Origin of the sequence: Methylobacterium sp. ap11, assembly GCF_900110515.1 — a bacterium.
Classification (GTDB): domain Bacteria; phylum Pseudomonadota; class Alphaproteobacteria; order Rhizobiales; family Beijerinckiaceae; genus Methylobacterium; species Methylobacterium ajmalii.
In genome coordinates this window covers 1-57274 of sequence record NZ_FOEB01000014.1, presented here as the reverse complement: position 1 = coordinate 57274, position 57274 = coordinate 1, and the positions used below count along the sequence as shown (strand labels likewise).

The following is a 57274-nucleotide window of genomic DNA, read 5'->3' as shown; positions in this document are numbered from 1 at the left end:
CAGAACCCGGCGCTGGACAAGCTGATCGACACCGCCCGCTTCACCGACGATCCGGCGGTCTACCGGAAGAGCGTGATCGACTTCGTGTCGCTCGCCGAGCGCGAGGTGCCGATGGTGCCGATCGCCCAGCCGACCCACGACGTCGCGATGCAGCGCACGATCAACGGCTACCAGTTCCAGCCGTGTCGGGAGCCGGATTTCCGGTACCTGACCAAGGGGACGGCGTCGTAAATGCCTGTTCTGATAAGATTTTTCTTCCAATTCTTTGAAGCGGGCAGCACTTCCCACCCTCAAACCTCATCCTGAGGTGCTGCGCAGCAGCCTCGAAGGAGGGCCCCAGAAATCTCAGTGGTCTCTGGAGCCCTCCTTCGAGGTCAGTCGATCTTCGATCGACTAACGCCTCAGGATGAGGTCGCGAATGGGATGGACAATGGTCTTTCGACGCTGCTCTCGCAACTCGAACAGGTTCTGAGGAGTGGATTGATGCTGCGCACGCTCCTCGACCGCCTCTTGACCACGCTGCCGGCGCTCGCCGGGGTGGTCGTGGTGTCGTTCCTGCTCACCCGGGTGCTGCCCGGCGACACCGCGGCGTATTTTGCCGGGCCCGCCGCCACCCCGCAGGCCATCGCGCAGATCCGCGCGGAACTCGGTCTCGACCGGCCGCTGCCCGAGCAGTTCGCCCGCTACGTCGCCGACCTCGCCCGGGGCGATCTCGGCCGCTCGCTCACCACCGGCCAGCCGGTCACGGCCGATCTCGGCGCCCGGCTGCCGGCGTCGGCCGAACTGACCCTGGTCGGCCTCGTCCTGTCGCTCCTGGTGGCGATCCCGCTCGGGGTCGCGGCGGCGCTGAAACAGGGCTCGCTCGTCGATCACGCCTGCCGGGTGGTGGCGACGGCGGGGGTGTCGCTGCCGGTGTTCTTCACCGGGCTCCTCCTCGTCTACGTGTTCTACTTCGTGCTCGGCTGGGCGCCCGCGCCGCTGGGGCGCCTCGACGCCTTCGCGTCGCCGCCGCCGACGCGCACCGGCTTCTTCCTCGTCGACAGCCTCGCGGCCGGCGACGCCGAGACCTTCCGGGCGGCGCTCGGCCAGATCGCCCTGCCGGGCCTGACGCTGGCGATCTTCGCGCTGGCTCCCATCGCCCGCATCACCCGGGCGGCGATGCTCGCCGTGCTCGCCGCCGACTTCGTGCGCACCGCCCGGGCCGCCGGCCTGTCGCGGCGCCGGGTCGTCGTCACCTACGCGCTCCGCAACGCCCTGCTGCCGGTGGTGACCACGCTGGGCATGGTCTTCTCCTTCCTGCTCGGCGCCAACGTGCTGGTCGAGAAGGTCTTTGCCTGGCCGGGCGTCGGCTCCTACGCGGTCGAGGCCCTGATCGCCTCCGACTTCGCCCCGGTCCAGGGCTTCGTCCTGGCGATGGCGCTGCTCTACACGGTCCTGAACCTGATGATCGACCTCGCCTACGGGTTGATCGACCCGCGCGTCCGGGGGGCGGCATGAGCGCCTTCGGCTCCCCCGCCCTCGGCGCCGCCCGGCCCCGCAGCGGCGTCTCGGCGACGCTGGCGCATGCCGGCACCGTCGTCTCCGGCAACCCGGTCACGGGCTTCGCCTTCGCGCTGCTCCTCGGCCTCGTCGCCTGCGCCGCCTTCGGGCCCTCGCTCGTGCCCTACGACCCCCTCGCCTCCGACACGTCGGTCGCGCTCCAGGCCCCGTCGCTCGCCCACCCCTTCGGCACCGACCAGCTCGGGCGCGACATCCTCTCGCGGGTGGTGGTGGCAGCCCGGCTCGATCTCGCCATCGCGGTCTTCTCGGTGGCGCTCGTCTTCGTCGCGGGCGGGCTCGCCGGGATCATGGCCGGGTTCTTCGGCGGCTGGACCGACCGGATCGTCGGGCGGCTCGCCGACACCATCATGGCCTTCCCGCTCTTCGTCCTCGCCATGGGGATCGTCGCGGCGCTCGGCAACACGGTCGGCAACATCGTGCTCGCCACCGCCATCATCAACTTCCCGCTCTACGCGCGCCTCGCCCGGGCCGAGGCCGCGCAGCGCCGCAACGCCGGCTTCGTCATGGCGGCGCGACTCACCGGCAACACCGACCTGCGCATCGTGCTCACCTCGATCCTGCCCAACATCCTGCCGCTGATGATGGTGCAGATGTCGCTGACCATGGGCTACGCGATCCTGAACGCGGCGGGCCTGTCCTTCATCGGCCTCGGCGTGCGCCCGCCGACCCCGGAATGGGGGATCATGGTGGCGGAGGGCGCGGGCTTCATCGTCTCGGGCGAGTGGTGGATCGCGCTCTTCCCGGGCCTGGCGCTCATGCTCGCGGTGTTCTGCTTCAACCTCATCGGCGACGGCCTGCGCGACATCGTCGACCCCCAGAGGCGGACATGACCGCGATCCCGCTGCTTGCCATCCGCGACCTCACGGTCGAGTTCGCCACCCGCCGCGGCCCGGTCCAGGCGGTGCGCCGGGTCGACGTCTCGGTGGCCAAAGGCGAGACAGTCGGCATCGTCGGCGAGTCGGGCTCGGGCAAGTCGGTCACCTCCTACGCGGTGATGCGCATCCTCGACCGGGCCGGGCGCATCGCCGGCGGCGAGGTCGATTTCTCGGGCATCGACCTGCGCTCCGCCTCCGAGCGCCAGATGCGCGACCTGCGCGGGCGGGAGATCTCGATGATCTTCCAGAATCCCCGCGCGGCGCTGAACCCGATCCGCAAGGTCGGCCACCAGATCGAGGACGTGCTGCGCCAGCACGCGGAAGCCGGGTCGGGCGATGCCAAGGCCAAGGCCATCGCGGCGCTCGACCAGGTGAAGATCGCCCGGCCTGACGAGCGCTACCACGCCTACCCGTTCGAATTGTCCGGCGGCATGTGCCAGCGGGTGGTGATCGCGCTGGCGCTCGCGTGCCGGCCGCAGCTCCTCATCGCCGACGAGCCGACCACCGGCCTCGACGTGACGACCCAGAAGGCGGTGATGGACCTCGTCACCGGCCTCACCCGCGAGCGCGGCATGGCGAGCGTGCTCATCACCCACGACCTCGGGCTCGCCGCGACCTATTGCGACCGCATCGTCGTGATGGAGCAGGGCCGGGTCGTCGAGACCGCGCCGGCCTCCACCATCTTCCGCGCGCCCGCCCACGCCTATACCCGCAAGCTGATGCAGGCGACGCCGCGCCCGGGCGTCTCCTTGCGCGATCTCCTGCCCGAGGGGGCGCCCGCCGCGCCGGCGGCGCACGCCGAGGCTGGGGGGGCGCCGCTGCTGGCGGTCTCGGGGCTGGTCAAGGACTACCCGAAGGCGAAGGCCCTGCTGTCGCGCAAGCCGGCGGAGGCGCCGTTCCGGGCGGTCGATGCCTTGAGCTTCACGGTCGCCCGCGGCGAGAGCGTCGGCCTCGTCGGCGAATCGGGCTGCGGCAAGTCCACCACCTCCACCATGGTGATGCGCCTCCTCGACCCGACCGAGGGCTCGATCGTGTTTGCCGGCGAGGAGATCGGCCGGGTGCCGGCGGCGCGCTTCGCCCGGCATCCGTTGCGGCCGAAGATCCAGATGGTCTTCCAGGACCCGACCGATTCCCTCAACCCGCGCTGGACCGCCTCCCGCGCCATCGCGGATCCGCTCAAGCGCTTCGGCACCGTGCGGGGCGCCGACGCGATCCGGGCGCGGTGCGAGGAGCTGGCCCGCCTCGTCGGCCTGCCGGTCGAGCTCCTCGACCGCTTCCCGCACCAGCTCTCCGGCGGCCAGAAGGCGCGGGTCGGCATCGCGCGGGCCATCGCCCCCTCCCCCGACCTCGTCATCCTCGACGAGCCGACGGCGGCCCTCGACGTCTCGGTGCAGGCTTTGGTGCTCAACCTCCTCGCCGACCTCAAGCAGGCGCTCGGCATGAGCTACCTGTTCGTGAGCCACGACCTCCAGGTGGTGCGGATGCTCTGCGACCGGGTGATCGTGATGCGCTCCGGCCGCATCGTCGAGGAGGGTCCGACCGAGGCGGTGCTGGGCGCGCCGCAAGCCGAGTACACCCGCGCGCTGCTCGCGGCGATCCCGAGGCCGCCCGTGTGAGGCGGCCGCGCATGTTCGCTGACCCCACCCATTCACCTCATCCTGAGGTGTTGGCGATCTTCGATCGCACGCAATCGCAGATCGACCGACCTCGAAGGAGGCCTCCAGGAATCGCCGAGGCATCTGGAGTCCTCCTTCGAGGTCAGATCATCTCCTATGATCTGACACCTCAGGATGAGGTAGCGAACGGGAGGAAGCAGGCTCCCGCGATACCATCCTTAACTCTATCGACAACCCCCGAGGTTCGACCATGACGACACCTCCCCTCCCCCTCGACGACGCCTCCGCCGGCGCGATCGTCGACGCGATGGTGCCGCTCGCCGGCATCCCGATGGCGCCCGAATGGCGCGGGACGGTGATCACCGCCGTCCAGGCGACGGCCGCCGCCGCCGCCCTCCTGCTCGACTTTCCGCTCGACGACACCGTCGAGCCGGCGCCGGTCTTCCGGGCATGACGGAGGAGCGCGTGACGAACGAGACAGCCGCCGGGATCGCCGCCGCCGTGGCGGCGGGCCGGCTCACCGCCGGCGACGCCGTCGAGACGGCGCTCGCGCGGATCGCCGCCCGCGATCCGGGCCTCAACGCCTTCACGGACGTGACCGCGGAGCGCGCCCGCGCCCGGGCCGCGGCGATCGACGCCGAGCGCGCCGCCGGCCGGGCCGTGGGACCGCTCGCGGGCGTGCCCTTCGCGGTCAAGAACCTGTTCGACGTCGCCGGCCTGCCGACCCGCGCCGGCTCGACGATCAATCGCGAGCATCCCCCGGCCGCCCGGGACGGCGCCCTGGTGCGGCGGCTCGAGGCGGCGGGCGCGGTGCTGGTCGGGGCCCTCAACATGGGGGAATACGCCTACGACTTCACCGGCGAGAACGCCCATGACGGCCCCTCGCGCAACCCGCACGACCCCGCGCGGATGACCGGCGGCTCGTCGGGCGGGTCCGGCGGGGCGGTGGCGGCCGGGATGGTGCCCCTGGCGCTCGGCTCGGACACCAACGGGTCGATCCGGGTGCCGTCGGCCTTCTGCGGCACCTTCGGGCTCAAGCCCACCTTCGGCCGGCTGTCGCGGGCGGGCTCGTTCCCGTTCGTCGGCAGCTTCGACCACCTCGGACCCCTCGCCCGCTCGGTCGCCGACCTGGCGCTCTCCTACGACGCGATGCAGGGCGCGGATCCCGACGATCCCTGGCAGGCGCCGCGCCCGATCGAGCCGGTCGCGGACGCGCTGGCGCAGGGCACCGCGTCGTTGCGGATCGCGGTCGCCGGCGGCTACTTCGCCCGCGGCGGCGAGGCGGATTGCTTCACGGCGGTGCGCCTCGCCGCCGAGGCGGTGGGCGCCTACCGCACCGTCGAGATCCCGGAGGCGGCCCGGGCGCGGGCCGCCGCCTTCATCATCACGGCGGCGGAAGCCGCCGGCCTCCACCTCGACCGGCTGCGCGAGCGCCCCGGCGACTACGATCCGGCGGTGCGCGACCGCCTGATCGCCGGCACGACGATCCCGGCCGCCTGGGTCCACCGGGCGCAACGCTTCCGCAGCTGGTACCGCGAGCGGGTGCTGGCGCTCTTCGACGAGGTCGACGTGATCCTCGCCCCCTGCACGCCGTGCCGGGCGCTCCGGATCGGCCAGGCGACGATGGAGCTCGACGGGCTCACCGTGCCGGCGCGGCCCAATATCGGAATCTTCACCCAGCCGATCTCGTTCATCGGCCTGCCGGTCGTCGCCGTGCCGGTGCGGGTCGGGGGCGGACTGCCGCTCGCCGTGCAGGTGATCGCGGCGCCGTGGCGGGAGGACCTGGCCCTGCGGGTCGCCGGGGCGCTGGAGAGCGCGGGCGTCGGGGCGGCGCCGGTGGCGGGGTAGCTCCTCCCGGCTTCGCGACGAGGACCACGCCGACATCGTACGGAGGGAGCATCCCATGGACATCGACAACCCCGAGGTGAAGGCCGAGGTCGAGGCCGCCTTCGCGGCATACGAGACCGCCCTCGTCACCAACGACGTGCCGACCCTGGAGGCGCTGTTCTGGGACGATCCCCGCACCATCCGGTACGGCATCGGGGAGAACCTCTACGGCATGGACGCGATCCGGGCCTTCCGGCGGGCGCGCTCGCCGGTCGGGGTCGAGCGGCGCATCGACGAGACCGTCATCACCACCTTCGGGCGCGACTTCGCCACCGCCTCGACCCTGTTCTGGCGCGAGGCCCATCCCGGCAAGGTCGGGCGCCAGATGCAGTCCTGGGCCCGGCTGCCCGAGGGCTGGCGCGTGGTCGCCGCCCATGTCAGCCTGATCGACGAGGTGCCGGCGTGACCGACTTCCCCCTCACCCTCGCCCAGTACCGCGAGGCCTACGCCTCGGGCGCGCTGACGCCCGCGCAGGCCGTGCGCGAGGTCTACCGGCGCATCGCCGCCCACGACGACCCGGCGGTCTTCCTCGCGCTGCGGCCGGAGGCGGAGGTGGCGGAGGAGGCTGCGGACCTCCCCCGGGGCCCGCTCCACGGCATCCCGGTCGCGGTCAAGGACAACATCGACGTCGCGGGCCTGCCCACCACCTGCGCCTGCCCGGACTACGCGAGGACCGCCGCGCAGGACGCCGCCGTGGTGGCGCGGCTCCGGCAGGCCGGGGCACTGATCATCGGCAAGACCAACCTCGACCAGTTCGCCACCGGCCTCGTCGGCGTGCGCTCGCCCTACGGCGTGCCGCGCAACACCCTCGACCCGGCGCTCGTGCCCGGCGGCTCCTCGTCCGGCTCCGCGGTCGCGGTGGCGGCGGGGCTCGTCCCCCTGGCGCTCGGCACCGACACCGCCGGCTCCGGCCGGGTGCCGGCGGGGCTCAACGCCATCGTCGGGCTCAAGCCCACGCTCGGGGCGCTCTCGACCCGCGGCGTGGTGCCGGCCTGCCGCACCCTCGATTGCGTCTCGGTCTTCGCGCTGACCGCGGCGGACGCCTTCGCGGGCTTCTCGGCGCTCGCCGGGTTCGACGCCGCCGACCCGTTCTCGCGTCCCGTTCCCGTCGGGCGGCCGGGCCCGCACCCGCGGCGCATCGGCGTGCCGGATGCGGCAAGCCGGCGCTTTGCCGGCGACGCCCTGTCGGAGGCCGCCTTCGACGCGGCGCTCGCCGACCTCGAGGCGCTCGGCGCGACCCTGGTGCCCGTCGACCTGACCCCGTTCTTCGCCGCCGCGGCGCTCCTCTACGACGGGCCCTGGGTGGCCGAGCGCTGGGAGGCGATCCGCGGCTTCATCACCGCGCGCCCCGAGGCCTTGCACCCGGTCACCCGGGCCATCACCGAGCGCGCCACCGCCTTCTCGGCCGCCGACGCCTTCGCGGGCCGCTACCGGCTGGCGGAGTTGCGCCGCGCCACCGAGCCGGTCTGGCAGGGGATCGACGCGCTGTGCGTGCCGACCTTCCCGCGGCCGCAGACCATGGCGGCGCTCGCCGCCGACCCGATCGGCCCCAACGCCGAGCTCGGCACCTACACCAACTTCGTCAACCTCCTCGACCTCTGCGCGCTGTCCGTCCCGAGCCATCCCCGCGCCGACGGCCGGCCGGCCGGCCTCACCCTGATCGCGCCCGCCGGCCGCGACGCGGCGCTGATCGCCCTGGGCGACGCCCTCCACCGCGCCGGCGGCACCCCGATGGGCGCGACCGGCGCCCCGCTGCCGCTGCCGTCGGCGGCGGAACCGGCCTCGGCCGGGGCGGGCGAGATCGAGCTGGCGGTGGTCGGCGCGCATCTCTCCGGCCTGCCGCTGAACGGCGAGCTGACGGGGCTCGGCGCGCGCCTCCTGCGGGCGGTCGCGACCAAGCCCGACTACCGGCTCTTCGCCCTGCCGGGCGCCGGCCCGCGCCGCCCGGGCCTCGTGCGGGTGGAAGAGAGCACCGGCACGGCGATCGCCACCGAGGTCTGGGCCCTCGCGCCCGAGGCCTTCGGCCGCTTCGTCGCGGCGATCCCCGCCCCCCTCGGCATCGGCACCCTGCGGCTCTCCGACGGCACGACGCCGAAGGGGTTCCTCTGCGAGCCGGAGGGCACGCGCGAGGCCGAGGACGTGTCGCGCCACGGAGGATGGCGGGCGTATCTAGCGGCGGGGCGGGGGTAGTTTTTTCGGGCGGGGGGCCGCTCGGCTCGTTCCCCGGTCCCGTCCCTGCGGGGATGCCGGTTGCGGGAGCCACCCGGGCGATTTCCAGAGGGCACCGAGGTTTCTGGAGGCCTCCTTCGAGGTTAGTCGATCACAGATCGACTAACACCTCAGGATGAGGGCGAGAGCAGGAGCATTCTTCGTTCGATATTATCATGACACTTTCTTGTCATCATCGCCTGCTGGGATTTTCTCCTGGGCTCCCAGTCTCCTGGACAAGTGTTTCAGCTCACCCCAATCGCTTCGCATCAGCGCTTCTTTCTTCGCTCGGCTCCAGCTCTTGATGCGCCGTTCCATGGCAATGGCATCCGTGATGCGATCGAATGTCTCGGCGTAGACGAGCGTCACCGGCCTGCGTTGGCGCGTGTAGCCGGGATGGATGCCGGCCTGATGTTCGCCGAGGCGCTTGTCGAGAGTCGTGCCACGGGCCGATCCGACATAGTAACTGTCGTCGGAACATTGCAGGATGTAGACGAAAGCGTTCATGAAAGAGAGATCCTGCCGCGACCCCTCGTTTGTAGCATGTCCCATCATCGACCTCATCCTGAGGTGTCAGCCGATCGCAGATCGACTGACCTCGAAGGAGGGCTCCAGGGATCTCCGTGCTGTCTGGAAACCCCTTCGATGGTGCCGCAGCCATTGCCCTCGTGATGGTGAAGCCGTGGTTACGCCACCGCCACCTCACGCCGGGCCTGCGCCCGGATCACCGCGAGCCCGCCTAGGCTCACCGCCAGGATCACCCCGGCATAGAGGTCCGCCGTCGCGGCGTAGCCGAGGCTGCGGGCGAGGAAGCCGGCGGCGACGGCGGGCAGGCTGAAGGCGAGGTAGCTCTGGACGTAGAAGGCGGCCAGGAGCCCGGCCCGCTCCTCCGGCTCGGCGAGCGGCATCACCGTGCCGAGGCAGCCGAGGAAGCTGGCGCCGAAGCCGGCGCCGGTGACGAGGGTGCCGAGGATCAGGACCGGCACGCTCGCCGCGTGGATGCCGGCGACCACCGCGACGACCCCCAACGCCGTGGCGAGCACCCCGAAGGTCAGGTTGTCCCGGGCGCCCGCCATGCGCCGCACGAGCACCGAGCCCGTGCCGGCGACCATCAGGGCGGTGACGACGGCCCCGCCGGTGAGCGGCGCCCGGCTGCCGGTGGCGGCGGCGACGACCGAGGGGACGAGCGACAGGTAGAAGCCGCCGAGCATCCAGTTGGCGAGGTTGATCGGCGTCACCAGCGCCAGGGGCCGGCGGATCCGGGGCGGCACCGCCATGCGGGGCCGCAGCGAGGCGAGCGCCCCGGGCCGCGGCGCGCCGGTCTCGGGAATGCGCCGGATCGCGAGCGCCAGCCCGGCGAAGACGAGGAGCAGCCCCCCGTAGACGAGGTGGAGCGGCCAGGGCCCGTACTGGATCAGCGCCGAGGTGCCGAGCGCGCCCAGCGCCATGCCGACGAGCGGCGCCACCGCGTTGACGACCTGGCCGCGGGCGCGATCGACGTCGACCAGGGCCGCGCCCAGGGAGGCGGCGGCGATGCCGGTGGCGAGCCCCTGGACGATCCGGGCGACGACGAGCCAGCCCGCCCCCTCCCCGACCAGCAGGAAGAGCCCCATGGCCAGGGCCTCGAGCGCCAGCGCCCCGGCGATCACCGGGCGGCGCCCGAGATGGTCGGAGAGCGACCCGGCGATCAGCAGGGCCTTGAGCAGCGCGACCGCGTAGACCGCGAAGACGAGCGTCACGAAGACCGGCGAGAGCGCCAGGGTCTCCTGGTAGATCCGGTAGAGCGGCGTCGGGGCGGCGGCCGCGGCGAAGAACGCCCCGAGCGTCGCGGCGTGGAAGACGAGCGGGTCGCGCCACCGGGGTTCCCGCTGCCGGAATCCTTGACCTTCGCGCATCGCTGTGGCCCTTAAAGCAAATCCGTTGCGTTAACGACCTAGCGCCGCGGAAAGCTAAAAGCAAATTATTTGCATTTGGAGGACGGGGAACGATGGTGGAGCGGGAGGGAGGGCCGCGCCCGGGCGGGCGCAGCGCGCGGGTCCAGGCCTCGGTCCACCGGGCCACCCGCGACCTGCTCGCCCGGATGGACCGCGCCGCCGTGACGATCCCGCTCATCGCCGCGGAGGCCGGCGTCACGCCCTCGACGATCTACCGGCGCTGGGGCGAGCTGAACGAGCTTCTGGCCGACGTCGCGGTCGAGCGGCTGCGCCCGGACATGGTGCCGGTGGAGACCGGCCACGGCCGCGGCGACCTCCTGGCCTGGGCCGAGCAATACGCCGAGGAGATGTCGTCCGGCCTCGGCCGCGAGATGATTCGCGACGTGCTGGCGGCCGAGGGCGGCGCCGGCCCCCGCCGCTGCTGCAGCTACGCCCGCCAGCAGATCGCCCTCATCGCCGAGCGCGCCGCCGCCCGGGGCGAGGCGTTCCCGAGCCTCGACGCGGTGCTCGACGGCGTCATCGCGCCGATCCTGTTCCGGATCCTGTTCGACGAGGCGATCGGCAACGCGCGTGTCGGGGAGCTGGTCGAGAGGGTGTTCGAGGGTGATCGGCGCGTCGACGATCCGTAGTCCTCACGAACCACGGAATGCCCGCATCCCTCCCTCTCTCGACCTCATCCTGAGGTGTCAGAGCCTGTTCGATATACGCAATAGGTCAACGGATGATCTTGCCTCCCACACGCAACCTCATCCTGAGGTGTTAGTCGATTGAAAATCGACTGACCTCGAAGGAGACCTCCAGCAAGCGCGAAGGTCCCTGAAGCCCTCCTTCGAGGTCAGTCCATCCGCGATGAACCGACACCTCGGGATGAGGTCGAGAGCAGGATAGGCCACGCCCCTCGACGGCAGCCGGATCCGCCCCGACAGGCTTTCAGGATGAAGCGGTGCGTCGGATAAAAATCTCCGCCCGGGTCATTTCGGCCCCGAATCGACGCTCCCCTCCCCCGCCGCCAGCCCGCAGATCCGCCGCGTCGTCCGGTACGACGCCGCGAAGGCCGGGACCGGCAGGAACTCGAACCGGGAGTGGAAATTGCTGGCGCCGGTGAAGTAGTTCGGGGTCGGCAGGCCGCGGGCCGAGAGTGCCGCGCCGTCGGTGCCGCCGCGCATCGGAATCTCCTTGGGCGCGATCCCCTCCGCGGCCAGCGCCGCGAACAACAGGTCGACGGAGCGGCGGTCGTCGCCGAGGCTGTCGTGGATGTTGCCGTAGGTATCGGCGATCCGGCATTCCACCCGCCCAGTCGGGTAGAGCGCGGCGATGTCCTCGGCCACCGCGTGCAGGCGCGCCTTGCGGGCGGCGAAGCCCTCGCGGTCGAAGTCGCGGATCATCGCCTGGAGGCGGGCCTCGCCGGAATGGGCCTGGAGGCCGTTGAACCAGACGTAGCCCTGGCGCCCCTCGGTGGCCTCCGGCGTCTCGGCCCGGTCGAACCGGCCGATGAAGTCGTGCGCCATCAGGAGCGGGTTCACCATCACGCCCTTGGCCGACATCGGATGCGCGGCGACGCCGGTGAACACGATCTCGGCGCCGGCCGCGTTGAAGGTCTCGATCACCACCTCGCCGACCGCGCAGGCGTCGATCGTGTAGGCGAAGTCGCAAGGGAAGCGCGCGAGGTCGAGGGCCTTGGCGCCGCGAAGCCCGATCTCCTCGTCCGGCACGAAGGCCACCACGATGTCGCCGTGCGCGTCCTCCGGCGTCAGGGTGGCGAGCAGCGTCATCACCACGGCGATCGCCGCCTTGTTGTCGGCCCCGAGCACGCTCGTCCCGTCGCCGACGATCACGTCCTCGCCGCGATAAGCCGCGAGTTCGGGATGCTCGGCGGCGCGCAGCCAGATGTCCTCGGAGGGATTGAGGCAGAGGTCGTCGCCGGTGAACCGCAGGACCTGCGGGCGGATCTCGGGCGAGAGTCCGACATCGACCGTGTCGAGATGGGCGATGAAGCCGATCCGCGGCGCACCCGGCCGGGTGCCGGGCTTGCGGGCGGTGAGGATCGCGTGCGCGTCGAGCTCCACGTCGTGGAGGCCGAGCTCGCGCAACTCCCCGGCCAGCAATTCGGCCAGCCGGAGCTGGCCCGGCGTGCTCGGGAGGGCGGTCGCGCGGGCGTCGCTCTGGCTCGGCACGGCGAGGTAGCGGAAGAAGCGCGCGATCAGCTGCGCCCGGAGCGCGGTCTCGTCCGTCATGGCGTGGACTCCCATCAGCTGAGCGCGACCGAGAAGCCGCGCTGCACCGCCGGCCGCGCCATCAGGGCGTCGTACCAGCGCCGCACGTTCGGGTACTCGGCGAGGTCGACCCGGTGCCGGGCGTGGCGCCAGGCCCAACCCAGGATGGCGAAATCCGCGATCGACAGGTCGCCGGCGACGAACTCGGTTCCCGCGAGCCGCCGGTCGAGCACGCCGTAGAGCCGGTGCGTCTCCTTCTGGTAGCGGGCGAGCCCGTAGGCGCGGTCCGCCTCGTCGACCGAGAGGAAGTGGTGGACCTGGCCCGGCATCGGCCCGAACCCGCCCATCTGCCACATCAGCCATTCCATCGCCTGGACCCGGCCGCGGCCGGTCGGCGGCAGGAAACGACCGGTCTTCTCGGCGAGGTAGACCAGGATCGCGCCGGATTCGAACACCGGGAGCGGCGCCCCGTCCGGCCCGTCGGGATCGACGATCGCCGGGATGCGGTTGTTGGGGCTGATGGCGAGGAAGGCGGGCTCGAACTGCCGGCCCTTGGTGATGTCGACGGGCTCGACCCGGTAGGGGAGCGCCATCTCCTCGAGCGCGACGCTGATCTTGCGCCCGTTCGGCGTGTCCCAGGCGTAGAGCTGGATCATTCGGTGCATCCTCCGGTGCCGGGGACGGACCGTAATGCGGTTCCGCCCCGGAGTCGTGTCAGTTCTCCGGTCGACCCGTCCGCCGCGACCGCGCGCCATCCTCTCCACCGGCCTTGACGCGACGATCACCGGATCGGTCTCACGCGGGGATGACGACCGCGATACCCGGTTCGTTTTCAGACACGCCCAAGTCATGATTGGCACCATCGAGCGATATATGACTCCTTCATGCCTCTTGTTTCGACGTTATATCATTGCGATTCGCGATTTTCACGACTGATCAGTCGCCTCGAAATCCGATCCGATTCGGACGATCGACGTCGCAACCCTGTTTTCAGTCGATCGTCGATCTGAAACAGGAGATTAATGTCATATAACCGGTAATACAGTTGTCAAAATTGTGCAATATTGATATGTCATCCTGGCAATCGACATTCCTTTGGCGGGGAGGCACGGGGGATGCGCGCGCGAGCGACAGGCGGATCGATCGACCTGCGAGCGATTGCGGGCACGCGCGTCGTGCTGCTCGCGATCGCGATCGCCGAGGAGGCGCGCGCGGGCCTGCTCGGCTTCGCCATCGCGCGGATGAACGGGTCGGTGCCCGACTGGCTGGAGGGCCGCAAGGTCTTCCGCTCGGTCGTGCCCCGGCCCGATCCCCAGGATCGCTTTCCGAGCAACCTGCATCCGATCCAGAGCCTGATCTGGTCCGACTACGAGGCCAAGCCCGGCACGACCACGCGCTACCGCGTCCAGCCCGTCTACGGCAGGCCCGCGGCCCCGGTCCTCGGCGAGGGGACCGAGATCACGGTGACGACCGAGGACCCCGCGACCGGCACGCACGGGATCTGGTTCAACCGCGGCGCCATCGCCTCGCAGGCCTTCTCCAGCCATTTCCAGAATCGGCCGCCGGAGGACGAGGACGATCCCGCCGATCCCGAGGTGCGCTGGCTCTCCCGCGGCGCCCTCGATGCCGCCCTCGCCTTCATCGACCGCGCACAGGACGGCGAGGCGCTGCGGGTCTCCGCCTACGAGTTCACCTACGCGCCGATCCTCCGCGCCCTGAAACGGGCGGCCCGCCGCGGGGTGGACGTCCGGATCGTGCACGAGGCCGGCCAGGACTACGACCGGGACGACAAGCGGCTGGAGGACACCTCCGCCACCGTCGCGGCGCGCAACGCCATCGCGGCGCTCGGTCTCGACCGCCAGGCCAACCTGCAGCTCATCCCGCGCACCCGCCGGCGCAAGATCCCGCACAACAAGTTCATCGTCTGGATCCGGGCGGGCGCCGCCCGCGAGGTCCTGACCGGCTCGACCAACTTCACCGCCTCGGGCTTCATCGGCCAGACCAACGTCCTGCATGTCGTGCGCGAGGAGGGCGTGGCGCAGGCCTATCTCGACTACTGGACCGTGCTGTCGCACGACCCCGCGACGCCGACGCTCTCGACATGGACGCAGGAGCGCACCCCGCAGGACGCGCTCGACGCCCTGACGGCCGTGCCCGGCACCACGCCGTTCTTCTCGCCGCGCAAGAACGACGCGATGCTGAGCTGGTACGCGGCGCGCATCGCCGGCGCCCAGGAGACGGTGATGTTCACCGCCGCCTTCGGCGTGAACAAGCTTCTGGCGGCGCAGTTCGGCATCGACCGGGACTTCGTACGCTTCCTTCTGCTCGAGGATGCGCCCGACCGGGAGCTGCGCGACAGATTGAAGGGCGATCCGGACGTCGTGGCCGCCTACGGCGCACTGCTGGGCGCCTATGCCGAGGGCAAGAAGGCGTTTCCGGCGACGAGCCTCGACGACTGGTTCCTGAAGGAGGAGCTGTTCCGCAAGCAGGGCCACATCTTCTTCATCCACACCAAGTTCCTGCTGATCGATCCGCTCGGTGACGATCCACTGGTGTGTACCGGCTCGGCGAACTTCTCGTCCTCGTCGCTCACCGGCAACGACGAGAACATGCTGCTGATCCGCGGCGACACCCGGGTGGCCGACATCTACCTGACCGAGTTCGACCGGCTCTTCCGCCATTTCTACGCGCGCCAGACCATCGACCGGCTGGCCGAGCGGGGGACGCCGCTGGCCGAGGCCAAGTTCCTCGACGAGACGGCCGGCTGGCTCGACGCCTACGTCGCACCCGGCCGGATGAAGACCAACCGCCAGCGCCTGTTCTTTCCCGCCTGGCCCGCCCGCTGACCGAACCGGCCCCCGAACCGATCCGTCGCCGCCGAGACACCGCCCGGGAGAACCCGTCATGCCGCTCAAGACCTATTCCGTCCTGAAGGGCCGTCCGATCAACAACCGCCTCGCCACCGGCCGCAACCCGCATTACCAAGTGCTGGTCTCGGCCAACGGCGAGATGCACCGCATCGCCATCAACGTGCAGTCGCAGGACGGCAGCGAGGTGCAGTTCCTCGTCCGCTCCCGCTTCGAGCACCCGATCACCGCGGCGCTGGCGACGCTCCCCGAGGGCGTGAACCCGGCCCCGAGCCGACCGGACGGCGTCGCGCTCGACTACATCCGGGGCAACCTCATGCAGCCCTGGGAGCTGAAGCCGCTGCCCCTCTCGGCCGCCGGGCCGGACAACGACCTCAACGAGAAGCTCGACGCCTACGTGCAGCGCGCGATGGCGGACGAGGAATCATGGATCTACGCCTTCGGCGAGACCTGGGGACCGGAGGAGGACAAGGCCGACCGGTATTTCGGCTTCAAGCCGGGCCGAGGAATCCACGACATCCACATGAACCAGGGCAACCCGCCTGGGCGCTTCGCCGGCGACAACGGTCCCTACCAGGATGGCGGCCTGATCTTCCGGTTCCCGCGCGAGGAGCAGTGGGTGGCGGTGTTCCTGAAATTCCAGACCCAGGCCTGGCACTCGGACGACGCCTCGGCGAATCCGGCGGTGCCGCCCGATCCGGGTCACGGCGGAGAGCCGCACGCGCCGGTCGACCGCGACCACATCCCGCCTCGCGACGTGCCGGACGGGCTGGTGCGCATCATCGCGGCTCTCGTCAACGACACCCATACGCCGGAGCGCGAGACGGTGACGCTGCTGAACACCGCGGACGTCCCCGTCGACCTGACCGGCTGGTCGCTCAAGGACAAGCAGAAGAACGCGATGCCGCTCACCGGCACGATCGCGGCCGGCGCGACGCTGACCGTGGCGGTGCAGGCGCCGGCCACCCTGTCGAACAAGGGCGGCATCATCACCCTCCTCGACGAGAAGGGGATCAAGGTGCACGGCGTCGCCTACACGAAGGAGCAGGCGCGCCAGCCCGGTCGCACCATCCCGTTCCAGGGCTGAATCCGGCCCGTTCCGGGTCCGACCGGCGATCCCGCTCGGACCCGGACGGATCAGGGCGCCAGGTCGCCCACCGGGCCCTTGGCGGCGGCCTCGGTCCCGGGCGCGCTCACCGGGAGCGGCTTGAGGGTGCCGCGATCGATCGCCGGCGGGGTCGGGAGCTGCAGCTGGCCGCTGGTATAGGCCCATTCCTGGGCCACCTTCTCCGGATCGTCGTTGAGCTTCTCGCCGAAGCTCGGGACGATCTGGCGGATCTTGGCCTGCCACTCGGGGGTGGCGACCTTCTGGGCGAAGACCTTCTGGAGCACGTCGAGCATGATCGGGGCGGCCGTCGAGGCGCCCGGCGAGGCGCCGAGCAACGCCGCGATGGTGCCGTCCTTGGCGTTGACGATCTCGGTGCCGAGCTTCAGCACGCCGCCCTTGTCCTTGTCGCGCTTGATGATCTGCACGCGCTGGCCGGCCTGCCACAGGCGCCACTCGCCCTTCTTGGCGTTGGGGAAGTACTCGCGCAGCGCCGCCATCCGGTCGTCGTCGGAGAGCATCAGCTGCCCGGCGAGGTACTCGACCAGCGGGTACTCGTCGATGCCGACCCGCATCATCGGCCAGACGTTGCTGCTCGTGGTCGAGGTGAGCAGGTCGAGATACGAGCCCTCCTTCAGGAACTTGGTCGAGAAGGTCGCGAACGGCCCGAACAGCAGCACGCGCTTGCCGCCGAGCACGCGGGTGTCGAGGTGGGGCACCGACATCGGCGGCGAGCCGACCGAGGCCTTGCCGTAGGCCTTGGCGAGGTGCAGCGTCGCGACGTCCGGGTTCTCGTTGATCAGGAACGAGCCGCCGACCGGGAAGCCGGCGTAATCCTCGCCCTCCGGGATGCCGGAGGCCTGGAGCAGGTGCAGGGCGCCGCCGCCGGCGCCGATGAACACGAACTTGGCGTCGACGCTCCGGCGCGACCCGTCCTTCACGTTGCGCGCGGTGACCCGCCAGGAGCCGTCGGCGTTCTTCGTGATGCCCTGGACCTCGGTCGAGACGTCGAGGCGGAAGGTCTTCTGGGCCTGCAGGTGGGCGACGTACTGGCGGGTGACCTCGCCCCACTCGACGTCGGTGCCGAGCGGCGACCAGGTGGCGGCGACCTTCTGGTTCGGGTCGCGCCCCTCCATCATCAGGGGGACCCACTTCTTGAGCTGCTCGGGGTCGGTCGAGAACTCCATCCCGGCAAACAGCGGGCTCGCCTTCAGCGCCTCGTAGCGCTTCTTGAGGTAGGCGATGTTGTCGTCACCCCAGACGAAGCTCATGTGGGGGGTGTAGTTGATGAATGTCTTGGGGTCCTTCAGCACGCCGTTCTTGACCTGCCAGGCCAGGAACTGGCGGGTGACCTGGAACGCCTCGTTGATCTCGACCGCCTTGGCGATCTCGATCTTGCCCTTCTTCTCGGGCGTGTAGTTCAATTCGGCCAGCGCCGAGTGCCCGGTGCCGGCGTTGTTCCAGCCGTTCGAGCTCTCCATCGCCACCTTGTCGAGGCGCTCGAGCATGCGGATCGACCAGGTCGGCTCCAGCTCGTTGAGCCACACGCCGAGCGTCGCGCTCATGATGCCGCCGCCGATCAGCAGCACGTCGACCTTGTCGGCGCCCTGCGCCAGGGCGAGGGAATCGGGCAGGGCCGAGGCGGCGAGGCCGGCGGCGGCACCGCCGAGGATCCGGCGGCGGCTGATCCCGGTCGGGGCAGTGGCCTTCGGGCAGGTGGTCGTGTCGTCGGCGCGCATGGCCCAATCCCGTTCTCGTTCAGGCCGGGCCGGCGGCGCGAGGCGCGCGGGGCTCCGGTCGTGACAGGCGTCCGCTCGCGTCGCGCGGGATCAAGGTCCGCACGGCGCGTCAAGCCATTTTGGGGGTGGTTTCCTCGGTAGGGGCCGCTGTCGCGGTACCCCGACCCGATCCGGCCGGTCACCTCGCGGCGACGTGTCCCGGTCCGCTCGATCGGACGCGCGAGGCGGCGCGGATTCTGCGATCCGCTGGCCGGCCCCGGACGGTCGCGACCGCCTGGGACGAGAAGAACGCCGGCGGGTTGAGCTCGGCGGTTGTGCGGCCGCCTCATAGACGATGCGGACGCGAAGGACAATCGCCGCTCCGCGCCCGCGGCCGATTCCATCGTCGGCCGGCGCGGGCCGTGCCGAAGAGCATCAACGCTTCCTCAACGGCGCCCCGGCCGACATCTCGGAGATCGGGACGATTCGACGATCGAGATTTGAGACTTCGGCCCCGGACGGCCGCGCTCAGGAGGCGCGGCGGAACCGGATGAGGCTGCGCGAGGGCTTGCCCTCGTCCCAGTTGGGCATCTCCCGCCAGGGAGTCGTGACGTCGGCGGTGTCGCCGTCGATGTGGATGGTGCGCCGCTGCTCGGTGCCGACCCATTCGGGCGCCCAGGCGGTCTGCACGCTCGTCACCCACTGGTCGCCCTCGACCCGGTAGCGGCCGATATAGGCGACCAGGGTGTGCATCAGGGCGGCGCGGTCGGCCTCGGACCTGGCCGGCTTGCGGTCGCTGCCCTCGAGGTTGAACGCCACCCAGCCGTCGGGCGTGAAGATCACCCGCCCGCGCGGCGTCTCGCCCATCGCGTCGACGAGCTTGCCGGTCGCCTTGTCCTCGACCTTGTAGGAGACGAGCTCCCAGGTGCCGACGATGCGGCGCGCCAGGGCCTCGCCGGTGGGGTTCGCCTCGCCCGCGGCCCCGGCCGGCGCCGCCCCGATCGCGACGGCGAGGGCGAGCCCGCACAGGGACGTCTTCAGGAATCCGGTCATCGTGTGGTCCTTCCTCGGGGACCGGGACGGGGCGTCCGCGGTCGTATCGAGCCTCACAGCCGCGCCGCGACGACCTCGGTCAGGGTCACGGGACGGCCGGCCTCGCGGGCGAGCCGCAGCAGCGTCGACTGGCGGAAGCGCGCATCGGCGGTGATCTCGCGGCCGATCCAGTCCGGCAGGACGAGGGGCTGTTCCTCGTGCTCCAGCTCGACCTCGGCCAGGACCATGCCGGCGAGCGCGCCGCCATACTCGTCCACCACCCACTCCATCCCGTCATGGGGCACGCAGTGGCGGGTCTTCTCGATCAGGCAGGTCTCGCAGACGAGGCCCAGCATCGCCTCGGCGTCGACCCGCGGGATCTCGTACTCGAATTCCGGCCGCGCCAGGCCGTCGCGCCGGCCCTTGACGGTGATCCAGGCCCGCTCCTCGTCGAGCCGCACCCGGACCTTGCCGCCGGGAAACTCGCCGACGAGCCCGTCGGTCAGCCGGCGCCGGCTCACCGCGCGCTCGCGCCAGCCCGCATGGGCGACCATGAACTTCCGCTCGACCTCGTACCGCATCGCCCTCGACCGCGCGCCCTGCCCGGGCTCCGCCCCGGCGAATGTCCGGCGGGCTCGGCCGCCACCGGCGCGGCGGGGCTGATACCCGATCGGGCCCGTGAGAGCCAGGGCCGGCAGCCTAGGCCGCGCGCCCTATCCTGGCCGGCACCGGACGCGCCCCATCCGATTTCCGCATCGCCCGGGCGTGTGGCGCCTGCGGCTCCGCCGCGCGGGCTTTTGGTCCGGGATCCGAATCCTTCCGGATCCCGTGTCATACCATCGGCCCAAGATGCTGACGCATCGGGCCGATGACCCATCTCGAATTTTCGACGCCAAGCTAAAAGCTTGACGAAAATTCGAGAACGGAACCAAAGGTCGTTTTCAACGACCGTTGGTATCACTCCGCCATCAGCCGCCCGAGCACCGCCGCGTACCGCGCGCCCACCGCCTCCCGGGCATGGTGGCGCCCGCCCGCGACGACCTGGCGCCCGGCGACCCAGACCGCGTCCACCGCCCGGGAGCCGGCGGCGAAGATCCAGCCGTCGAGGAGGGCGTCGCCCCGGCGCTCGATCAGCGCCGGATCCGCCCCGGCCAGCGCCACGCAATCGGCCGGGGCCCCGGCGGCGAGGCCGCCGCCCTCCGCGGCCAGGGCCTGGCCGCCGCCGGCGAGCGCCGCGTCGAAGAGCGCGCGGCCGGTCGAGGCGCCGGGGGCGGCGAGCACGTTGCGTTGGCGGTGCCCGAGGCGCTGGGCGTATTCGAGCTGGCGCAGCTCGTCGGCGGCGCCGACCAGCACGTTCGAATCGGTGCCGACCCCGTAGCGCCCGCCCGCCGCGACGAAGTCCGGCGCCGGGAAGATGCCGTCGCCGAGGCTCGCCTCGGTCACCGGGCACAGGCCGGCGACGGCGCCGCTTCCGGCGAAGCGGGCGGTCTCGTCGGGCGTCATGTGGGTGGCGTGGATCAGGCACCAGCGCGGATCGAGCCCGGCGTGGTCGAGGAGCCACTCCACCGGGCGCGCGCCGGACCAGGCCAGGCACTCCTCGACCTCCCGCACCTGCTCGGCGGCATGGATATGGACCGGCCCGCCATCGGCCAGCGCGACCGCCGCCGTCAGGTCGTCGGGCGTCACCGCCCGCAGGCTGTGGGGCGCGACGCCCAGGGTGGCGCCGGGGAGATCCGCCACGACGGCCCGGGAGGCCTCGACCATGCGGGCGAAGAGATCGAGATCGGAGACGAAGCGGCGCTGGCCGTCGTTCGGCGCGATGCCGCCGAAATTCGACCGGCGGTAGAGCACCGGCAGCAGGGTGAGGCGCAGGCCCGCGAGGGAGGCCGCCGCGGCGATCCGCTCGGCCATCTCGGCGACGTTGGCGTAGGGCGCGCCGTCGGGCGCGTGGTGCAGGTAGTGGAACTCGCCGACGCGGGTGAAGCCGGATTCGAGCATCTCGACATAGGCCTGCGCCGCCACCGCCTCGGCCTCGTCCGGGCTCATCCGCAGGGCGAAGCGGTACATCGTCTCGCGCCAGGTCCAGAACGTGTCGGCGGCCGGGCCGCGCCGCTCGGCGAGCCCGGCCATGCCGCGCTGGAAGGCGTGGCTGTGGAGGTTCGGCAGGCCCGGCACCAGCACGGCCACCCGGGTGTCGCCGGGCTGCGGGGCGCAACCGGCCTCAACCGCCGAGAACCGCCCCTCGGCCACGGTCAGCCGGAGGTCGGCCTGCCAGCCCGCGGGGGTGAGGGCATGGCTCGCGTGCAGCACGGTCATCGGCGCGTCTCCTGCATGGGGGCGAGGACGAGGATGGGGGCGAGGACGAGGGGGCGCGGCAGCGCTCCGTCCATTCATGTCTATACAAAGCGCGCCGATAATGTCTATACATATGCGCGAATCACGGGAGACGTGCATGAGCGAGACAGAAGGCGGGCCGCGGGTCTGGCGCAACGTCCGGCTCGCCACCTTCGCGCCCGGGCTTCCCGGGATCGGCGCGGTGGAGCGGGGCGCGCTGGCGATCCGCGACGGCCGCATCCTGTATGCCGGGCCCGAGGCCGGGCTGCCGGGAGCGGCGCTGGCGGGCGCCGAGGTGGTCGACGGCGAGGGCCGCTGGATCACCCCGGGGCTGATCGACTGCCACACCCACCTCGTCTGGGCCGGCGACCGGGCGCACGAGTTCGAGCTGCGGCTCGCCGGGGCCTCCTACGAGGAGGTGGCGCGGGCCGGCGGCGGCATCGTCTCGTCGGTCGCCGCGCTGCGCAAGGCGAGCGAGGACGACCTCGTGCGCCAGACCCTGCCGCGGCTCGACGCGCTGATCGCCGAGGGCGTCACCACGGTCGAGGTGAAGTCGGGCTACGGGCTCGACCTCGCGAGCGAGCGCAAGACGCTCCGCGCCGCCCGGCGGCTTTCCGGGATGCGGCCGGTCTCGATCCGCACCACGTTCCTCGGCGCCCACGCCCTGCCGCCGGAGGCTCGCGGCGACAAGGAGGCGTTCATCGCCGAGGTCGCCGACACGATGCTGCCGGCCCTCGCCGCGGAAGGCCTGGTCGATGCGGTCGACGCGTTCTGCGAGGGCATCGCCTTCTCGCCCGACCAGGTCGCGCGGGTGTTCGCGCGGGCCGAGAGCCTCGGCCTGCCGGTGAAGCTCCATGCCGACCAGCTCTCGAATCTCGGCGGTGCCGCGCTGGCGGCGCGCCACGGCGCCCTCTCGGCCGATCACCTGGAGCATACCGACGAGGCCGGCGCCGCCGCCATGGCGAAGAGCGGCACCGTCGCGGTGCTCCTGCCCGGCGCCTACTACTTCATCCGCGAGACCAAGCTGCCGCCGGTCGGCCTCTTCCGGCAGCACGGCGTTCCGATGGCGGTCGCCACCGACGCCAATCCGGGCACCTCGCCGCTGACCTCGCCGCTGCTCGCCATGAACATGGCCGCGACCCTGTTTCGCCTCACCGTCGACGAGTGCCTGGCCGGCGTGACCCGCGAGGCCGCCCGTGCCCTCGGCCTCCTGTCCGAGGTCGGAACCCTCGAGGCCGGCAAGCGCGCCGACCTCGCGGTGTGGTCGGTCGAGCGGCCGGCCGAGCTCGTCTACCGCATGGGCTTCAACCCGCTCCACGCCCGTATCTGCGGAGCGCGGTGAGGACCAGCCCCCCACGATCGAACGCCACCCTCCCGCCCGGAGCCCCTCCCCATGAGCCGCATCGACAACGCCCGCACCATCCGCGCCCCCCACGGCGCCACCCTCACCGCCAAGAGCTGGCTCACCGAGGCGCCGCTCCGGATGCTGATGAACAACCTCGATCCCGACGTCGCCGAGCGCCCGGGCGAGTTGGTGGTCTATGGCGGCATCGGCCGGGCGGCGCGGGACTGGGCGAGCTTCGACCGCATCGTGGCGGCCCTGAAGGATCTCGACGACGACCAGACCCTGCTGGTGCAGTCGGGCAAGCCGGTGGGCGTATTTCGCACCCACGCCGACGCGCCCCGGGTGCTGATCGCCAACTCGAACCTGGTGCCGCACTGGGCGACCTGGGAGCATTTCCACGAGCTCGATCGCAAGGGCCTGATGATGTACGGCCAGATGACGGCCGGCTCCTGGATCTACATCGGCAGCCAGGGCATCGTGCAGGGCACCTACGAGACCTTCGTCGAGATGGGCCGCCAGCACTATGCCGGCGACCTGTCGGGCCGGTGGATCCTGACCGCGGGTCTCGGCGGCATGGGCGGCGCGCAGACGCTGGCCGCCACCATGGCGGGGGCCTCGTGCCTGGCCGTCGAGGCGCAGGCCTCGCGCATCGAGTTCCGGCTGCGCACCGGCTACGTCGACGTCCAGGCCCGCGACCTCGACCACGCCCTGGAGCTGATCGAGGAATCCCGCCGCACCAAGACCCCGCGCTCGGTGGCGCTGCTGGGCAACGCCGCGGACGTGTTCGGCGAGCTTTTTGCCCGCGGCGTGCGCCCCGATTGCGTCACCGACCAGACCTCGGCCCACGATCCGGTCAACGGCTACCTGCCGGCGGGCTGGACGGTCGCCGAGTGGGAGGCCAGGCGCGAGACCGATCCGGCCGCGGTCGCCGCGGCGGCCAAGCGCTCGATGGCGGTGCACGTCCGGGCGATGCTCGATTTCCACCGCGCCGGCGTGCCGGTGGTCGATTACGGCAACAACATCCGGCAGATGGCCCTCGAGGAGGGCGTCGAGGACGCCTTCGCCTTCCCGGGCTTCGTGCCGGCCTATATCCGTCCGCTCTTCTGCCGCGGCGTCGGGCCGTTCCGCTGGTGCGCCCTCTCGGGCGACCCGGAGGACATCTACCGCACCGACGCCAAGGTGAAGGAGCTGCTGCCCGACAACCACCACCTCCACCGCTGGCTCGACATGGCGCGGGACAAGATCCGGTTCCAGGGCCTGCCGGCGCGGATCTGCTGGGTCGGCCTCGGCGACCGCCACCGCCTCGGGCTGGCCTTCAACGAGATGGTGCGCAAGGGCGAGTTGAAGGCCCCGATCGTCATCGGCCGCGACCACCTCGATTCCGGCTCGGTCGCCTCGCCGAACCGCGAGACCGAGGCGATGCGCGACGGCTCGGATGCGGTCTCCGACTGGCCGCTCCTGAACGCGCTCCTCAACACCGCCTCGGGCGCGACCTGGGTCTCGCTGCACCACGGCGGCGGCGTCGGGATGGGGTTTTCGCAGCATTCCGGCATGGTCATCGTCTGCGACGGCAGCGAGGACGCCGACCGGCGCCTGGAACGCGTCCTGTGGAACGACCCCGCCACCGGCGTGATGCGCCACGCCGATGCCGGCTACGACGACGCAATCGCCTGCGCCCGCGAGCATGGGCTGGACCTGCCCTCGCTCGGGTGAGGGCGTCTTCGCGCATGCGACCCGGGCCCTGAGGAAATCGATCGAGCGATCATCGCTCATCTCGCGGAACGGCTCCAGCGGTTGGCACGCCCGCTGGAGCCGTTCGCCGAGTTGGGCCGATCGTCGAACTGCCCATCCCTCAGGATGAGATCCTGGGTCGCACGAGCGGCCGAACGGCGATATTTCTGCAAGTCCGCGCCGGATGACACGCGGCGTATTTCGGGAACGGGGCCGGTATCCACGAAAACCGATCGCCTGGACGTCCCGACAGCCCAATCCGGCCCGTTTCTGGATTTCGGCGTCGCGATCCCAAGGACCGCCCTCTGACGTCCGCCTCGTCCACGGGTGCAGGGGTTGGATTGCGGAGAAACCGTGCAGGGCTTCGTGCCCGGGTAGCTGACTATCCCCGCTGTCCCCGATGTACGTCCACCTCCGCCGCACCGTTTCGCATCCGGCCGCGGACAGTTCCGCCGGCCCGGACTTGTCGCGATTGAGCCTTTCAACCCGCCCGGTTGCACGGATCGACCGCTGCAAGACCTCGCCGCACGGACCGACGTCCGCCAGGGCGTACTTCACGAACGGTTCGCCGCGGCGCCGCCCTTCGTCGTTTCGCCTTCGTGCCTTATCCGCTGGCCTGTTCGATCCCGTTGCATCCGCTCGTACGATGCGAGGTCCCGCGAGTCGAGAACCCGATCCTCCCTCCCGAAGAGTCCCACAGGAAAGCTTACGCGAGTCGAGTCCAGCCCGGCTCCCCCGGTTCGACAGACGCCGTGGCCGATTGGTTCGTTCCGGCGAGTCCGGTGGACTCCTGTGGACGCCCTGTGACTCGCCTCTCGACTCGCGATTGCCGCGCACGACTCGGGGTCCACGCTCCCTGTCCGGGTTTTCCCCAGTATGCACCGTTTAGAGTGTTACAGGAATCTTTATGGATTTAGGCGCTCCGGCGGCGGCGATTCCGCGAACTCGCCCAAAAGCTTAACGCGAGTCGTCCGTTCCCGATGTACCGAGGATTCGTCCCCGTTGTGCCGGCTGCCGCGTCCCCGATGTGCCGTGCCGGGGTTCCCGATGGGACGGGGCCGTTCCCGAAGTACCGATCCGCCCCCGCGGCGTTCCCGATGTGCCGACGGGCCCCGAGTCATTCACAGGGATTCCGGGGATTTCCCCTCGGGGCCGTCCGCTCCTCCCGCCCACTGAGCCGTACATCGGGAACGGCGGGGCCTGTGGATTACCGGGCGTCGCGCACGAACCGCTCGGCGAAGCCCAGGAAGGCGCTCTCGTAGTTCTTCGGCTCGCGGGTCGCGTCGCCCTCGAGCCAGTGGTCGAACTCGGTCTTGAGGCCGTAGACGTCCCAGCCCGGATGGGCCTTGCGGCACAGCGCGATCGTCTCGTCCGAGAGGTGGCGGAACAGCGGCAGCTCGGCCCCGGCCTTGGGCTTGCGGGTGCGTTTCGGCTTCTCCGCGGGTGCGAGCAGCACCTCGTCGCTCGCGAGGTCGCGGCGGATCATCCGCAGGTGCGGCTCGCCGCGCTCCTTGTCCTCGATCCGCAGCACGAAGCCCGGCAGCTCGTCGGCCTTGGCGATCTTGGCGATCTCGAACTTGAACCGGCGATAGGTGCCCTCGGCGCCCGACTTGTCGAACAGGGTCGGCAGGCTGATGGCGAACCCCCCCTCCCCGGCCCCGCCGGCATGCTTGCGGGCGATGCGGTAGAGCCAGCGCTCGCGCCCGCCGGTGATGCCGAAATAGGTGGGGTCGATGGCGAGCACGCCGCCATCCATCAGCACGCCCTCGTAGAACCAGTCCGACAGGGTGATCGACATGCCCCGGCTGGCATTGGTCTCCTCGTCGATCGTGTCGTCGAAGGCGTCGATCCAGCTGAACTGCCGCTCCTTGCGCTTGGCCTTCTCGGCCCGGATGTTGGTGCGCACCGAGGTCGATTGCAGGCGAAACAAGGCGTCGCGCAGGAGCTTGTACTGGCGTCCGCCGGTCTCGCGCCCGATGCCCTTCAGGAGGTCGTAGGGCATGAAGTGCAGCTTGCGCGGGATGTCGTTGCGGCCGCGCTTCTTCATCTCGCAGATCGTCGAGGCGGCCCAGATGAGGATGTCGGCGTCCCAGATCGTCGCCATGCCGTAGGCCTGGTTCGGCAGCACCCGCACCCAGACCGAGCCGTCGGGGCTCGTATAGTCGATCTCCTTGAGCCGCTTCTGCTTGGCGATCGAGAAGAACGGCCGCTCCATCGTCTCCCGCTGGTCGCGGAAGTGCACGAAGGGCACCACCATGTCGATCTGGTCGTTGCGCCGATGGCTCATCGTCACGCCCGTGTCAGGCCCGCAGCCGGATGCGCCGGCCGGCGCCGTGCCGTCCCGTTCCCGCCGCGATGCCGTCCCGCACTCCGTTTCATGCCGGCGACGCTAGGACCCGCCCGCCTTCCAAATCGTGGACGAAACAGGGTTTTTCGACTCCGTCCCCGATCCTCTTCAATCGCGGTTAACGTCGAATCGGGATGCCGCGCGCCGCCTCGACCGGTCGCGTCCGGGAACCGGATTGGCGGCCGCGCGGTTCTCGGTCCAACAGCCAAGCTCGCCCGAGACCGCCCGTCATGACTTCTCGCCCCCTCCGCCTTACCGCCCTGCCCCTCGCCGCCCTCCTCCTCGGCTTCGGCATCGCCGCCGCGCAGGCGCAAGGTACGGCGCGCGGCGCGCAGGACGGCGCGACGCGGGGCGAGGCGATCGCCGGGCCGGTGGGCGCGGTGGTGGGCAGCGCCATCGGGGCTGCGGTCGGCACCGCCAACAGCATCCTGGGCATCGACCGGCGCGAGCGCTTCCGCATCTACGCCGCCGGCGAGCACCGGCCGTCCTTCCGCCTCGCGGGCCCGGTGCAGGTCGGCACGGTGCTGCCGCCGGACGGCGTCGTCTACTACGACGTGCCGCCGGAATTCGCCCTCAAGGGTCTCAACTACACGATCGTCAACGACCATCCGGTCCTGGTCGAGCCCGGCACCCGCCGGATCGTCGAGGTGATCGACTGAAGGCGGAGGGCAATCCCTTCAGGATGACGGGGGATCGACGGTGACGGGGCATGCACCTTCGCGCTAAGAGCGGGGCCGGATCACCCCGCCGGCCCTGAATGCCCCGTCCCCCCGACCTGCCGAGCCCCGTCTGCGACCCCGAGCGCCTCGCTGCGCTCGACGGCTACGCGGTGCTCGACACCCTGCCCGAGCGGGGGTTCGACGACGTGGTGCGGCTGGCCAGCCGCCTGTGCGACGCGCCGGTGGCGCTGGTGAGCCTGGTCGCCGGCGACCGGCAGTGGTTCAAGGCCCGCACCGGCTTCCCCTGGCCGCAGACGGATCTCGACAGCTCGGTCTGCGCCCACGCCCTCGCGCAGCCCGATTCGCTCCTCGTCATCCCCGACCTGAGCCGGGATCCGCGCACCCGGGCCAACCCCCTCGTCACTGCCGAGCCCGGCATCCGGTTCTATGCCGGCGCCCCCTTGCGCACGCCGGAGGGGCAGGTGCTCGGCACGCTCTGCGTGATCGACTACGTGTCCCGGCCGGACGGCCTGTCCGAGACCGAGGCGGGTGACCTGCGGGCGCTGGCGCGCCAGCTGATGACCCAGCTCGCCCTGCGCCGGGTGGTGGCGGATCGCGAGACGGCGCTCCGGGCGGCGCGGGTCACCGAGGAGCGCTACCGCCTCGCGGCGCGGGCCACCAACGACGCGATCTGGGACTGGGACTTTTCCGCCGACCAGGTTCTCTGGAACGAGGCGCTGGAGGCCGCCTACGGCCACGCTCCCGAGGCCGGCTCGACCACGGGCGCCTGGTGGATCGACCACATCCACCCCGACGACCGTCCCCGGATCGACGCCTCGATCCACGCCGTCATCGACGGGGGCGGAACCGCCTGGAGCGACGAGTACCGCTTCCGCCGCGCCGACGGCTCCTACGCCCGGGTGCTCGACCGCGGCTCGGTGATCCGCGACGAGGCGGGCCGCGCCGTGCGGATGATCGGCGCCATGTTCGACCTCTCCGAGCGCGAGCGCGCGGAGGCCGCCCGGCGCGACTCCGCGCGCCGGCTCGACCTCGAGCGCGGCCTGCTCGAATCGGTCTTCCGGCAGGCGCCGGTCGGCATCTCGGTCGTCGGGCACGAGCCGGGCGGGCCGAACCTCATCAACGCGAAGGGCGAGGCGATCCTGGGCCACGGCCTCGTCGCGCGGGCCCTCGCCCGCTACGAGCGCTTCGGCGCCGTCCATGCCGACGGGCGCCCCTACGCCCCGGACGATTATCCGTCGCTGCGCGCCCTGCGGGACGGGACCGTGGTGAGCGGCGAGGCGATGCTCTACCGCAACGCCGCCACGGGCCTGCGCCGGCTCGAGGTCTCGAGCGCGCCGGTGCGCGACGAGGACGGGGCGATCCGGGCGGCGGTGACGGTCTTCCTCGACGTGACCGAGCAGCGCCGGGCCGAGGCGCAGCTGCGCCGCCTCGCCCTCGTCGCCGAGCAGTCGAGCGACTTCATCGCCATCGCGGATGCGGAAGGGCGGATCGCCTACGTCAACCCGGCCGGCCGCGCCCTGGTCGGCCTCGCCGACGAGGCCGCGGCCCGGGCGATGCGCCTGACCGACTTCTTCCCGCCCGAAGACCTGCCCTTCGCCGAGGCGACGATCCTGCCGGCGATCCGGGACGGCGGGGCCTACGGCGGGTCTTGGAGTGGTAGGTCTTGGAGTGGCGGGTCCTGGAGCGGGGATTTCCGCCTGCGCAACCTCGCTACCGGCGCCGCGGTGCCGGTGCGCTACAACCTGTTCGCGCTGCGCGGGCCCGGCGGCGCCTTCGAGGGCTTCGCCGCGGTGGGCCACGACATCTCGGCCCGCAAGGCCGCGGAGGCGCAGCAGGAGATCCTCAACCGCGAGCTGAGCCACCGGCTCAAGAACACCCTGGCGATGGTGCAGGCCATCGCCATGCAGACCCTGCGCAACGCGGCCGACCCGATGGCGGCCCGCGAGGCCCTGGCGGCCCGGCTGATCGCGCTCGGCAAGGCCCACGACCTCCTGCTCACCGGCGAGGGCGAGAGCGCGTCCCTGCGGGCGGTGCTCGAAGGCGCGCTGGCGATCCACGACGACGGCCGTCCCGGGCGCTTCCGCCTCGCGGGGCCACCGGTGCCGTGCGGGTCGCGGGCGGCGCTCTCGCTCGCCCTAATGGCGCACGAGCTCGCCACCAACGCGGTCAAGTACGGGGCGCTGCGGGTGCCCGACGGCCACGTCACCCTCGACTGGCGCATCGACGGCCCGGACGCGCCGGTCCTCGCCCTGCGCTGGCAGGAGCATGGCGGTCCCCGGGTCGTGCCGCCGGCCCGCCGGGGCTTCGGCTCGCGCCTGATCGAGCGCGGGCTCGCCGGCACCGTCGACGGCGAGGTGGCGATGCACTACCCGCCCGAGGGGGCGGTCTGCACCCTGACGGCGCCGCTGGCGGAGCTGCAGCGCGGGGAGTGATATGGGATCCGGAAGATTGCTTCCGGATCCCATATCACCAGCCGGCGCGGCGCTTGAGCGAAGCCGAAATCCGCATTGCGAAGCAACCAATCGGATTTCGTATGACGCGGTTTCCGCGTCGCGAAGCGATCGCCGAGCGATCGCAAATCCATGAGGCGCCGCGTCCGTCGCACCAATCCGGTTTCGCGAAAGCGGCGGCCCGGAGCCGCCGGGCATCCCGGCGAAGCGGACGCCGCCGGCCTGCACGGCGAGGGCGGCAAGGCCCGGGAAGAGAGGCTGCGATCCCGGCGTCACGGCCGTCCCGCCCGGCCGTCGGCCGCGAGCACGAAGGCCGCGAGCTCGGCCCCGAACCGGGCCGGTTCTTCGAAGAACGGGCTGTGCCCGCTCTCGGCATAGACCGACAGGCGGCGGCCCGGCCCGAGCGCCGCGATCCGCTCCGACATCGCCAGCCGGACGAGGCGGTCGTGGAGCCCGTGGGTCAGCAGGATCGGGCCGTCATAGGCGGCGAAGACCGGCTCGAGATCGGTGGTCGCGGTCCTGACGAAACCCTCGTTCGCCGACCGCGCCGCCATGCCGTTGACGACGAGCATCCGCTGCCAGTCGAGGCCGGTCGGCGGCCGGTGGAAGCAGGCGGCGAGGAAGTCCGCGGTCGCGGCGACGCGCGTGCCGAGGTCGTGCGAGGTCGCGCTCCGGGTGAAGTCGCCCGCGAGCGGCGTGAGCAGGTCCGGCGATAGCCGGGTCACGGCATCGACGAGGTTGATCCCGGCGATGCCCGCGCCGCCGTACTTGCGCAGGTAGGCCCCGGCCACGTAGCCGCCGAGCGACCAGCCCACCAGCACGGGACGGCGCAGGCCCGCGGCGGCGATCACCGCGGCGACGTCGTCGGCCCAGAGGTCGGCCGCCGCGTAGGCGTCGAGGGCGTCGGGCTTGTCCGAGTCGCCGTGCCCGCGCAGGTCGAAGCGCACCCGCCGGAAGCCCGAAAGGGCCGGGTCGGCGAATTGCCGGTCCCAGCTCAGCCGGCTCTGCCGGAGCCCGTGGACGAACAGGATCTCGGGCGCCGCCGGATCGCCCGCCGCCTCCGCGGCCAGCCCCGTGCCGTCGCTGGAGCGGGCCGGGATCGGAACGGCGGTCCCCACCGTCTCCGCCGGTCGGGCGGGCGACGCCGCCCCGGCGGCGACGGGCCCGAGGGCCATGGTGGCGAGAGCGGCGGTGAGAGCGGCGCGGCGCGTCGGCTGCATGGGCTCGGCTCCTGTTGTTTAATGATCGCTATCAAACCGGTTTGACACGAGGTGTCAACGGTTGTTTAGTGTTTGATATGGAACAGGATGCGTGATGCGTCGGGATGCGCGACGGCCGGGCGGACGGCCCTGGAGCTTCGACCGGGAGGCGGCGCTGGAGACCGCGATGCTGCTGTTCTGGCGTCACGGCTACGAGGGCGTGTCCGTCGGCGACCTGACGAAGGCGATCGGGATCGCGCCGCCGAGCCTCTACGCGGCGTTCGGCAGCAAGGCCGGCCTCTACCGGGCCGCGCTGGCCCGCTACGAGGAGATGCCGGGCCGCCTGGATCTCCCCGCCGTCGCGGCGGCTGGATCGTTGCCGGAGGCGGTGCGCCTGCTGCTCGAAGGGGCCGTGGCGGCGGTCACGCACCGCGAGCGGGAGCGGGGCTGCATGGTGTCGAGCGGCCTCGTCGCCTGCCACCCGGATCACGCCGCGCTCGCCCGCGAGGCCGGCGAGCGGCGGGAGACCCTCCGGCGGCGGATCGCGCAGTCCCTCGCCGCCTTCGCGCCGCCCGATCGGGCCGAGCGGCTGGCCCGGCACCTGAGCGCTGCGATGCAGGGGATCTCGATCCAGGCCCGCGACGGGGTGTCCCGGGAGGACCTTCGAGAAATCGTCGAGGAGGTCGTCGCGGGTGTCGCGGCGCGCGCGGCCGCAGGGGCGTGACCGGGGCGCGCAGGCCCGCCCTTGCCGACGCGCGCCGCCGTCCCGGCGCTCAGAACCGGACCGTCTCGGTCCCGTTCACCGCCCGCACCGTGCCGCTCGGCCGTCCCGCCGTCCCGTGCAGCGCGATCAGGCGCTCGCTGCCCGGCGCGAGGTGAAACCAGTTGTCCGCCGGCCTCCCCTCCCCGTCGAGGCCGACATGGACCGACAGCGCGTGGTGCTGCGTCGCGATCCGCAGCGCGGCGCCGGCCTCGCCCTCGACCAGCTCGGCCGAGAGCCCGAGCTCCCGGGGTACCGCGTCCCGCCCGGCCGGGAAGTGGAAGGCGTCGGCCAGCACCGTACCGTCGGGGCGGCAGAGCCGCAGATGCGCGAGGTCGTGCGCCGCCGGGCCGAACCGGTAGGCGGCGGTGGCATCGAAGAAGCGGCCGAGGAGCGCGGCCGAGGACAGGGCGAGCGCGGAGCGGGGCGCCAGGGACACCGCCCGCTCGGCCCTGGCGGCGACCTTGCCGGCGCCGGTGGCGAAGGTGAGCGCCAGGACAGCCTCGACCGGCTCGGCGGTCTCGTTCAGCAGGTGGGCGTGGAGGCCGTTCAGGCCCTCGTCGGTGAGGAGCGCCTGGACCGGACGGAAGGCGCGCTTCAGGGCGTACCAGGCCGATTTCGGCCGCCCGGCGACGTCGACCACGCCCCAGCCCGCGCCCGGCGCGAGGTCGCGCCAGAGCCAGACCAGGCCGCCGGCGGTGACCGAGCCGGTGCGCCGCCACTCGGCGAAGGTCGCCTCCATCACCTCGGCGACCGCCGCGCGGCCGAGCGCCAGGTAGCGCTCCGGGTCGTCGCCGCGCAGGCGGCCCGGATCGAGGCCGTAGAGGGCGCCGACGTAATGGTCGCGCACGCCCTCGAAGTCCCAGTCGGCGCCGCGGTCGCGCGGCACGCCGAGGGCCCAGGCCGGATCACGGGGATCGGCGAGGCCGGATTCCGCGAGCGAGATCGGCTCCGGCACGTTGGCGAAGGCCAGGCACTCGGAGGCGAAGCGCACCTCGGCCCGGCGGGCATCCTCGAACGGGCGGAGATAGGCGCCGACCCCGTAATAGTGGGTCACGCCGGCATTGGTGGAGAACGGCAGGTCGCCGCCCGAGGGCGAGTTCGGCACCACGACGAGGTCGGGCCGGCGCGCGGCCGCCGCCTCGCGCAGCATCGCCTCCACCGCCGTGGCCCGCCAGACCGCTTCCGGAAACCCCAGCATCGCGGCCTGCTGCTCGACCTCGCTGCCGCCCCCGACGACACAGAGCGAGGGCGAGGCCTGGAGCCGGTCGAGGAGCTGGCCGATCTCGGTCTCAAGCGCCGCCCGGAAGGCCGGATCGTCGACCGGATAGTCGAAATTGGCCAGCATCAGGTCCTGCCAGACCAGGAGGCCGAGCTCGTCGCAGAGGTCGTGGAAGGCCGTCGCCTCGTACAGCATCGTGCCGCCGACCCGCAGCATGGTCATGCCGGCCTCCACGGCGAGCGCCAGGAGCGGTTCGTAGGCGACGCGCTCGCCCGGCAGCCCCACGAGGTCGGGCGGGGTCCAGCAGGCGCCGCGGCAGAAGACCGGCACGCCGTTGACCGCGAGGCTCAGGCCCTCCGCGAAGGGGCGCCGCAGCGTGATCGTGCGGAATCCGACCCGGCCGAGGTCGAAGCTCCGCCCCTCGGCCTCGACCGTGACGGCGTGCAGCCGCGGCTCGCCGTGGGTGTGCGGCCACCACAGGGCGATGCCGGGACAATCGAGCCGGCCCTCGAACCGGCCGGGCGCGGTCTCGGGCAGCACGGTCGTCCGGCCGTCGCAATGCAGGATCACCGGACTGGGGGCACCGGGGAGGTCGAAGCGGACGACGAGGATCCCGGTCCCGTCCTCGACGCTCGCGTGCAGGTCGATCCCGGTCGGCCGTCCCCCCTCCCCTCTCCGGGTGATTGGCCGGTAGGGCCCGACCGCCTCGACGCCCGGGCACCAGCCCGGCATGAAGCCGAGCAGCGTGGTGCGGGCATGGCGCAGCGAGCCCGGGGTGGCGAGCTGCGGCCGCCAGCGGCCGCGCTTGTGCGGCCGGGCGAGATCCCGGGCGAGCGACCGGAAGGCGAGCGCGAGGGTATGGGGGCCGTCGAGGTCGACCGCGATCTCGTGGGCGAGGAACATCGAGCGGGAGGTGAGACGAAGCTCCCCGTCGAGCCAGACCTCGCACAGGGTCGCGAGACCCTCGAAGCGCAGGATCTCGCGGCCGTGGCCCTCCACCGCCGCGCGGTACCAGACGTCCGAGCCGTGCAGCGGCGTCGGCGCCGCATCCGACCACAGCCCGGCGGCGCGCAGCGCCCCGGCGGCGGTGCCGGGAACCGGGGCCGCGATGAAGCCCGACAGCCCGTCGAGGTCGCCCGGGTGCGTGCAGGCGCCGGGGGCGGTGACGATCATCTCCCACGGCCCGTCGAGGGCCCGGTCGACATTGCGCAGAACGGCCATGGTGTCCCCGGAGGCTGTTTTCGCGTGTTCGTAAGGGGCTGAAACGCTTCCCGTCAGGACGGGGGAAGGAGGGCGCGGGGTTTCATTTCTCCCCTTGCGGCAGGGCTGTCCCGGGAAGGTCCATATAGAATCAAACGCGGGATCCCCTCTCCCGTGTGGGAGAGAGGTAGGGGCGATCGAAGATCGCGCAGGGTGGAGACGGTGCAGCTAGAAGCCTGAACCGTCACGCTGCCAGCACCGCGTTCGGTGCTTCACACTGAAGCGCGTCACCCTCACCCCCGGCCCCTCTCCCACACGGGAGAGGGGAGCCGCGCTATACTTTTCACCGGACAGCCCCGCGCCCGCCGGAAGAGGCGTGAACCCGCGCCAGTCTTCTGTGCCGGATCGACCCGATCCGCCGACCGCGCGCGTCACCCCGCCGCCAGCGCCCGATCCAGGGCCTGGAACACCGCCGCGTAGGTCGCCTCGGCGCCGGCGAGCCGCTCGGGCAGCCCGACGAGCTTGCCGCGGGCATAGGCGCGGGCGAGCTGGAACTGGAAGGCCTTGGCCTCCTGCGACAGGCGCGTCGCCGCCTCCGCCGCCTCGTCGAACGACCCGGCCCCTTGCGCCGTCAGCCAGGCGAGGTGGCTGCCGAGGAGCTCGAAATTCGCCCCGAGCTGGCGCGTGGTGTTGAAGGCGTAGGCGTGGAAGGCCGAGAGCGGGCGCTGCACGAAGGCGTCGTCCTTGCCCGCCAGCGCCGCGCGAAAGGCCGTGACCGGATTGGCGCTCGGCGCATGGGCGCGGTGCCGGCGCAGCAGCGCCAGGGCGGCGCCCGCGAGTTCCGGTCCCGCCAGGGCCGGGCCGCAGGGCTTCACGAACTCGGCATAGGGCAGGAGTTCGCCGCGGGCGAAGAGGCCGTCGTAATCCTCGCCCGAGAGCGCGAAACGACCGGCATTGTGGAGGTAGTCGAGCCGGCGCTCCCGCGGGTCGAGGGCGAGGATCCCGACCGTGGTCTTCGAGGCCTCGCGCCGGTAGGTGGTGCCGGCGGTGTCGGGCAGGAAGAACGCGTTGACCTCGACCAGCACGGGCAGGCCGCGCTCCGCCTGGACCCGGGCATGGCTCTCCAGGTCCTCGTAGAGCGCGAGTTCCAGGATCTCCAGGCCGTAGAGCGCCTCGAGGTCGGCGGCCTTCGGCTTGAAGAAGGTGAACTGGTCGCCCTCGAAATCCTGGCGCAGGGTGAAGCCCAGCATCGCCTCGGGCTCGAGCCCCCGCAGGTGCAGGAGCTCGATCCAGAGATCGACGTAGCAGTTCGTCTCCGGCCAGGTCCGGTCGGGGGCGTGGAGCGTGTGGGGGGCCGCGGACGTCTCCGTCCGCGGCGCGTCGAGGGAGAGAGCGAGGGCGGCCGACATCCCGGGCCTCAGCCGAAGAGCTGGGCGCGGACCTCCGCCGGCCAGGCGTCGAGATCGAGGCCGTGGTGGCGCAGGAGCGCGAGGGTGATCCGCTCCAGCCCGAACCCGACGCAGGCCGTGTGGGCGGTGGTGCCGTCGGACTGCTCGATGCCCCAGGTCGTGCCGAAATGGTCCTGGTGGTAGTTGAAGCTGAGGCAGGCGGTCGGCTTGTCCTCGCTGTTGACCGGCACGTTCAGCTCGAACTTCAGCGCCTGGGCGCGCTGGTTGTTGGCGAGCATCTTGCCGGCGCGGCCGAAGAACGGATCGTTGGCCGGATCGATGGCGAGCGGCAGGCCGAGGTCGCGCATCATCGTGGTGCCGCGCTCGAGCCACAGCTCGCGGAAGGCCAGCACCTGCTCGGGCGTGCCCATGCGGACGTATTCGCGCATCCGGAACAGCTGCATCCGGGTCGGCTCCAGCGAGGGCTCGTGCCGGAAGCAGTAGGATTGCAGGTCGAACAAGAGCCCGCCCTCAGGCAGCCGGCCGCGGGCGGCGGCGACCGGGTAGAGCGGGTAGCAGGCGGCCGGGGTCAGGACGATATCGGTCGCGGCCTGCTTGGCGGTCCAGTCCTCGCCGGCGTCGAGGCAGGCGAGCAGACGGGCGTGGTCGGCCTCGTTGCCGCAGAAGCTGTGCACCGTGCCGGCGAGGTGCGGGAAGCCCTTGAGGTAGCCGCTGCGCTCGAAGCTCGACCGGGCCATGCCGGGGGGAAAGCGCAGGGCCTCGGCGCCGTCGGCCGCGCCGATGCGCGAGACCAGCCGGTCGAGGGCCTCGACCACGCTCTCGAAGGCGCCGGAGCGGCCGTAGAGCCCGTCGACCCCGGTGCGGATCAGGAGCCCGCGGTCGAACAGGCGGTCGAGGAACGAGCGCGGCTCGGAGGGCTCGGGTAGGGCTCCGACGAAGGACGCCTCGTCGGCGGCGGGCAGCAGGTCGGAGGAGAGGCTCTGGTCCATCACGCGCTCAGGAGCTTGCCGCTGCCCTTCTGCACCAGCAGAAGGTTGGCGGTGTTGGAGAGGATGCGGTCGTTGTTGATCATCAGCGGCGCCGAGAGGACGTCGCGCAGCTGCCGGCCGAGGCTGAACGGGGTGCCGTTCTTGTAGCCGGCGAGGCCCACCACCGAGAGGGCGCGCTGGACGATGTCGACGGCCTGGGCCGACACCGTGGTCTTGACGTTGTTGAGCATGATCGAGAAGCCGATGGCGCTCAGCGCGTCGGGGTCGCCCTTGGCGGCCTCGTAGCGGGCGAGCCCGGCGACCACCGTGCTTCTCATCGCCTGGAGCTCGTTGGCGGCTTCCGCGAGCCGCAGCGCGCCCGGGGGCACCTGGCCCGGCTTCTTGCGCGCCTCGGCCTGCACGAAGGCGCGGGCGCGGTCGACCGCGTAGGACGCGATCCCGAACCACACGCTGCCCCAGAGCAGGTGCGAGGCGGCGAGCATCGACTGCGCGGCGATCTCCGCGAAGGGCTTCTGCAGCACCTGGGCCACGGGCAGGCCCTCGGCCTTGAGCAGGAAGCCGTCGCTGCAGGTGCCGCGCATGCCGAGCGTGTCCCAGGTGCTGGTGCGCTCGAGCGTGATCTGGTCGGCGAGCAGCGCCACCAGCACCTGGTCGGAGGTCGCGGCCTCCTTGTGGCGGCGGGCGGTGGCGAGGATCAGGTCGGCCTGCGCGCCGTACGAGATGACGCTGGCCTCCTTGGTCAGCCGGAAGGTGTCGCCGTCTCCCGTCCCCTCGGCCTCGACGGCGCAGAGGCTGTTGCGGAGATCGCCGCCGATGCCGGCCTCTGTGGTCGAGGAGGCGATCAGCATCTGCTCGCCGGCGATCCGCTGCATCAGGCCGCGATGCCAGGCGCTGTCGACCCCGTGGGTGACGAGGCTCGCGAGCTTGATGTGGTGCATCGCGAACACCATCGCGGCGGCCGAGCAGGCGCGGCCGAGAACCGCGCAGAGCTCGGCGATCTCGCTCATCGAGGCCCCCTCCCCTCCGAGCGACGCGGGCACCTGGATGCCGAGCAGGCGCTCGGCCTTGAGCGCCGCCACGGCCTCGGCCGGAAAGCGGCCCTCGCGGTCGACCGCGTCGGCGTAGCGGGCGGCGATGTCCGCGGCGCGCTTGGCGCGCGCGTCGAGGGCGCCCGCCGGTGCGTCCGTCGCGACGGGTGCCGCACCGGGCACCGTCGCCGCGACCTCGACATGCATGTTCATGCGGCCTCCTGCTGGCGCAGGCCCGCGACGGTGTCCCGGATGATCCGGATGGTCGAGAACGAGCGCCGGCCGAGCGCCGAGTCCGGGAACTCGATGTCGAACCGCTCCTCGAGGGCCAGCATCAGCTGCACGGAGCCGAAGGAATCGAGGCCCTTCTCGAACAGGTCGTCGTCGTCCGACAGGGTGTCGACCACGCTCTTGAGGGATTCCAGCGACTTCAGCACGTCACGAATGTCGGAGATTTCGACCATGGGGCTCCACCTTCTCTGCTTGGCACAGGATCCCATCCCGCAGTTGAAATTGCAATCTTGCGCCTAAATCTTGGTAAATTTTTACATGTCTATTTTTGAGAATTACCTGCTCCATTGCGGAGCGGGTGGTTGATCCGATCTGGCACGGGTATTCAACTCGGCACAGCTTAACGGCTGGCGAAGCGCCGACGGGGCGGCAGGGTGGACATCGCGTCAAGCTTACGGAATTGCCTCCCACCCCGCGGAGCGGCGGCGTAGCGGGGCCGCTGTCGTGCCAGGCTTGCGCGGGGCTTGCGCCGGTTTGGCGGCCCCGATTGCGAATCGGTCGAAAACCGGCGAATTGCAGTTCGAGCGCCGAACCGGCGAATTTTCTGCAAACAGGGCCCGCGCGGATGAATCAGCACACGCCGCCCCACTCCCCTGCCCCCGGTGCCGCGCAAGTCGCGCCCGCGGCGACGATCGGCGCCCATGCGGCGACGCTCCGGGCGCAGCTGCAGGCGATCTCCTCCGGGCTGTTTCCGCCCACCGCCGCCAAGGGCCTGCGCCGCTTCACCTCGGCGGAGGCCGCCCGGATCATCGGCGTGACGGTGTCGCGCCTCCAGCAGCTCGCCGCCGAGGGGCTCGGGCCGCAGCCCGAGGTGTCGGCGAACGGCCGCCGCTCCTACACGCTGTCCGACATCCACGGCCTGCGCGCCTACCTGGACGAGAACACCCGGGGCGGCCGGCGCTACCAGCCGCGGCGTAGCGGCGCCGAGCACCTCCAGGTCGTCGCGGTGGCGAACTTCAAGGGCGGCTCGGGCAAGACCACCACCACCGCCCACCTCGCCCAGTCCCTGGTCCTGCGCGGCTACCGGGTGCTCGCCATCGACCTCGATCCCCAGGCCAGCCTCTCCGCCCTGATGGGCGTGCAGCCCGAGCTCGATGTCGGCGCCGACGAGACTTTGTACGGCGCGATCCGCTACGACGACGCCAAGCCGCTGCGCGAGGTCGTGCGGCCGACCTACTTCACCGGCCTCGACCTCGTGCCCGCCAACCTCGAGCTGATGGAGTTCGAGCACGAGACGCCGCGGGCGCTGACCCGCCGCCGGGCCGGCGAGCCGCTGTTCTTCGACCGGGTGGCGCATGCCATCGACACGGTAGCGCAGGATTACGACATCGTCGTCATCGATTGCCCGCCCCAGCTCGGCTACCTCACCCTCTCGGCGCTCTGCGCCGCGACCTCGCTGCTCATCACCGTGCATCCGCAGATGCTCGACGTCGCCTCGATGAGCCAGTTCCTGGCGATGACCGAGGACCTGCTCGGCGTGGTGGCGGAATCCGGCGGGCGGCTGCACTACGACTGGCTGCGCTACCTGGTGACCCGCTACGAGCAGCAGGACGCGCCGCAGACCCGCATCGTCGGGATGCTGCGCACCCTGTTCGAGGACGCGGTGCTGACCGCGCCGATGCTCAAGTCCTCCGCCGTGTCGGATGCCGGCCTGTCGAAGCAGACCCTCTACGAGATCGGCCGCGAGGGCGTGACCCGCTCGACCTACGACCGGGCGCTCGAATCCCTCGAGGCGGTCAACGGCGAGATCGAGGGACTGATCCGCCGTGCCTGGGGCCGCCCATGAGCCGCAAGTCGAACCTCGACGCGCTGTTCGGCGCCCGCCCGGCCGCGAAGCCCGCCGCCCCGCCGCCCGCGGCCGAGCCGGCCGCCGCCCCGCCGGCGCCCGAGCCGTTTGCAACTGCAAACCCGACCCCGGCCGAGCCCGAGTTCGCAGCTGCAAACCCGGCCTCCCGCTCGCCCGAGCGCAGCCGCAGCGGTGCGGTGCGGGCGATGAGCAGCACGCTGCGCGGGCTCGCCGCCCGGGCCGACGCCGCCGCCGAGATCGAGGCCGGCACGGTCGTCGTCGAGATCGCCCCGGAGCGGATCGACGATTCCTTCATCGCCGACCGGGTGGCGGACGCGACCGACCCGGGCCTGGCGGCCCTGGTCGAGAGCATCCGCGAGAGCGGCCAGCAGGTGCCGATCCTGGTGCGCCCCCACCCCGCCGACCCGGACCGGTTCCAGGTCGCCTACGGCCGCCGCCGCATCCAGGCGGCGCGCCGCCTCGCCCGGCCGGTCCGCGCCGTGGTGCGCCCGCTCTCGGACGCCGAACTGGTGGTGGCCCAGGGCAAGGAGAACCTGGAGCGGCAGGACCTCAGCTACATCGAGCGGGCGTTCTTCGCGCTGCGGCTCGAGGAGCACGGCTTTTCCCGCGCCACGATCATCGCCGCGATGGGCGTCGGCAAGGGCGACCTCTCGACCCTAATCTCGGTCGCCCGCACGGTGCCGGCCGACGTCGTCCGGGCGATCGGCCCGGCGCCCGCCGCCGGGCGGCCGCGCTGGATGCTGCTCGCCGAGCGGATCCGGGCGGCGAGCCCGAAGCGGATCGCCGGGCTCATCGCCGATCCGGCCCTCGCCGAGACGCCGACGAACGAGCGCTTCGCGGCCGTGCTGCACGCGCTCGCCCCCCCGGCGGCCCCGAAACCGGCGCCGCAGGTCTGGAGCGACGAGGCCGGCCGCGGCATCGCCCGGATCGAGCGCCGCCCGGATCGAGTCGCGGTGTCGTTCGACGAGACCGCCGAGCCGGGCCTCGCCGACTACGTCCTCGACCGGCTGCCGGAGATCCTGGCCGCCTACCGGGCCGGCCGCGCCAAGCCCTGACGGGAGCCGAGGGCACACGGGAACCATCGCACGGGCGCGACGATGCCTCACCGGTCCCGCCCGACATTCCGAGATCCGTCATGCGCCGCGCCGTCCTGCTCCTCGCTCTGCCGGCCTCCGTCCTGGCCCCCTTCCTGGCTCCCGCCGCCCTCGCCGAGGACGCGCCGCGGACCGGAGAGCGGGAGGTCTGCGAGGCCAAGGCCGACCGGAGCGGCATCACCGGCGACGGACGGGCGACCTTCCTGCGCGAATGCGAGGCCGGCGAGCGCCTGGTGCGCGGGTCCGCGCCGCGCTGACGGCGAACGGCGGCAGGCGCGGCGCGTTGGACGACGAGAGTCCGCCGCCGCGGGGCAGCCGATGAGGAGCAGCCGATGACCGATTGGAGGCCCATCGATCGCGCCCCCCAGGATGGCCGCTGGATCATCGCCATCCACCGGGACGAGCCGGATCGGCGCGCCGTGATCCGCTGGGATCCCGGGCGCGTCGGCGATGCGCGCCCCTGGCACGTCGCCACCACCGAGTACGGCTACGCCCCGGAGGCGTTCACCGACTGGACGCCGTTCCCGGACCCGCCGGAACCGGGGCGGTCCACGTGATGCCGGATCCTGTCCCGGGGCGTGGCGTCGACGCGAGCCGGCCCGGCGGGCAACGGTGCCCGGGTGCAACGACCGGCAGGCGACGAGACCTGCGCGTTCGCAATCGCACCGCGGGGCATTGACCCGGATCCCTCGAACCGCCACCCTCACGGCGACGGTTCCCCTCGGGGATCAAAAGGGAACGCGGTGGGGGTTCGCCCGATGCCGCGGCTGCCCCCGCAACTGTAAGCGGCGAGCCTTCCACCACCATAGTCACTGGGTGCCTCACCCGGGAAGACGGTGGCGGGCACCGACCCGCGAGCCAGGAGACCTGCCGTCAGTCGTGGTCACGCGCGAAGCGCGTCGGGCGGGGTGTCCTGACGGGTGTCGGAACGGGTCTTCGCGATCCGGGCGGCCTCGTTCGCGGTGACGTGCCACTGCCGTTGCCCGAGTCCCGACCGTGCCTGCCTCCCGCCTGTCGTTCGTTCCCCCGCTCGTCGCCTGCATCGCCGCCGTGGCATCCTCGCCAGCCGGTGCCCAGGGGCCCGCGGGCGAGATCCGCCTCGACGAGATCGAGGTCTCCGCCCCGCCACCCGCCCCGTCGGGCCCCGCCGCCAGTGCCGGTTACGTCGGCGGCGTCACCGGCATCGGCGGAGCGCTCGCGACCGTCGATGCCGCCAGTGCCGGGATCATCTCGGGCGCGCAGCTCAACAGCCGCCCCGTCACCCGTCCCGGCGAGGTCCTGGAATCGGTGCCGGGCCTGATCGTCACCCAGCATTCCGGCGAGGGCAAAGCCAACCAGTTCTTCCTGCGCGGCTTCAACCTCGACCACGGCACCGACATCGCCCTCCACGTCGACGGCATGCCGGTGAACATGCGCACCCATGCCCACGGCCAGGGTTATGCCGACCTCAACTTCCTGATCCCCGAGCTCGTCGGCGCGGTCGAATTCCACAAGGGCCCGTACTTCGTCCGCGACGGCGACTTCGCCTCGGCGGGATCGGTGCGGATCGACTACCTCGACAAGCTCGACCGCAACGTCGCGCTGACCACGCTGGGCAGCTTCGGCTACAAGCGCGGGCTCTCGGCCGCCTCCCTGCCGCTCGGCGCGGGCAACCTCCTGGTGGCGGGCGAGGCGCAGACCTACGATGGGCCGTGGGTGGTGCCCGATGCCCTGCGCAAGCTCAACGGCGTCGCCCGCTACAGCCAGGGCACCGCGACCGACGGGTTTTCCGTCACCGGCATGGCCTACTGGGCGAAGTGGAACGCCACCAACCAGATCCCCGAGCGGGCGGTGGCGGAGGGGATTATCGGCCGCTACGGCACGCTGGACCCGACCGATGGCGGCGAGACCGGGCGCTTCTCGCTCTCGGGACGCTGGAGCCAATCGGACGCGGGCGGCATCACCCGGGCCTCGGCCTACGTGATCCGCTACCAGATGAACCTCTGGAACAACTTCACCTACTTCCTCAACGATCCCGTCAACGGCGACCAGTTCCGCCAGCGCGACGCCCGGGTGCTCGGCGGCGGCGAGATCAGCCGCGTCTTCCAGGGCGACCTGCTCGGGCTGCCGATGGAGAACGAGATCGGCCTCCAGACCCGTACCGACGACATCCGGGTCGGCCTGTTCAACACCACCGCCCGGCAATACCGCTCGACGGTGCTCGACGACCGGGTGCTGGAGGCGAGCGCGGCGTTCTACTACGAGAACCGGGTGCGCTGGACCGACTGGCTGCGCACCAGCGTCGGCTTCCGGGCCGACGGCTACTACGCCGACGTCCGCTCCGACACGCCGGCGAATTCCGGGCGGGCCCGCGACGGCATCGTCACCCCGAAGCTCGGCGCGGTGCTCGGGCCGTGGCTCGATACCGAGTTATATGTGAACTACGGCGGCGGCTTCCACTCGAACGACGTCCGCGGCGTCACCGCGACGGTCGATCCGGCAAGCCCGCTGTTCAACATCAGCCGCTCGCCGTTCCTGGTGCCCTCGACGGGCTACGAGGTCGGCATCCGCAACCGCTCCATCGCCGGGCTGGAGACGAGCCTCGCCCTGTTCCGGCTCGACTTCGCCTCCGAGAACCTGTTCCAGGGCGACACCGGCACCACCGAGCCGAGCCGGCCGACCCGCCGCTTCGGCATCGAGTGGAGCAACCACTACGCGGTCACGCCGTGGCTGCGGCTGGAGGGCGACCTGACGATCACCAACGCGCGCTTCTCCGACCGCGACCCCGTCGGCCAGCGCGTGCCGGAGGCGCCGACCACCATCGCGTCGGCGGGAATCACCTTCGGCGAGGGCCGGGGCTGGTTCGGATCCTTGCGCTTCCGGTACTTCGGCCCCCGGCCGCTGATCGAGGACAACTCGGTGCGCTCGAAGCCGACCGCGCTGCTCAACGGCCGTCTCGGCTACGCCTTCGACAACGGCGTGAGCCTCGCCCTCGACGTGCTCAACCTGACGAACGCGAAGGCCGACCAGATCACCTACTTCTACGAGTCCCGCTTGCCCGGAGAAGCCGCCGCCGTGGCCGATCGGCACTTCCACCCAGTCGAGCCGACCGCGTTGCGCCTGACCCTGGCGGGGCGGTTCTGACGGGCGCGGTCCCGTCGTGTCCCTTAAGGGGCCATCGCCGGGCGGGATCTCTCGCAGTGGTGGCCATCGGCCCGATGGGCCGCGAACCGGTGCCGGCGAGCGGCGGCGTCACCGCCGGCACGTTCGTCGTCTTGTAGAGGGGCGTGACCCCGAACGAGAAGCACCGCCGCGATGGCGTCGCGGCGGTGCTCGCCCTTCACGAGGGCCTTCCTCCCCAGACTGCGGACCGCTCTCGAGGGCGGCTTGTGTCGTGTCTGTGATCACAGTGGTAGCCGCCGCGCCGCCCCCACACAAGCACAATTGTGCGCCATCCGTATGCAACCGGCACTTTGATGCGTGGTGCCGGAGGCCGGACCGGGGTGGGGGAGGGGGGACGGCACCCCCTCAGATCGGATGGGCCGAATGCCCGGTCGGCTCGCGCCGGTCGGCCTTCGGTCCGCCGGCCTCCGGCTTGATCCGCACCGGCACCGATTTCGCGGCCGGCGTTCCCGACTGGATGTCGTGGTGCGAGAGCGCCATCAGCGGGTTCATCTCGGGGTAATAGGCGCCCAGGCACCCGTCCGGCAGGGAGAACGGCGTCACGGTGAGGCCGGTCACCTCACGGGTGATGCCGTCGCCGGCATCGCTGACGAGCGACACGACCTGGCCTTCCGTGAGCCCCGCCCGGCGGATCTCGGCCGGGTTCATCAGCAGCACGTCGCGGGTGCCCTCGATCCCGCGCAGGCGGTCGCTGTAGCCGTAGATCGTGGTGTTGAACTGGTCGTTCGACCGCATGGTGATCAGCCGGTAGCGCCCGTCCGCATCCCCGAACCCGGCGGCCGACATCACCTCGGGCGCCGTGAACGTGGCCTTGCCGCTCTCGGTCTTCCAGATCCGCTCGCGGGCGGAGTTGCCGCGGTAGAACCCGCCGGGGATCCAGAGCCGGTCGTTGAAGTCGTGGAACTCCTCGACGTAGGTCTTGGCGATCTCGTCGCGGATCAGGCCGTAATCGCCGACCCAGGCGTCCCAGGTCACCTTGGGGTTCGGCGCGAGCGTCGCCTTGGCGAGGCCGGCCACGATCGCGACCTCGGATTTCAGGAAGTCGCTCGCCGGGGTGCGGCGGCCCTTCGAGCCGTAGATGCAGCTGAACGTGTCCTCGACGCTGACCGCCTGCGGCCCGCCCGCCTGCTTGTCCTCCTCGGTCCGGCCGAGGCAGGGCAGCAGGTAGGCGATCTCGCCGTTGACGAGGTGCGAGCGGTTGAGCTTCGTCGCGACCTGCACGGTGAGCCGCATGCCGGTCCAGGCCTTCTCCATCCGGTCCTGGTCGGGGATCGCCCGCACGAAATTGCCTCCGAGCCCGATGAAGGCCTTGATCGTGCCCTTCAGGATGCCCTCGCAGGCCTCGACCGTGTTGACGCCCTTCTCCCGCGGCGGCTCGAACCCGAACTGTGCGGCGATCCGGTCGAGGGGCACCAGCTCGGGCTTCTCCGAGATGCCGACGGTGCGCTGCCCCTGCACGTTGGAGTGACCCCGCACCGGCGACACGCCGGTGCCGTCGCGCCCGATATTGCCCTTGAGCAGCAGGAGGTTCACGACCATCGCGACGTTCTCGAAGCCGTGGACGTGCTGCGTCAGGCCCATGCCGTAGAAGGCGCAGACCCGCTCGGCCTCGACATAGACCTGGCCCGCCGCCTCGATGTCGGCGCGGGCCAGTCCCGATTCGCGCTCGATCTCCTCCCACGAGGTCGCCCGGACCTTGGCTTCGAACGCGTCGAGCCCGGTCGTGTGCTGGGCGATGAAGTCGACGTCGAGGACGCGGGTGCCGCGCGCCTTGGCGGCGTCGTCGGCGGCAAAGATATGCTTGCACAGGCCGAGGATCGCCGCGATGTCGCCGCCGGGCCGGACCTGATGGTACTGCGCGCTGATCGGCGTCGCCTTGCGGGTCAGCATCTCGACCGGGCTCTGCGGATTGGTGAAGCTCTCGAGGCCCCGCTCGCGCACGGGGTTGAAGGTGATGATCTTCACGCCCCGCTTCGAGGCCTCCTGCAGCGGGTGCAGGAACCGCGGCGAGTTGGTGCCGGTGTTCTGGCCGAAGAAGAACATCGCGTCGCAGGTCGACAGATCGTCGAACACCACCGTGCCGACGCTCTCGCCGATCACCTTCTTCAGCGCCACCGAGGTCGTCTCGTGGCACATGTTGGAGGAATCGGGCAGGTTGTTGTGGCCGTAGAGCCGCGCGAACAGGGCGTAGAGATACGAGGTCTCGAGGCTCGCCCGGCCCGACGAGTAGAACACCGTCGACTTGGGATCGAGCCGCTGCAATTCGGCGCCGATCTCCCGGAAGGCCTCGTCCCAGCCGCACGCCACGTAGCGGTCGCTGGCGCGGTCGTAGCGTAAGGGATGGGTCAGGCGTCCGGTCTGCTCCAGCTCGTAGTCGCTCCAGCCGCGCAGCTCGGTCAGCGTGTGCTTGCCGAAGAACTCGGGCTTGCAGCGCCGCGTGGTCAGCTCCCACAGCGTCGCCTTGGCGCCGTTCTCGCAGAACTCGAACGGGTGATAGTTCGCGGGCTTGGCCCACGAGCACGACGTGCACATGAAGCCGCCGGGCTTGTTCTGGTGAAACAGGGTCTCGGTGGCGAGGGGCGTCGCCCACTCCTTGCCGAACACCTCGGCGATGCCGCGCACCGAGCCCCAGCCGCCGGCCGGGCTGTCGTAGTGGACCGTCTTTTCCTCGACCGACATGCTGGCTCTCCCGTGCGGCAGGCGCGAGAACCGCGGCCGACGACAGGGAACCCGCGGGGGGTAGGGAAGTTCGCCCGCGTCGGTCTCAGCCGCCCTGGGCGTTGCGCCGCAGCCGCACCAGGGCCCGGTCGAGGGCGCCGAGGAAGGCCGAGCGGTCCTTGGCCGAGAAGGGCTTCGGGCCGCCGGTGACCGCGCCGGCCTCGCGCAGGGACTGCATCAGGTCGCGGGTGGCGAGCGCCATCCCGACGGAGGAATCGGTGAAGGCCTTGCCGGTGGGCCCGAGCACGCTGGCGCCGGCCTTCACGCAGCGGCTCGCCAGCGGCACGTCGGCGGTGACCACGACGGCGTGCGGCCCGGCCCGCTCGGCGATCCAGTCGTCGGCGGCGTCGAACTTGTCGGAGACGATCACCCGCTCGATCCATGGCTCGCGCGGGACGGTGATGAAGCTGTTGGCCACCACCACGACATGCGCCCCGTGCCGCCCGGCGACGCGGTAGACCTCGTCCTTGACCGGGCAGGCATCGGCGTCGACGTAGACGGTGATCGGGGACATGAAGCCTCAGCGGCCGGGATTGAGGAACAGGCTGTCGAATTCCGGCGGCGCGTAGTGCCGCCCGGTGATGTCGGTGATGACGACCCAATCGTGGCCCTCGGCCTCGAGTTCCTGCGCCTTCTGCAGGGCGTCCTCGGGCGAGGTGCGCTGGTGCGAGAGCGGGCCGTCGGCGGTGTGGGCGGTCACGACGAGCTGCATCTTCGTCCTTCGTGCTGGCGGGGCCGGCGCGCAGGACGCGCGCCCCGGGGCAGGGGAGGGGGCCGCCCAGGGTCGGGGAAGAGGGTTAACGAGGCGTTGACGGGCGGAGGCCCGTCCCTGCGCCCGTTCCCGCCAGGGCGGCCTCGTAGAGCGCGACGTAGCGGGCGGCGACACGCGGCCAGCGGTACTCCGACAGATCCTCGGCACCGGGCAGGTTTGCGGCGCTGGGATCGAGCCGGCCCTCGGCCAGGTGCGCGTAGGCGTCCCGGATCGCCCCGGCCGCGCTCGCGGGGTCGGCGAAATCGCACAGCGAAATCAAGGGGTGGCGCTCTTTGAGCCAAGCGAAGGCGTCGTTGGGATGGGCAACCGGAACGAGGCCGGCGCTCAGCGCCTCGATCAGTGCGAGGCCGAAGCCCTCGTACTCTGAGGCCGAGACGAACAGGCTCGACTGCCCGATGAGCTCGCGGACCGCCGGGACGTCGAGCCCGACATGGAGCGTCACCGCGTCGGTCAGGCCGAGCCGGTCGATCTCGGCGGTGAGCGCCGCGACCGTCACGTCGGACGGCACCCCGACGATCCGCAGCCGCCAGCCGGGGCCGAGCGCCCGCATGGCGGCGAGCAGCCGGTCGAGGCGCTTGTTGTGCGAGAACCGGCCGATCGTCAGGAGGGCGCGGCGCGGCGCGGCCGAGGCGGCGCCCGCGAACTTGTCGAGGTCGACCCCGTTCGGGATCACCGTCACGCCGCCGGGCGCGATCGGCGCGAACATCCGGGCATCGCTCTCGCTGCAGGCGACGATCCCCTCGTAGGCCCGCACGCTCACCCGGGTCGGGCCGGAAAACCACAGCGCCTTGAGCCGCGAATGGGCGTTGGTGTGGAAGAAGCCGCCATGGGTCGTCGCCACCATCGGCCGGCGGTGGAAGGGCCGCGCCCAGGCCAGCGCGTCGAAGAAGAAGTCGACGGCGTGGACGTGGACGAGGTCGGCATCGCCGAGGTGGCGAAACACCGAGGGCGCCAGCGGGTAGCGGTGCGAGCCCGAGAACGGGATCCGCTCGATGTCGATCCCCTCCAGGCGCTCCCGCGCCGGCAGCCGCACCTCGGGCTTCGAGAACAGCCGGTCGAGGGTGACGACCCGCACCCGGTGGCCGAGGCGCGCCTGCTCGCGGGCGAGATTGGCGACCACGTCCTCGAGCCCGCCCCGGTTCGGCAGGAACTGGCGGACGACGTGGAGGATCGAGAGGGGCCGCGCCGGGCTCGTCATGACGGGGTCCTCCCCAGGGCTCGTCGCGCCGCTCACCGCTCGCAGGTCGGCTTGGCCTGGGCGGCGGCCTGGATCGCGGCCACCACGGGAGCGTTGGCGCCGGCGGGGTCGAGCTTCAGGGGGTAGTCGGGCGCCCACAGGTCGCCGGCGGCCCAGGCGGTCCAGCCGACCCATTGCTGCGGGTTGGCGTTGACGTGGTCGAGCACCGCCCGCAGGCGCTCCGGGCAGTTGCGGCGCGCCGAGGCGCCGATCTCGCCCAGGAAGGCGCGGCGCCCGGTCTTCGCCAGCCAGCCGGTGAGGCGCTCCACCGCCTCGAGGGCGTCGGCGCCCCGGCTGCACTCGGCATGGGTGCCGGAGAAGTCGGCGTCGAGATACTGGTGGACCTCGTAGGCGGTGTTGCGGGCCGGATCGACCACGCCGAGCATGATCGCGGCGTTGTTGCCGGTGGGCAAATCGGCGGTCCAGCTATGGGCGCCGCTCCAGCCCGAACCCGGGACCAGGACCAGCTGCCTCGCCCCCGTCTCGCGGATCGCCGCGATGGCGGCGTTGGCGGCCACGAGCCAGCGCGCGGCCGGGATGTCGTGCGGCTCGTTCATCAGCCCGAACGCCACCGAGGCGTCGCCGCGGAAGTGCTGCGCCAGGCGCCGCCAGAGGTCGGCGAAGGCCTCGGCCGTCACCATCTCCGAATCGATCCGCGCCTTGCCGTGATAGGCGTAGTTGTGCAGGTCGATCACCGTGCGCAGGCCGGCCTGCGTCGCGGCCGCGACCGCGGCTTCGAGCCGGGCGAGCTCGTCCGGGTCGAGGGGCTGGCGCAGCGCCGGCTGCAGCCGCTCCCAGCGGATCGGCAGCCGCATCGCCGTCAGCCCGAGGGCGGCGAAGCGGCCGATCGTCTCGGCGGAGGGGTAGAGGTAGTCGAAGCCGTAGCGCCCCGGCACGGTGCCGAACTCGGCTCCGCTGATGTTGACCCCGCGCAGGCACAGGGGCGCCCCCGGCTGGGCGCCACGCGCCGGATCGGCCGGGAGCGCGGCCGCCAGGAGCGCGCCCGCGAGGAGGGGACCGGCCAGCGACAGGGCGGCGGCGGGAAAGCGGGCGAGCGGGCGGGCCATGTCGGGTCGGTCGCTTGTCACGTCTGTTGCCCGTCACTCGGCCGCCTGGGGGACCGCCCCGGGCGGGACGGCCGGCACCGGGCTCCAGGCCCGGCGCGTGAAGAAGGCGGTCGCCCGGCTGTCCACGTCCCAGTGCGCCCGCACCCAGCGCGCCAGGACGAGGTTGATCACCACCGTCCAGATCACGTTCGCCACCGCGACGCCGAGGATGCCGAACGGCACCGCCACGAGGCAGAGTAGCACCGCGTAGACCGAGAACAACGCCGCGTTGGCGACCAGGATGTAGCGCTCGCCGCCGCCGATCGTCAGGAGCGAGGCCCCCGGCCCGAAGAACGCGATGACGACCGAGGACAGGCTGAGCACCATCAGCACGTCGGTATGGGCGGCGAAATCGGGCTTGAACAGGGCGAGCGCGAACGGCGCGCCGACCGCCATCACCAGCGCGCCGGCCGCCGAGATCGCGAAGCTCGCGAGCGACAGCCGGCCGACCAGGCGCTGCGCGCCGACCCGGTCGCCGGCCTGGAAATGGGCGGCGATCATCGGCATGCTGACCGTGTCGATCGCCGCGCTCGGCAGGTTCACCAGCGTCGCGTAGCGCAGGGCCACGAAGTAGAACGCCGCCTGCTCCATGCCCAGCAGCGCGCCGACGATCACGGTCTCGAGGAAGGCCGTCACCGCCACCATGGCGTTGTTGGCCGTGAACAGCAGGCTCTCGCCGCGCCAGGCCGCGCCCTTGGCGGGGTGGCGCAAGCTCCCGCGCCAGAGGCCCCCGCGCCAGGAATCCCAGCCGTGGTGGGCCGCGAGGTGCCAGAACTGGTAGAGCGTCGTCGCGGCGAGCAGCCCGAGCAGGATCAGCATCGCCGCGGTGGCGCCGTCGAGGAGGCCGAGGAACGCCGCGGCGCAGAACAGCACCGAGCAGGCGCCGCGCCAGATCACCTCCCGCGGCAGCAGCGCGAGCCAGATCCGGCCGTGGACGCGAAAGTAGCTCTGCAGGTATTCGGCGAGCGCGAACACCGCCGCGAACGCGCAGGCGAGGTGGAGCCGGTGATAGGGATCGGGCAGCGATTCCTCGGCGACGAACACCGCCGCGCTCACCGCCACCATCGCGACGGTCGCGGCGGTCAGCCAGCCGAGATTGTAGCGCACCAGGGCGTCGTTGTGCGGCCCGACGCCGCCCTGCGCCCGGTAATGCTTGAGCACCAGGTTCTGCTGGCCGAGCGCCACGATCAGCCCGAGTCCGCTGCCGAGGGTGAACAGGAAGACGTAGACGCCGTACTCGTAGGTGGTGAGCAGCCGGCTCGCGACCAGCAGCATCACGAAGCCCAGGACCGCGCTGGCGATCCGGGCGACGAAGGCCGAGGCGAATTGCTGCGAGCGCCCCGACCGGCGCAGTCGCGCGACGAGTGTCAGCATCGTGTCCGTCGCCTCTCGATCGGGCGGGTGGGCGGCAGCCGGCGCCGGCCCTCCTCCCGCCCGGCGTAGCAGCCATCTCCTATCGGGCCTTTAACGCGATCTCGTGCGCCCGACACAATCGCCGCGACAGCATCGCGGCGGTCGTCTCCGGACGACAAGCTTAGCCATTCATCAAGGTTGCGAAACGTCCGTGTCGAAATTGGTCCAACGCGCCGTTAACCCTGCGCCGAATTAAGGCTGCATCTCTGGCGGGGCGGGGCGCATTCACTTTGCGCGGGATAGGGCCGGTCGGTACTTCTTCACCGATCACGGCGATGATCTTGCCTCGACACGGATCCTCCCACCGCATCGGAAGCGTCCCATGCCTGATCGCGCTCTCGACACGGCGCCCCGAGCTGCGAGCGCCGACCGGCTCGACCTCGAAGGCGTCAGCGTCGCCGACCTCACCCGCGACGAGCTCCTCGCTCACCTGCACGAGGTCCTGGAGCGGAAAACCCAGCTCTGCCTCGGTTTCTGCAACGCCAACATGCTGCTGGCGGCCCTGCGCGAGCCGGCCTACGCGGCGGCGCTGCGCGGCTTCCTCCTCGTCAGCGACGGCCTCGGCATCGACCTGTGCTCGGCGCTGTTCCGCGGCCGGTTCTTCCGCGAGAACCTCAACGGCACCGACCTCGTCCCGGCCTTCCTGGCCGCCGAGACGACGCCGCGCACGCTCTACCTCCTGGGGGCCAAGCCCGGCATCGCCGGGGCCGCGGCCCGCAACCTCGCGCTCGCCTATCCCCAGCACCGGGTCGTTGGCGTGCGCCACGGCTATTTCCGGCCCGAGGAGGCCGGCGCGGTCGTGGCCGAGATCAACGCCGCCGCGCCCGACATCCTGCTCGTCGCCCTCGGCAACCCGGGCCAGGAGCTGTTCATCGCCGAGCACGGGGCGCGGATCGACGCGCGCCTGCTGATGGGGGTCGGCGCGCTCGTCGACTACACCGCCGGCACGGCGACCCGGGCGCCCGAGGCCGTCCGGGCGCTGCGGCTCGAATGGGTCTTCCGCCTCCTGCGCGAGCCGCGCCGGCTGGGGCGCCGCTACACCCTCGACGTCGCGGTCTTCCTCGTCACGATCCTGAAGCTCCGGCTCGCGCGCTGGCTGCGCGACCACCCCGTGCGGGTCGCCCGCCCGTGAGCCCGTCCCCGACCCCGAGGCCGCCCGTGAGCCCGACTGATCTCGTCCCGGTCGCCATTCCAGTTGCCTTGGGCGACGCCTTCGCCTGGTACGCGCCCGGCCCGCTGCGGCGCGGGGTGCTGCTCTGCGGCACCTTCGGGTTCGAACAGGGCTGCGCCTACCGCTCCTGGCGCGAGCTCGCCGCCACGATCGCCGGGGCCGGCTGCCCGACCCTGCGCTTCGACTATCCCGGCCAGGGCGATTCGCGCGACCCCGACGGCCCAGAGATCCCGGCGGCGCTCGACGCGATCCGCGCCGGCATCGCCTTCCTGCGCGAGCGGGCGGGGGTGGAGGAGGTCGCGGTCGTGGGCCTGCGCCTCGGAGCCACCCTGGCGGCTCTGTCGCAGGAGGATTCCGCGGGGCCCGGGATCGACCGGCTGGTGATGCTGAGCCCGTTCGTCACCGGCAAGGCCTACCGGCGCGAGATGGCGATGCAGTCACGCCTCCTCGACGTGATGCCCGACCGCACGCCGATGCCCCAGGAGCCCGACGCGCTGATGGTCGGCAGCTTCGTGCTCGGGGCCCGGACCCTCGCCGACCTCGCCGGCCTCGACCTGATGGCGCCGGCGCGCCCGCCCGCGCCCCGGATCCTGTTGCTCGGCCCGAAGGTCGAGGCCCTGGCCGAGCGCTACCGGGCGCTGAGCAGCGCCGTCGAGACCGGGCCGTTCCCCGACCTGACCCAGCTCGTCTCCGATCCGCTCTTCTCCCGCACCCCCGAGCAGACCTTCGCGCTCGTGCGCGACTTCGCGGTGGACGGCGCGACGGGGGAGAGGGACGGGGCGCGGGACCGATCCCTCAAGCCCTGCCGGCTGACGGACGCGGCGTGGTCCGAGGAGGTCTCGCGCTTCGGCCCCGGCCTCGTCGGCATCCTGTGCCGGCCGGCGGCGGCCTGGAGCGGCGACACCGTGCTGGTGGTCAATTCCGGCCGCAACCCGCGGGCCGGGCACGGCCGGCAAACCACCCGGATGGCGCGGCGGCTGGCGGCGGCGGGCATCGCCTCGTTCCGCTTCGATCTGCGCGGCATCGGCGACAGTCCCGACCGGCCGGACGGCTCGCTGCCGCTCTACGCGGCGGATTCGGTCGGCGAGGTCACGGCGGCGATCGACCATCTCGCGGGGCTCGGGCACACCCCGGGCGTGATCCTGGGCAATTGCAGCGGCGCCTACCAGGCGTTCCAGGCCCTGGCGCAGGATACGCGCCTGCGCGCCGCCCTCCTCGTCAACCTGTACTGCTTCGACCTGAAGCCCGGCACCGACGTCGAGACCATGGTGCGGGACACCTTCCGCCACAGCCAGGGCTACCTCGCCCGCGCCCGCCAGGGCCGGTTCTGGCGCCGCATCCTCAGCGGCGAGATCGGGCTGTCGCGCATCGCCGCGGCGCTCCTGCGCGACGCCACCGCCCGCCTCGACCGCTGGAGCGCCCGGATGCCGTGGCGCACGCTGCAGCGCGCCAGCGTCGCCGGGCGGGTGGCGCGCATCCGCCGGCGCGGCGCGCGGATCTGCATGGTCTACAGCGCCGACGACCTCGGCATCCCGACCGTACAGTCGCATTTCGGCGCCTCGGACGACCGGATCGGCCGCCGCCTCGGCTACCCGGTCACGATCCTGCCGGGCACCGACCACAACCTCAGCCGCCAGGCCGACCAGGACCGGGTCTTCGCGCTGCTCGAGCGGGTGGTGCGAGAGGCCCGGCCGGCCGCCGAGCCGGCCCCGGCCCGGCCGAGCCGAAGCCCGGGCGGCCTGTCGCTACGCCTCTCGCGCAGCGGCTGAACGCCCATGACCGGAGACACCGCGATCCCGAGCCCCGCCATGCCCGCCTCCTCGCCGCTCCTCTCGCTCCTCGTCTGCACCAAGGGCCGCTCGGCCCAGCTCGAGCGCCTGTTCGACTCGCTGACCCGCCAGACCCGCCGCGACTTCGAGGTGGTGCTCGTCGACCAGAACGAGCCCGGCACCCTCGAACCGCTGGTGGCGCGCTACCGCGACGACCTCGCCATCGACCATGTCCGCTCGGCCCCGGGCCTGTCGCGCGCCCGCAACGTCGGGCTCGCCCGCTGCCGCGGCGAGCTGATCGCCTTCCCGGACGACGATTGCTGGTACCCGGACACCCTGGTCGCCGAGGTGGTGGGGCTGTTCGCGGCGCACCCGCAGGCCGACGCGGTGACCGGGCGCACCCTCGACGCGGCCGGCCGCGAATCGCTGGGCGCCTTCCTGCCTGCCGACCGCGCGGTCGACCGGCGCAACGTCTGGTCGGCGGGCAATTCCAACGGCCTGTTCGTGCGCCGCGAGGCCGCCCGCGCCGTCGGCGGCTTCGACGAGACCCTCGGCGTCGGGGCGGCGACTCCGTTCCGCTCCGGCGAGGAGACCGACTTCCTGCTGCGCCTCCTCGGGCAGGGGAGGGGGGTGGTCTTCCGCCACCGCCTGATCGTCCACCACGATCAGGTGGCGAGCGCCGGCCGCCACGCCCGCGCCGCCGACTACGCCCGCGGCTTCGGCCGGGTGCTGCGGCTCCACCGCTACGGCCTGCCCTACCTCGCCTTCCGCCTCGCCCGCTTCACCGCGAGCGGCGGCCGCGCGCTGCTGCGGCGGGATGCCGGGACGGCGTACGACAAGGCGCTGTGGGCGATCGGGACGGTGGCGGGCTATTGCGCCGGACGGCCGAGGGCCGGGATGGCGCCCGGCGAATAGGCCACCCCGGTCCTCAGCCGGCGTGCGAGAGCCGCGCCGCCTCGCCGGCGGCCTCGTGCCGCACGAGGAAGTCCGGGATCGCCTCGCCGAACACCGCGTCGGCCGCCGTCCGGTCGTCCGCCGTCACGGCCGCGGCGAGCCGGTCGAGCCAGGACGACAGCTGGGCGCGGTCGGCGAAGATGGGCTTGGCCGCCATCACGCCGTCGATGCCTTCGAGGTTCACCATCGGCTCGTCGCGGGCGAACAGGATCTCGTTCAGGCGCTCGCCCGGGCGGGCGCCGGTGACCACCACGTCGATGTCCTCGCCGGGCTCGAAGCCGGCGAGCCGGATCATCCGCTCGGCGAGGTCGCGGATGCGCACCGGCTGGCCCATCTTCAGCACGTAGACCGCGGCGCGCTGGTCGCCGGCCTGCGGATCGCGGGCCTCGCGGTCGGCGTGCGAGGCGGCGGTGAGCACCAGATCGGCGGCCTCCCGCACCGTCATGAAGTAGCGCACCATCTCGGGGTGGGTGAGCGTGACCGGGCCGCCGCGGGCGATCTGCGCCTTGAACACCGGCACCACCGAGCCGACCGAGCCGAGCACGTTGCCGAAGCGCACCGCGACGAGGCGGGTCTCGGCGGGCGCGCGGCCGGCATCGAGGGCCTGGGCGTACATCTCGGCGAAGCGCTTCGTCACGCCGAGCTGCGAGACCGGCTCGATCGCCTTGTCGGTCGAGATCATCACGAGCGCACGCGCACCCGCCGCCAGCGTCGCGTCCGCGACGTTGACCGAGCCGAAGACGTTGGTCTTGATGCCCTCGCTCCAGTCGCGCTCCAGGTAGGGCACCTGCTTGAGCGCGGCGGCGTGGAAGACGGAGTCGGGCCTGAAGTCCGCCAGCACCCGGAAGAGCCGGTCGCGGTCGCGGATGTCGGCGATGACGCCGCTCAACCGGTCGTTGCCGGAGAGGCCGGGGCGGCTCAGGACCCCGTGCAGGGCGGGTTCGGAACTCTCCAGCACCAGGACGGCGCTCGCCCCGAAGGCGAGCGCGCGGGCGCAGATCTCCGAGCCGATCGAGCCGCCGCCGCCGGTGACGACGACCCGCTGCCCGGTCAGGAAACGCTCCAGCCGCGGCCGGTCGATGGCGACCGTCGGGCGCAGGAGCAGGTCCTCGATCTCGATCGGGGCGAGCTCGGCCCCGCGGCCGGTGTCGCCGAGGCTCGTCACCCGGGCGAGCGGCAGGCCGAGGCGGCGCGCCTTGGCGATCAGCGCCTCCGGCTCGGCCTCGGGCGCGAGCGCGCTCGGGGTCGCCACCAGGCGGCGGATCGGCACGCCGCGGGCCGCCATGCCGGCCACCACGTCCTCGAGGTCGCTGACCGCGCCGAGGACCGGCACGCCGCGCATGGTCTGGCCCTGCTCCTCGGCCCGGGGCGAGAGGATGCCCTTTGGATCGAGCTTGCGCACCGCCCCCGATTCGATGGCGCGCAGCACCACCTCGATGTCGTGGCCGCGCCCGATCAGCAGGGTGGGCGTGCTGGCGGCCCGGGCCGCGCTCTGGCGCGAGCGGCTGTATTTCAGGTAGCGGAACGCCAGCCGCGGTCCGCCGAGCAGGAAGATCTGCAGGACGAAATAGAGGCCGATGGCGATCTTGCCGAAGAAGTAGATCCCGAACAGGACCGGCGAGACCAGCACGTAGTCGAGGACGAGCAGCAGCAGCGTCAGCACCGCCACCGCCCGCACGATGTTGGCCAGATCCGGCAGCGAGGCGAAGCGCCACTTGGTCCGGTAGAGCCCGAAGGCACGGTAGACCAGGCCGGCGCAGGCCACGAAGGGCGGCAGCAGCAGCGGCAGGTGGGCGAGCCGTTCGGCCAGCAGCGGGCCGTCGAACCGGATCGCGAAGGTGAGGAGCACGGCGAGGGCCGTCGCCACGAGGTCGTGGGCGATGATCGTCGCGGTCTTGAGGATCTGTCTGCGCATCGGGAGCCGGGCGCGGTATCGTCCGGGGCTCCCGCGGTGTCAACGCGGGGGGAGGCTGCAGGCAGGGCAATCGCTTCAGCCTCGGTGCGGGTTTGGGCTGCGCGAGGCGGAGGATGGTGGTTCACCTGGGGCTTGGCGTTCTGCGAGGCCCCATGC

The 57274-nt window shown here is 71.9% G+C and carries 46 protein-coding genes and 1 riboswitch (1 of these 47 cut by a window edge); of the genes, 24 read left to right on the top strand and 22 right to left on the bottom strand.

Going from position 1 to position 57274, the window contains the following annotated elements:
• The 8 genes from BMX97_RS19905 to atzF all read left to right on the top strand — a co-directional run.
• Positions 1 to 231, top strand: the 3' end of a protein-coding gene (locus BMX97_RS19905; RefSeq protein WP_091753031.1) for an ABC transporter substrate-binding protein. Its footprint begins 1371 nt before the window's first position; the window shows 231 of its 1602 coding nt (coding positions 1372–1602); its start codon lies off the left edge, out of view; its stop codon occupies positions 229 to 231.
• A 252-nt stretch (positions 232 to 483) separates the two neighbouring features.
• A complete protein-coding gene (locus BMX97_RS19900) occupies positions 484 to 1497 on the top strand; it encodes an ABC transporter permease (protein WP_091753030.1) in 1014 nt (337 codons plus the stop codon).
• Positions 1494 to 2390: an ABC transporter permease gene (locus BMX97_RS19895; RefSeq protein ID WP_091753029.1), complete on the top strand. Its 897-nt coding sequence runs from the start codon at positions 1494 to 1496 to the stop codon at positions 2388 to 2390. The genes BMX97_RS19900 and BMX97_RS19895 overlap by 4 nt, the downstream gene beginning before the upstream one ends.
• Positions 2387 to 4051: a dipeptide ABC transporter ATP-binding protein gene (locus BMX97_RS19890; RefSeq protein ID WP_091753028.1), complete on the top strand. Its 1665-nt coding sequence runs from the start codon at positions 2387 to 2389 to the stop codon at positions 4049 to 4051. The genes BMX97_RS19895 and BMX97_RS19890 overlap by 4 nt, the downstream gene beginning before the upstream one ends.
• Before the next feature lie 250 nt (positions 4052 to 4301).
• Positions 4302 to 4505, top strand: coding sequence for a DUF4089 domain-containing protein (locus BMX97_RS19885; protein ID WP_091753027.1), 204 nt, complete (start codon positions 4302 to 4304; stop codon positions 4503 to 4505).
• Positions 4502 to 5899 (top strand): AtzE family amidohydrolase, encoded by a 1398-nt coding sequence (locus tag BMX97_RS19880; protein ID WP_091753026.1) that lies wholly within the window; start codon positions 4502 to 4504, stop codon positions 5897 to 5899. Before BMX97_RS19885 ends, BMX97_RS19880 begins: the two co-directional genes overlap by 4 nt.
• Before the next feature lie 55 nt (positions 5900 to 5954).
• Complete coding sequence (hpxZ, locus tag BMX97_RS19875) at positions 5955 to 6344, top strand: oxalurate catabolism protein HpxZ (RefSeq protein WP_091753025.1); 390 nt, start codon at positions 5955 to 5957, stop codon at positions 6342 to 6344.
• Complete coding sequence (gene atzF, locus BMX97_RS19870) at positions 6341 to 8128, top strand: allophanate hydrolase (RefSeq protein WP_091753024.1); 1788 nt, start codon at positions 6341 to 6343, stop codon at positions 8126 to 8128. The genes hpxZ and atzF overlap by 4 nt, the downstream gene beginning before the upstream one ends.
• 192 nt (positions 8129 to 8320) lie before the next feature.
• Here the strand turns inward: atzF and BMX97_RS19865 are convergent, their stop codons facing one another.
• Complete coding sequence (locus BMX97_RS19865) at positions 8321 to 8653, bottom strand: GIY-YIG nuclease family protein (RefSeq protein WP_091753104.1); 333 nt, start codon at positions 8651 to 8653, stop codon at positions 8321 to 8323.
• Positions 8654 to 8832: 179 nt separating this feature from the next.
• Positions 8833 to 10041, bottom strand: coding sequence for an MFS transporter (locus BMX97_RS19860; protein ID WP_091753023.1), 1209 nt, complete (start codon positions 10039 to 10041; stop codon positions 8833 to 8835).
• Positions 10042 to 10133: 92 nt separating this feature from the next.
• Here BMX97_RS19860 and BMX97_RS19855 point away from each other — a divergent pair, with 92 nt between their 5' ends.
• Positions 10134 to 10709 carry a TetR/AcrR family transcriptional regulator gene (locus BMX97_RS19855; RefSeq protein WP_091753022.1) on the top strand — a complete coding sequence of 192 codons (576 nt, stop codon included), beginning with the start codon at positions 10134 to 10136 and terminating at the stop codon, positions 10707 to 10709.
• Between the two features lie 342 nt (positions 10710 to 11051).
• Here BMX97_RS19855 and pepT read toward each other — a convergent pair whose 3' ends face one another.
• Both pepT and BMX97_RS19845 read right to left on the bottom strand, forming a co-directional pair.
• Positions 11052 to 12314 carry a peptidase T gene (gene pepT, locus BMX97_RS19850; protein ID WP_091753021.1) on the bottom strand — a complete coding sequence of 421 codons (1263 nt, stop codon included), beginning with the start codon at positions 12312 to 12314 and terminating at the stop codon, positions 11052 to 11054.
• A gap of 14 nt (positions 12315 to 12328) precedes the next feature.
• Positions 12329 to 12949 (bottom strand): glutathione S-transferase family protein, encoded by a 621-nt coding sequence (locus BMX97_RS19845; RefSeq protein WP_091753020.1) that lies wholly within the window; start codon positions 12947 to 12949, stop codon positions 12329 to 12331.
• Between the two features lie 459 nt (positions 12950 to 13408).
• On the opposite strand from BMX97_RS19845, the gene BMX97_RS19840 reads away from it, so the two are divergent.
• Positions 13409 to 15139, top strand: a complete 1731-nt coding sequence (locus BMX97_RS19840) for a phospholipase D-like domain-containing protein (protein WP_091753019.1) — start codon at positions 13409 to 13411, stop codon at positions 15137 to 15139.
• A 58-nt stretch (positions 15140 to 15197) separates the two neighbouring features.
• Positions 15198 to 16247, top strand: coding sequence for a DUF2278 family protein (locus BMX97_RS19835; RefSeq protein WP_091753018.1), 1050 nt, complete (start codon positions 15198 to 15200; stop codon positions 16245 to 16247).
• 50 nt (positions 16248 to 16297) lie between these two features.
• Here the strand turns inward: BMX97_RS19835 and mqo are convergent, their stop codons facing one another.
• The 4 genes from mqo to BMX97_RS19815 form a co-directional block, all read right to left on the bottom strand.
• The gene (mqo, locus tag BMX97_RS19830; protein ID WP_091753017.1) at positions 16298 to 18004 is read right to left on the bottom strand and encodes a malate dehydrogenase (quinone); all 1707 of its coding nucleotides are present in this window, start codon (positions 18002 to 18004) and stop codon (positions 16298 to 16300) included.
• A gap of 507 nt (positions 18005 to 18511) precedes the next feature.
• The gene (locus tag BMX97_RS19825; protein WP_091753016.1) at positions 18512 to 19036 is read right to left on the bottom strand and encodes a lipocalin-like domain-containing protein; all 525 of its coding nucleotides are present in this window, start codon (positions 19034 to 19036) and stop codon (positions 18512 to 18514) included.
• Positions 19037 to 19089: 53 nt separating this feature from the next.
• Positions 19090 to 19596, bottom strand: a complete 507-nt coding sequence (locus tag BMX97_RS19820) for a CYTH domain-containing protein (protein WP_091753015.1) — start codon at positions 19594 to 19596, stop codon at positions 19090 to 19092.
• Between the two features lie 376 nt (positions 19597 to 19972).
• Entirely contained in the window at positions 19973 to 21331 is a 1359-nt protein-coding gene (locus tag BMX97_RS19815) for a formimidoylglutamate deiminase (protein WP_091753014.1), read from the bottom strand.
• Positions 21332 to 21467: 136 nt separating this feature from the next.
• Here BMX97_RS19815 and hutI point away from each other — a divergent pair, with 136 nt between their 5' ends.
• A complete protein-coding gene (hutI, locus tag BMX97_RS19810; protein ID WP_091753013.1) occupies positions 21468 to 22691 on the top strand; it encodes an imidazolonepropionase in 1224 nt (407 codons plus the stop codon).
• Positions 22692 to 22742: 51 nt separating this feature from the next.
• Positions 22743 to 24407 carry a urocanate hydratase gene (gene hutU, locus BMX97_RS19805; protein ID WP_091753012.1) on the top strand — a complete coding sequence of 555 codons (1665 nt, stop codon included), beginning with the start codon at positions 22743 to 22745 and terminating at the stop codon, positions 24405 to 24407.
• 1225 nt (positions 24408 to 25632) lie between these two features.
• Here the strand turns inward: hutU and BMX97_RS19800 are convergent.
• Positions 25633 to 26712, bottom strand: coding sequence for a replication initiator protein A (locus BMX97_RS19800; RefSeq protein WP_091753103.1), 1080 nt, complete (start codon positions 26710 to 26712; stop codon positions 25633 to 25635).
• Positions 26713 to 27002: 290 nt separating this feature from the next.
• Here BMX97_RS19800 and BMX97_RS19795 point away from each other — a divergent pair, with 290 nt between their 5' ends.
• Together BMX97_RS19795 and BMX97_RS19790 are read left to right on the top strand one after the other, a co-directional pair.
• Positions 27003 to 27431 (top strand): DUF1236 domain-containing protein, encoded by a 429-nt coding sequence (locus BMX97_RS19795; RefSeq protein ID WP_091753011.1) that lies wholly within the window; start codon positions 27003 to 27005, stop codon positions 27429 to 27431.
• 98 nt (positions 27432 to 27529) lie between these two features.
• Positions 27530 to 29884 carry a PAS domain S-box protein gene (locus tag BMX97_RS19790; RefSeq protein WP_091753010.1) on the top strand — a complete coding sequence of 785 codons (2355 nt, stop codon included), beginning with the start codon at positions 27530 to 27532 and terminating at the stop codon, positions 29882 to 29884.
• Between the two features lie 290 nt (positions 29885 to 30174).
• On the opposite strand, the gene BMX97_RS19785 is transcribed toward BMX97_RS19790, so the two are convergent.
• Positions 30175 to 31122 (bottom strand): alpha/beta fold hydrolase, encoded by a 948-nt coding sequence (locus tag BMX97_RS19785; RefSeq protein WP_091753009.1) that lies wholly within the window; start codon positions 31120 to 31122, stop codon positions 30175 to 30177.
• A gap of 94 nt (positions 31123 to 31216) precedes the next feature.
• Between BMX97_RS19785 and BMX97_RS19780 the strand changes: the two genes are divergently transcribed.
• Entirely contained in the window at positions 31217 to 31825 is a 609-nt protein-coding gene (locus BMX97_RS19780) for a TetR/AcrR family transcriptional regulator (protein ID WP_091753008.1), read from the top strand.
• Positions 31826 to 31874: 49 nt separating this feature from the next.
• Here the strand turns inward: BMX97_RS19780 and BMX97_RS19775 are convergent, their stop codons facing one another.
• The 5 genes from BMX97_RS19775 to BMX97_RS19755 form a co-directional block, all read right to left on the bottom strand.
• The gene (locus BMX97_RS19775) at positions 31875 to 34304 is read right to left on the bottom strand and encodes a glycosyl hydrolase 2 galactose-binding domain-containing protein (protein WP_091753007.1); all 2430 of its coding nucleotides are present in this window, start codon (positions 34302 to 34304) and stop codon (positions 31875 to 31877) included.
• Positions 34305 to 34714: 410 nt separating this feature from the next.
• Entirely contained in the window at positions 34715 to 35692 is a 978-nt protein-coding gene (locus BMX97_RS19770; protein ID WP_091753006.1) for a DUF1839 family protein, read from the bottom strand.
• A gap of 8 nt (positions 35693 to 35700) precedes the next feature.
• Positions 35701 to 36681, bottom strand: coding sequence for an amino acid--[acyl-carrier-protein] ligase (locus BMX97_RS19765; RefSeq protein ID WP_091753005.1), 981 nt, complete (start codon positions 36679 to 36681; stop codon positions 35701 to 35703).
• Positions 36681 to 37922 (bottom strand): acyl-CoA dehydrogenase family protein, encoded by a 1242-nt coding sequence (locus tag BMX97_RS19760; protein ID WP_244538530.1) that lies wholly within the window; start codon positions 37920 to 37922, stop codon positions 36681 to 36683. Before BMX97_RS19760 ends, BMX97_RS19765 begins: the two co-directional genes overlap by 1 nt.
• Complete coding sequence (locus BMX97_RS19755; protein ID WP_091753004.1) at positions 37919 to 38173, bottom strand: acyl carrier protein; 255 nt, start codon at positions 38171 to 38173, stop codon at positions 37919 to 37921. Before BMX97_RS19755 ends, BMX97_RS19760 begins: the two co-directional genes overlap by 4 nt.
• Positions 38174 to 38565: 392 nt before the next feature.
• Here BMX97_RS19755 and repA point away from each other — a divergent pair, with 392 nt between their 5' ends.
• The 5 genes from repA (at position 38566) to BMX97_RS19730 (ending at position 44024) form a co-directional block, all read left to right on the top strand.
• Complete coding sequence (repA, locus tag BMX97_RS19750) at positions 38566 to 39786, top strand: plasmid partitioning protein RepA (RefSeq protein WP_091753003.1); 1221 nt, start codon at positions 38566 to 38568, stop codon at positions 39784 to 39786.
• On the top strand, positions 39783 to 40862 hold the full coding sequence (gene repB / locus BMX97_RS19745; RefSeq protein WP_091753002.1) for a plasmid partitioning protein RepB: 1080 nt from the start codon (positions 39783 to 39785) through the stop codon (positions 40860 to 40862). Before repA ends, repB begins: the two co-directional genes overlap by 4 nt.
• A gap of 80 nt (positions 40863 to 40942) precedes the next feature.
• Positions 40943 to 41158, top strand: a complete 216-nt coding sequence (locus BMX97_RS19740) for a hypothetical protein (RefSeq protein ID WP_091753001.1) — start codon at positions 40943 to 40945, stop codon at positions 41156 to 41158.
• Between the two features lie 75 nt (positions 41159 to 41233).
• A complete protein-coding gene (locus BMX97_RS19735) occupies positions 41234 to 41458 on the top strand; it encodes a hypothetical protein (RefSeq protein WP_091753000.1) in 225 nt (74 codons plus the stop codon).
• Positions 41459 to 41596: 138 nt separating this feature from the next.
• Positions 41597 to 41791, top strand: a riboswitch (cobalamin riboswitch).
• Between the two features lie 202 nt (positions 41792 to 41993).
• A complete protein-coding gene (locus tag BMX97_RS19730) occupies positions 41994 to 44024 on the top strand; it encodes a TonB-dependent receptor (RefSeq protein ID WP_244538542.1) in 2031 nt (676 codons plus the stop codon).
• Positions 44025 to 44408: 384 nt separating this feature from the next.
• On the opposite strand, the gene BMX97_RS19725 is transcribed toward BMX97_RS19730, so the two are convergent.
• From BMX97_RS19725 to BMX97_RS19700, 6 genes are all read right to left on the bottom strand, one after another.
• Positions 44409 to 46742 carry an FdhF/YdeP family oxidoreductase gene (locus BMX97_RS19725; RefSeq protein ID WP_091752999.1) on the bottom strand — a complete coding sequence of 778 codons (2334 nt, stop codon included), beginning with the start codon at positions 46740 to 46742 and terminating at the stop codon, positions 44409 to 44411.
• An 85-nt stretch (positions 46743 to 46827) separates the two neighbouring features.
• On the bottom strand, positions 46828 to 47295 hold the full coding sequence (locus BMX97_RS19720; protein WP_091752998.1) for a YaiI/YqxD family protein: 468 nt from the start codon (positions 47293 to 47295) through the stop codon (positions 46828 to 46830).
• A 6-nt stretch (positions 47296 to 47301) separates the two neighbouring features.
• The gene (locus tag BMX97_RS19715) at positions 47302 to 47493 is read right to left on the bottom strand and encodes a hypothetical protein (RefSeq protein WP_060850784.1); all 192 of its coding nucleotides are present in this window, start codon (positions 47491 to 47493) and stop codon (positions 47302 to 47304) included.
• An 85-nt stretch (positions 47494 to 47578) separates the two neighbouring features.
• Positions 47579 to 48751, bottom strand: a complete 1173-nt coding sequence (locus BMX97_RS19710; RefSeq protein WP_091752997.1) for a glycosyltransferase family 4 protein — start codon at positions 48749 to 48751, stop codon at positions 47579 to 47581.
• A gap of 32 nt (positions 48752 to 48783) precedes the next feature.
• The gene (locus BMX97_RS19705; protein WP_091752996.1) at positions 48784 to 49857 is read right to left on the bottom strand and encodes a glycoside hydrolase family 5 protein; all 1074 of its coding nucleotides are present in this window, start codon (positions 49855 to 49857) and stop codon (positions 48784 to 48786) included.
• Between the two features lie 33 nt (positions 49858 to 49890).
• Positions 49891 to 51270 carry a lipopolysaccharide biosynthesis protein gene (locus tag BMX97_RS19700; RefSeq protein WP_091752995.1) on the bottom strand — a complete coding sequence of 460 codons (1380 nt, stop codon included), beginning with the start codon at positions 51268 to 51270 and terminating at the stop codon, positions 49891 to 49893.
• Between the two features lie 361 nt (positions 51271 to 51631).
• Here BMX97_RS19700 and BMX97_RS19695 point away from each other — a divergent pair, with 361 nt between their 5' ends.
• Genes BMX97_RS19695 through BMX97_RS19685 form a run of 3 tightly spaced genes read left to right on the top strand, consistent with a single transcriptional unit; the run spans position 51632 to position 55164 of the window.
• Positions 51632 to 52441: a WecB/TagA/CpsF family glycosyltransferase gene (locus BMX97_RS19695; RefSeq protein WP_091752994.1), complete on the top strand. Its 810-nt coding sequence runs from the start codon at positions 51632 to 51634 to the stop codon at positions 52439 to 52441.
• Between the two features lie 26 nt (positions 52442 to 52467).
• Entirely contained in the window at positions 52468 to 54249 is a 1782-nt protein-coding gene (locus tag BMX97_RS19690) for an alpha/beta fold hydrolase (RefSeq protein WP_143074656.1), read from the top strand.
• 6 nt (positions 54250 to 54255) lie between these two features.
• Positions 54256 to 55164, top strand: coding sequence for a glycosyltransferase family 2 protein (locus BMX97_RS19685; protein ID WP_244538529.1), 909 nt, complete (start codon positions 54256 to 54258; stop codon positions 55162 to 55164).
• A 13-nt stretch (positions 55165 to 55177) separates the two neighbouring features.
• Here BMX97_RS19685 and BMX97_RS19680 read toward each other — a convergent pair whose 3' ends face one another.
• Entirely contained in the window at positions 55178 to 57118 is a 1941-nt protein-coding gene (locus tag BMX97_RS19680; protein WP_091752992.1) for an SDR family NAD(P)-dependent oxidoreductase, read from the bottom strand.
• Positions 57119 to 57274 lie beyond the last annotated feature (156 nt).

Bases quoted from the DNA above. Each gene is read 5' to 3' on its own strand.
- BMX97_RS19900 (WP_091753030.1), top strand. From the start codon at position 484: ATGCTGCGCACGCTCCTCGACCGCCTCTTGACCACGCTGCCGGCGCTC.
- BMX97_RS19895 (WP_091753029.1), top strand. From the start codon at position 1,494: ATGAGCGCCTTCGGCTCCCCCGCCCTCGGCGCCGCCCGGCCCCGCAGC.
- BMX97_RS19890 (WP_091753028.1), top strand. From the start codon at position 2,387: ATGACCGCGATCCCGCTGCTTGCCATCCGCGACCTCACGGTCGAGTTC.
- BMX97_RS19885 (WP_091753027.1), top strand. From the start codon at position 4,302: ATGACGACACCTCCCCTCCCCCTCGACGACGCCTCCGCCGGCGCGATC.
- BMX97_RS19880 (WP_091753026.1), top strand. From the start codon at position 4,502: ATGACGGAGGAGCGCGTGACGAACGAGACAGCCGCCGGGATCGCCGCC.
- hpxZ (WP_091753025.1), top strand. From the start codon at position 5,955: ATGGACATCGACAACCCCGAGGTGAAGGCCGAGGTCGAGGCCGCCTTC.
- BMX97_RS19865 (WP_091753104.1), bottom strand. From the start codon at position 8,653: ATGAACGCTTTCGTCTACATCCTGCAATGTTCCGACGACAGTTACTAT.
- BMX97_RS19860 (WP_091753023.1), bottom strand. From the start codon at position 10,041: ATGCGCGAAGGTCAAGGATTCCGGCAGCGGGAACCCCGGTGGCGCGAC.
- BMX97_RS19855 (WP_091753022.1), top strand. From the start codon at position 10,134: ATGGTGGAGCGGGAGGGAGGGCCGCGCCCGGGCGGGCGCAGCGCGCGG.
- pepT (WP_091753021.1), bottom strand. From the start codon at position 12,314: ATGACGGACGAGACCGCGCTCCGGGCGCAGCTGATCGCGCGCTTCTTC.
- BMX97_RS19845 (WP_091753020.1), bottom strand. From the start codon at position 12,949: ATGATCCAGCTCTACGCCTGGGACACGCCGAACGGGCGCAAGATCAGC.
- BMX97_RS19840 (WP_091753019.1), top strand. From the start codon at position 13,409: ATGCGCGCGCGAGCGACAGGCGGATCGATCGACCTGCGAGCGATTGCG.
- BMX97_RS19835 (WP_091753018.1), top strand. From the start codon at position 15,198: ATGCCGCTCAAGACCTATTCCGTCCTGAAGGGCCGTCCGATCAACAAC.
- mqo (WP_091753017.1), bottom strand. From the start codon at position 18,004: ATGCGCGCCGACGACACGACCACCTGCCCGAAGGCCACTGCCCCGACC.
- BMX97_RS19825 (WP_091753016.1), bottom strand. From the start codon at position 19,036: ATGACCGGATTCCTGAAGACGTCCCTGTGCGGGCTCGCCCTCGCCGTC.
- BMX97_RS19820 (WP_091753015.1), bottom strand. From the start codon at position 19,596: ATGCGGTACGAGGTCGAGCGGAAGTTCATGGTCGCCCATGCGGGCTGG.
- BMX97_RS19815 (WP_091753014.1), bottom strand. From the start codon at position 21,331: ATGACCGTGCTGCACGCGAGCCATGCCCTCACCCCCGCGGGCTGGCAG.
- hutI (WP_091753013.1), top strand. From the start codon at position 21,468: ATGAGCGAGACAGAAGGCGGGCCGCGGGTCTGGCGCAACGTCCGGCTC.
- hutU (WP_091753012.1), top strand. From the start codon at position 22,743: ATGAGCCGCATCGACAACGCCCGCACCATCCGCGCCCCCCACGGCGCC.
- BMX97_RS19800 (WP_091753103.1), bottom strand. From the start codon at position 26,712: ATGAGCCATCGGCGCAACGACCAGATCGACATGGTGGTGCCCTTCGTG.
- BMX97_RS19795 (WP_091753011.1), top strand. From the start codon at position 27,003: ATGACTTCTCGCCCCCTCCGCCTTACCGCCCTGCCCCTCGCCGCCCTC.
- BMX97_RS19790 (WP_091753010.1), top strand. From the start codon at position 27,530: ATGCCCCGTCCCCCCGACCTGCCGAGCCCCGTCTGCGACCCCGAGCGC.
- BMX97_RS19785 (WP_091753009.1), bottom strand. From the start codon at position 31,122: ATGCAGCCGACGCGCCGCGCCGCTCTCACCGCCGCTCTCGCCACCATG.
- BMX97_RS19780 (WP_091753008.1), top strand. From the start codon at position 31,217: ATGCGTCGGGATGCGCGACGGCCGGGCGGACGGCCCTGGAGCTTCGAC.
- BMX97_RS19775 (WP_091753007.1), bottom strand. From the start codon at position 34,304: ATGGCCGTTCTGCGCAATGTCGACCGGGCCCTCGACGGGCCGTGGGAG.
- BMX97_RS19770 (WP_091753006.1), bottom strand. From the start codon at position 35,692: ATGTCGGCCGCCCTCGCTCTCTCCCTCGACGCGCCGCGGACGGAGACG.
- BMX97_RS19765 (WP_091753005.1), bottom strand. From the start codon at position 36,681: ATGGACCAGAGCCTCTCCTCCGACCTGCTGCCCGCCGCCGACGAGGCG.
- BMX97_RS19760 (WP_244538530.1), bottom strand. From the start codon at position 37,922: ATGAACATGCATGTCGAGGTCGCGGCGACGGTGCCCGGTGCGGCACCC.
- BMX97_RS19755 (WP_091753004.1), bottom strand. From the start codon at position 38,173: ATGGTCGAAATCTCCGACATTCGTGACGTGCTGAAGTCGCTGGAATCC.
- repA (WP_091753003.1), top strand. From the start codon at position 38,566: ATGAATCAGCACACGCCGCCCCACTCCCCTGCCCCCGGTGCCGCGCAA.
- repB (WP_091753002.1), top strand. From the start codon at position 39,783: ATGAGCCGCAAGTCGAACCTCGACGCGCTGTTCGGCGCCCGCCCGGCC.
- BMX97_RS19740 (WP_091753001.1), top strand. From the start codon at position 40,943: ATGCGCCGCGCCGTCCTGCTCCTCGCTCTGCCGGCCTCCGTCCTGGCC.
- BMX97_RS19735 (WP_091753000.1), top strand. From the start codon at position 41,234: ATGACCGATTGGAGGCCCATCGATCGCGCCCCCCAGGATGGCCGCTGG.
- BMX97_RS19725 (WP_091752999.1), bottom strand. From the start codon at position 46,742: ATGTCGGTCGAGGAAAAGACGGTCCACTACGACAGCCCGGCCGGCGGC.
- BMX97_RS19720 (WP_091752998.1), bottom strand. From the start codon at position 47,295: ATGTCCCCGATCACCGTCTACGTCGACGCCGATGCCTGCCCGGTCAAG.
- BMX97_RS19715 (WP_060850784.1), bottom strand. From the start codon at position 47,493: ATGCAGCTCGTCGTGACCGCCCACACCGCCGACGGCCCGCTCTCGCAC.
- BMX97_RS19710 (WP_091752997.1), bottom strand. From the start codon at position 48,751: ATGACGAGCCCGGCGCGGCCCCTCTCGATCCTCCACGTCGTCCGCCAG.
- BMX97_RS19705 (WP_091752996.1), bottom strand. From the start codon at position 49,857: ATGGCCCGCCCGCTCGCCCGCTTTCCCGCCGCCGCCCTGTCGCTGGCC.
- BMX97_RS19700 (WP_091752995.1), bottom strand. From the start codon at position 51,270: ATGCTGACACTCGTCGCGCGACTGCGCCGGTCGGGGCGCTCGCAGCAA.
- BMX97_RS19695 (WP_091752994.1), top strand. From the start codon at position 51,632: ATGCCTGATCGCGCTCTCGACACGGCGCCCCGAGCTGCGAGCGCCGAC.
- BMX97_RS19685 (WP_244538529.1), top strand. From the start codon at position 54,256: ATGACCGGAGACACCGCGATCCCGAGCCCCGCCATGCCCGCCTCCTCG.
- BMX97_RS19680 (WP_091752992.1), bottom strand. From the start codon at position 57,118: ATGCGCAGACAGATCCTCAAGACCGCGACGATCATCGCCCACGACCTC.